Genomic DNA, 55182 nt, shown 5'->3' on the forward strand with positions numbered 1-55182 from the left:
CATAGGCCCGGAACTCGCCGAAATACTTGGTGATCGCCGCCGTCAACGTCGTCTTGCCGTGGTCAACGTGACCGATCGTGCCGATGTTCACATGCGGCTTGTTACGTGCAAACTTTTCCTTTGCCATATCTCAGGACGCCTTGTCAGTTGGGGGGCCAGGGTGGCCCGAGTTTCATCGCGCGCGGTTTATTGGGTTATCACGTGGAAATCAAGCGGGTCTTGGCTTGGACCCGCAGTAGTCGGAGTCTTGCCCGGCACCGCCCCTTACCGACCGAACAGAACCAGGCTGATCTTCTCGGCGAAGCTTGCGGAAACCTGCGCCATTTCGGTCTCCTGCCCCTTGAGAAGCACGACACCAGCCAGGCCGCCGAAACGGCGTTCGCCTATCGCGGTAAGCGCGGTCTCGGCCACGAGTGGCGTATCCGTGCCCTGCCGGGTTACGGCCAACGTCCCTTTCGAACTGCTCGTGGTCGACCCGAGCAAGACATAGACCCCACCCGCGAGATAGAGCATCTGGAGGTCAAGACTGACAGTGACTGGCGACGCGCCGTCCGTATCCACGGCCTCAAGACGGGCCGCGATCACCTTCTCGGCGATTTCCTCGGCACGCGCCACATCGAGGCTGAACGCCGAACCGAAGGTTTTCTTTGCACGGGATGCATCGACCTTGACGGCGACGACATCAAGCGCTTCTCCGGCTTTCGTCAACTGCTGTTGAGGGGCAGTGCAGGCGGCAAGCAGAGCGAGCGCGCTCGCCGTGATCGCGATGGCATTGAATTTCATGAAATAAACAACCCCTGACTACCTCTCGTCACGCCTTAGCAAAGCCCCTTGATGCCCGCAAGGGGCAGTCAGGCGCGCGCGCGCCCGCTTATTCCGCGGGCGGTGGGACCACCTCCGGCTCCTCGATCACTTCGGCAGCGGCGTTGGCCAACTCGGCGGCGTTTTGGGTTTCCGCCAAGGCCGATGCGGGCGCTTCCTCGGATTCAGTGGCCGCAACGGTGGGCGCCTCGGCCTGCGGCGCTGCTTCCTCCTGCGCCTCCGGGCGCTCTTTCTCATTCGCCGGCACGCCGTCATCCTCGAACCAGCCGAGTTCGTTGTTCTGCTGAACCATCCAGTTCTGGATCTGTTTGGCGGCGTTGCGGGTCAGGTTCAGCATCTGGGTTTCCTTGCTCTGCGTGAGGCCCGACCCAAGGAAGGTATTGCCAGAGAAACTCTCGACCACCGTCACGAGATGCGGCTTGGTATTGAGCTTGCCGCCCTTCGCATCATCCCAGACCGTGACATTCAGAATCAGCGCCGATTTTGGTGAAGCGACCAAGGGCACGCCCGGAATGGCCAGCACATAGCCTTCGACACTCACCCCCAGATGATAGAGCTTGGTGCCCTCGTAGCGCCCGAAGCGATCCGTCATGGCATCGGTCATCGCCGCGATCCATTCCTCTTTGGATGCCTCGCGCGAGGCGGGCCCCTTGGTCAGGTTCGGGGCCACCACCACATTATGCCCAAGATGGAAATTGCCCAGATAGGCCGGGGCTTCGTCCAAATCGTTGGGATTGGTGCAGGCGGCCATCAGGGCAAGCCCGAAGAGCGCGAGGAAACGGATCATCAGGAATTCCCCAAGGTTGACAGTTCGGGTTGGGATAGCCCAGACAAGGCGTCTGCGCAATCATTTGCCCCCGCACCGCCCGTGCCCTATCTAAATGGCAGTTGCCTAGAGGTGCCCAATGCCCCCGATCCCCCAACAGACGCTCGACCGCACGCCCGTGCATGTGCCCTTGGTGACAGAGCCCATGGGCGTGCTGGCCAGCCTCAAGGCGGCGCGGCGCAATATTCTGTCGATCATCCCCGAGATTGCAACACGGCAACCCATGGTCTCGGGTCGCACCGGCAAGCGTTGGCACATGGTGATGGACCCCGGCGCAATCCGGCGTATGTTGTTGGAAGAGCTCGACAATTACCCGAAATCCATAGTCACCAAGAACCTCTTGCGCCCTGCCATTGGCGAGTCGCTCTTTATCGCCGAGGGCGCGCATTGGCGCTGGCAGCGGCGCACGGCGGCGCCGGTATTCTCGCATCGCAACGTGATGAATCTTGCGCCGATCATGACCGCCGCCGCAGAACGGAGCGCGGCACGTGTGGCGGCGGCAGGCCCGCGTGCGGTGGATATGGCCGCCGAGATGGTGCGCACCACCTTTGATGTGATCGCAGATGTGACCTTTTCCGGCGACGGCATGTTCGACGTGAACGCCGTACATCGCGGCATCGACGCCTATATTGCCGAGGCGGGCAAGATCTCGCTCTTTGACATTCTCGGGTTTCCGGACTGGGTGCCGCGTCCGGGGCGGGTGATGTCGGGCAGCACCGTGGCCGAGATGAAACGCGTGGCCGACGAGGCTGTGGAGGCCCGGCGCAAGCGCGGGTCCGAGGGCGTGCCTGACCTCCTTGATCTCTTGCTCGAGGGCGAGGACCCGGAGACGAAACGCCGGATGAGCACGCCCGAGTTGCGGGATAACCTGCTGACCTTCATCGTCGCGGGGCACGAAACGACGGCGCTGACACTGGGCTGGTCGCTCTATCTCTGCGCCTATGACCAGGCCGTGCAGGACCGCGCCCGTGCCGAGGCGCAATCCGTGCTTGGCGGGCGCGCGGCCACCGGCGAAGACGTGGCCCGCCTGCCCTATATCCGCCAGATCATCGACGAGGCGCTGCGCCTTTATCCGCCTGCGGGCATCATATCGCGCACCGCGCAGGTGGCCGATACGCTCTGCGGTCGCGAGATAAGACCCCGTGATACCGTGATTATTCCGATATACGCGCTTCACCGAAACCACCTGTTGTGGCCAGAGCCAAACCGGTTCGATCCGGACCGCTTTGCCGACCGCAAGACGATAGAGCGCTACGCCTACCTGCCCTTTGGCGACGGGCCGCGCATCTGCATCGGGGCCAGTTTCGCGCTGCAGGAAGCGGTGATCATCCTTGCCACCCTGCTTTCCCGGTTCCGGTTTACCCCGGTGCCGGGGCGTGACCCCGACCCGGTGATGATCCTGACGCTGCGGCCCCAGGGTGGGGTGTGGCTGATGGCCGAGCCGATGTGATCGGCGCGCCTCAGGCCGGCATCCGCTCTTCCACGATCCCTGCCCACCAGCTGCAGCCAGCCGGGATCGCCTCGTCATTGAAGTTGTAATCGGGGCTGTGGACCATCGCCGTGTCGCCATTGCCCACGAGAATATAGGCACCGGGGCGCTCTTCGAGCATGAAGGCGAAATCTTCGCCGCCCATGATCAAGGGGGCCTCATCGCAACCACCGCTGACCCTGGCCGCAACCGAGGCAGCGAACTCGGTCTGCTCATCGTGGTTGATCATCACCGGATACCCCCGGTAATAGCTGACCTCGGCGCGACCACCGAAGCCTGCCGTCACATGCTCGCAAAGGGCACGGATGCGGGTCTCGGCCAGATCACGCATTTGCGGACTCATGGTACGAACTGTCCCGCGTAAATGTACGCCCTGCGGGATCACGTTGAACGCGGTCGAGGACGTCTGAAAAGACGTGACCGACACCACCACCTGATCCACCGGATCGGCATTGCGGCTGGCAATCGTCTGCAGCATCGTGACCAGATGCGCGGCCATGACGGTCGTGTCCACGGTCTCGTGCGGTTTGGCGGCGTGCCCGCCCTTGCCGGTGAGGGCAATGTCGAACTGGTCGGTCGCAGCGAAAAAGGCACCGGGCCGGATGGCAAAGCTGCCGACGGGACGGCCCGGCCAGTTGTGCATGCCGTAGACCTCTTGAATGCCGAAGCGGTCCATCATGCCATCCTCGCACATCGCGCGCCCGCCTGCCCCGCCCTCTTCAGCGGGTTGAAAGATCACAACGGCCGTTCCATCGAAATTGCGGGTCTCGGCCAGATACTGCGCCGCACCAAGCAGCATGGCGGTATGCCCGTCGTGGCCGCAGGCATGCATCGCGCCGGGAGTCTTGCTGGCATAATCGACGCCCGTCGCCTCATGGATGGGCAGGGCGTCCATATCCGCGCGCAGGCCGATCACACGCCCCGAGGACGTGCTGCGCCCCTTGATCACCCCCACGACGCCGGTGCGGCCAATGCCTGTCACCACCTCGTCACATCCGAACGCCTTGAGCTTCTCCGCGACAAGCGCGCTCGTGCGATGGGTCTCGTAGAGGATTTCGGGGTGAGCATGGATGTCGCGCCGCCATTCTGTTATGTCAGAGTGCAATTCGGCAAAGCGGTTCTTGACGGGCATCGGTCAGCCTCCTGTTCGCAAATTCGGGGTTTTGCCCTACCGTGGCGCAATCCCGGTGCGACCACAAGGGGCCCTGCCCCGCTGGCGCATTTGCCGTATACAACTGCGCGTGACTGAGCTATGCGTCGCGGCTTGACGCGCAAGCCGCACCCCTTTTTCGGAACCGACCTCTCTCATGATCCTGCCTGCCCTCTCCAATGCTCTTGCCGCGCGCGGCTATGAAACCCTGACGCCCGTGCAAGAGGCGGTGACGGACCCCGCGCTTGCCGGCTCTGACTTGTTGGTCTCGGCCCAGACTGGATCGGGCAAGACCGTGGGCTTTGGCCTTGCGATTGCGCCCACGCTGCTGGGGGACGAGGACCGCCTGCCGCCTGCCGCAGCGCCGCTTGCGCTGATCGTGGCACCGACGCGCGAACTGGCGTTGCAGGTGATGCGTGAATTGAGCTGGCTCTATGCCGAAGCGGGCGCGCGGCTGGTTACCTGTGTGGGCGGCATGGATGCCCGTGACGAGCGGCGCGCGCTGGAACGTGGCGCGCATATCGTCGTGGGCACGCCCGGACGGCTGTGCGACCATATCAATCGCGGCGCGCTGGATATGACCAGCCTGCGCGCGATTGTGCTCGACGAGGCCGACGAAATGCTTGACCTGGGATTTCGCGAAGATCTCGAGTTCATGCTGGCCGCCGCACCCGAGGATCGCCGGACCCTGATGTTCTCGGCCACCGTGCCGCCGATGATCGCCAAACTGGCCGAGCAGTTTCAGCGCGACGCGCAGCGCGTGACGACCTTGACCGGGGCCAAGCAACATGCCGACATCGCCTATCAGGCGCTGACCGTCGCGCCGCAGGATGCCGAAGGGGCGGTGATCAACCTCTTGCGCTATCACGATGCGCAGAATGCAATCGTTTTCGCCAATACGCGCGCCATGGTGGCCCGGCTGACGGCGCGCCTCTCCAATCGCGGTTTTGCCGTGGTCTCGCTCTCGGGGGAACTCAGCCAGTCCGAGCGCACCCATGCCCTGCAAGCGATGCGCGACGGGCGCGCGCGGGTCTGCGTGGCCACCGATGTGGCGGCGCGCGGCATCGACCTGCCCAATCTCGATCTGGTGGTTCACGCCGAACTGCCCAGCAACTCCGAAGGGTTGTTGCACCGTTCGGGCCGCACGGGCCGCGCCGGGCGCAAGGGCATTTCCGCCCTCATCGTGCCGGTGAAAGCAGCCAAGAAGGCCGAGCGCCTGCTCAAATTCGCCAAGATCACCGCCGAGTGGACCACGCCGCCCACGCCCGAGGATATCGAAGCAAAGGATCGCGAGCGGCTTTTGTCCGATCCGGTCTGGTCCGAAACCCCGTCCGAGACCGAAGGCGCCTTTGCCGCCGAACTGCTGGCGCTGCACAGTCCCGAGGTGATCGCCGCCGCCTATCTGCGGCTTTATAAATCGCGCTGGTCCGCGCCCGAGGAACTGAGCGCGCCCGGCACACCCGCCCCGGCACGCGAGCGCGCGGCCTTTGGACCAAGCCGCTGGTTCGCGCTGTCGGTTGGAAATGATGACCGGGCCGAGGCGCGGTGGTTGCTGCCGCTCTTGTGCCGGGCCGGCAATCTCGACAAATCCGCGATTGGCGCCATCCGCGTGCAAGCCTCGGAGACCTTTGTCGAATTGGCCGAAGCCGCCGTTCCGGGGTTCATGTCAGCCCTTGGCGAGGGTGGGCAACTGGATGAGGGCATCAGCGCCAGAGCCCTGGACAAAGCCCCCGAGTTCGGCCCAGCCCCGCGCCCAGACCGCCCCGAGCGCGCCCCCCGCGCCCCGCGCGAGGACCGTCCGGCCCGTGCGCCGCGCGAGCAAAAGGCATCCCGCGAGCATCACCCCGCCCGCGACAACGGCCCGCGCCCTGCCCCCAAGCCGCGTCCGAAACCGGCAGGCGCACCGCCCGCCGCGATGGCCCGCGCGGTCGAGGATGGCACTGTCACCCCCTACCGCAAGCCGCGCGCAGAGGCTGGCGATGCGCCGCGCCCGGCGAAAAAGCCGTGGTCTGGTGACAAGCCTGCCGGAAAGCCCGCGAGCAAACCCTTTGGCAAACCCGCAGGCGATCGCAAACCCGGCAAGCCCTATGGCAAGGCCGAGGGCAAACCCGGCTCCAAGCCTTTTGGCAAGCCGGGGGCCAAAGCGGCGGACAAGCCCTTTGACAAACCGCGTGCGCGCCCGGCTGGGCGCGATGCAGAGCCCGCCGCGCCAAGACCCAATTTGGCAGCCGACACCTCCAAGCGCTTTGTGCCGCCCGGAGCGGCGAAAAAGCCCGGCAAACCGGGCGCGGGCAAAGGCGCGGCCGGGAAACCCGGCGCTGGAAAACCCAAGGGCAAGGGTGCTGCGCCCAAGGCCCGCGCCGGTTTCGGCGGCACCACCCCGCCCAAACGCGGCAAGCCGTAAGCGCATCCAACTGTTTGAAAAGCATCAGGCCGGGATTTTCCCGGCCTGCGCGTTTGCGAGATCGTGACGGTCAGTGCGCATCCTCGGGCAAGAGGCCCTCGGGGATGTTCTGATAGCACACGGGACGCAGGAAACGGCGGATCGACAGGGTGCCGACCGAGGTTGCGCCGAAATTGGTCGAGGCCGGATATGGCCCACCATGGACCATGGAATCGCAGACCTCGACCCCGGTCGGGAAACCATTGGCCAGCACACGACCGGCCTTGCGTTCCAGCACCGGCAAGAGGCGGCGGGCCATGTCGGTATCGGCGGCATCCATGTGCAAGGTGGCGGTCAACTGGCCGCTGAAGCTCTGCGCGACGGCGAGCATTTCCTCGGCATTCTCGGCCACGACGATCAGGCCGAGCGGGCCGAACACCTCTTCGCTGAGGGCATGATTGGCGAGCCAGTCCCGAGCCGCGACCCGGTAGAGAAAGGGCTTGGCCTGACGCTGGTCACACATCGCGGTCAAGAGGTCTTGCACGCCCGATTGCGCGCCCATCTCAGCCGCGCCCGTCGCATAGGCCGCAGCGATTCCGGTTGTCAGCATCACCTGCGCCCCGCTCTCGCTCAGGGCTGCGCGGGTGGCCTCGGCAAAGGCGTCGGCCTCTGGTCCCTTGATCACCACCGCGATGCCAGGATTGGTGCAGAACTGGCCTGCGCCCATGGTCAGCGACCCGGCCCAGCCCGTCGCGATGGAGGCACCGCGCGCGGCCATCGCCTCTGGCAAGAGGAACATGGGATTGACGCTGCCCAATTCGCCGAAGAAGGGGATCGGATCGGGCCGTGCCGCGCATAGATCAAAGAGCGCCCGCCCCCCCGCCAGCGAGCCGGTAAAGCCCACGGCGCGGATCAGGGGATGCTGAACCAAGGCCTGCCCCACCGCACGATTGCCCCCCTGCACGAGGCTGAATACCCCCGCAGGCATGGCGCAAGCGGCAATCGCGGCATGGATTGCCTCGGCCACCAGCTCGGACGTGCCGGGATGCGCGCCGTGGCCCTTGACCACCACCGGGCAGCCCGCCGCAAGCGCCGCCGCCGTGTCGCCACCCGCCGTGGAGAAGGCGAGCGGGAAATTCGACGCGCCAAAGACCGCAACCGGCCCGATGGGCCGCTGCATCATCCGCAGATCGGGGCGCGGCAGGGGTTTGCGATCCGGCAGCGCCGCATCATGGCGGCGGTCGAGGTAATCGCCCTTGAGAATATGGTCGGCAAAGAGGCGCAATTGCCCGGTGGTGCGACCGCGCTCGCCCTCCAGCCGCGCGGCAGGCAGGCCGGTTTCCTGCGTACCGATTTCGGTGATCTCCGCGCCGCGCGCCTCGATCTCATCGGCGATGGCGTTCAGGAATTGCGCCCGCTCCGCGCGGGTTTTGGCGCCATAGACCCAGAACGCCTCTTCTGCGGCGCGGCAGGCCTGATCCACAAGCTCTGGCGTGCCCACGGAGAATGCCCGCGCCGCGCCCTCAACCGGATCGGACAGGAATGTCTCCGGTGTGCCGATCCATGCGCCTGCGATGAGATGCTTGCCATGCGGTGCGAAACTCATGGGAAATCCTTTCAGTCCATGGGAATGACCGAACGCGATCTGGCGCTCGATGCGGGATTTTCACGGCTTAACGATTTTTTTCCCGACATGCCAGTATTTTTCTTTTAGGAAAATTATTGCAAAAAAGAACCAAAGGCCTCATGCTGAAGAAAGAATCAACAGAGAGGGCTTCACCAATGAAAAAAACGGCACTTTTCGCCGCCCTGCTGGGTATGACCAGCATCGCCGGCACTGCTCAGGCGGACAAGCTTGACGACATCATTTCTTCTGGCACCTTGCGCTGCGCGGTCGTGCTCGACTTCCCGCCCATGGGGATGCGCGACGCCAACAACGTGCCCATCGGCTTTGACGTCGATTACTGCAACGATCTGGCTGCAGCCCTCGGCGTGGAAGCCGAAATCGTCGAAACCCCGTTCCCCGAGCGTATTCCGGCGCTGATGTCGGGCCGTGTCGATGTGGGCGTGGCCTCGACCTCGGACACGCTGGAGCGGGCCAAGACGGTCGGCTTCTCGATCCCCTATTTCGCCTTTGAAATGGCCGTGACCGCCAATAGCGGCACCGGTATCACCTCTTACGAGGGGATGAAGGGCCACACCGTGGGCGCGGTTGCAGGCACCTATGAGGCGATCGCGCTCGAGGCGCAGGTCAAGGAATGGGGCGAGGGCGAATTCCGCCCCTACCAGACGCAGGCCGATGTGTTCCTGGCACTGAGCCAGGGTCAGCTTGACGCCACCGTCTCGACCTCGACCGTGGCGCAGGCCAATGTGCAGTCGGGCAACTACAAGGACATCTCCGTGGTGGGCTTTGCCCCGTTCGACACCGACTATGTGGCGCTTTTTGCCAAGCGGGACGAATATGGCTTTCTCAACTATCTCAATCTCTTCGTGAACCAGCAGGTGCGCACCGGCCGGTATGACGAGCTCTATGAGAAGTGGGTTGGCGGCGAAGTGCCGAAACTGGTGGTGCCGAACACCTATCGCTGATAGCCTGCGCAAGGATTGGCGGCGCGGATACCCCGCGCCGCCAATTGCTATTTCACCAAGGGGCAGGGTGAACTGATGTTCGACTATACTTTCCAATGGAAACAGGCGTTCAACCGCTTGCCGCAGATGCTCGATGGGGCGCTGGTCACGATGGAGATCGCGGTCCTGTCGATGGCTCTCGGCATCGCGCTGGCGATCCTGCTCACCATCTTTCGGTTATCGGGATCACGCCCGCTGATGGCCTTTGCGACCACTTGGGTTGAAATCGCGCGCAATACCCCTGCCCTGTTTCAAATCTACATGGCGCATTTCGGCGTGGCCAGTTTCGGCATCCATTTCAGCCCTTTCGTGTCGATCCTGATCGGCATCACCTTTAACAACGCGGGCTATCTGACCGAGAATTTTCGCGGCGCGCTCAAGGCCATTCCGGATACACAGACGCGGGCGGGCCGGTCGCTGGGCCTGACGCAACTGCAGTCCTTTCGCTATATCATCGCGCCACAGATGCTGCGGATCTCGTTCCTGCCGATGACCAATCAGATGGTCTGGGCGATCCTCATGACCTCGCTGGGCGTGACCGTGGGTATGAACAGCGATCTTTACGGGGTGACGCAGGATCTCAATGCGCTGACCTTCCGCACCTTCGAGCTTTTCGCTCTGGCCGCCGTGATCTTTTACCTGATCACGAAAACCATCACCCTCGGCGGCCGCCTGATTGCGGCGCGGCTGTTCCGGTATTGAGAGGGCACGCGCATGTTTGACACCGCCCTCACCGCCAATGACCTCGTGTTTCTCGCCAAGGGTGCCGGGATCACGATCCTTGTCACCGCGATTTCGGTGATCATCGGCACCCTCTTGGGCATCCTCTTTGGGGTGATCCGGGTGCAGCTTGGTCCGATCTGGTCTGCGCCGCTGACCTTTGTGCTGGATATTTTCCGCTCGGTGCCGCTGCTGATCCAGCTTGTTCTGGGCAATGCCTTTGTCGGCATGGTGCTGCAGCTTCAGATTTCCGGCTTTACCGTCGCCTGCATCGTGCTGTCGCTCTACACCTCGGCCTATTGCGCCGAGATCGTGCGCGGCGGCATTGATGCGGTTCCCGAAATCACCCGCCGCGCCGCGCGCTCGTTGGGCCTGACATGGGGTCAGGACATGCGCTATATCGTGCTGCCGCTGGCCACGCGCGTGGCGCTGCCCTCGTGGATCGGTCTGGCGCTTGGGGTGATGAAGGACTCGGCGCTTGTCTATGTGGTGCAGGTTACGGAGCTGCTGAAATCCACGCAGATCCTGATCACCCGCCTGCAAGAGCCGCTGTTCCTGCTGCTGATCTGCGGTGCGTTCTATTTTGTCATCAGCTTCCCGCTTGCCCGTTTCGGCGGCTATCTCGAAAAAAGGTGGTCCAATGATTGAGATCCAGAATGTCCGCAAATCCTTTGGCGAGTTGGAGGTTCTCAAGGGGATCGACCTGACGGTGCAAAAGGGCGAGGTTGTCACCGTCATCGGCGGCTCGGGGTCGGGCAAATCGACCCTGCTGACCTGTATCAACGGGCTGGAGCCGATTGACTCGGGCCGGATCACCATCGACGGCACCGAGGTGCATGCCAAATCCACCAATCTCAACAAGCTGCGGCGCAAGGTGGGGATCGTGTTTCAGCAATGGAATGCCTTTCCGCATCTGACCGTGCTGGAAAACGTCACCTTGGCCCCGCGCAAGGTGCTGGGCATGGCCAAGGCAGAGGCTGAGGCCATTGCCGAAAAGCAATTGCGCCATGTGGGGTTGGGCGACAAGCTGACGACCTATCCTTCGCGCCTGTCGGGCGGGCAGCAGCAGCGCATGGCGATTGCGCGCGCGCTGGCGATGTCGCCTGATTACATGCTCTTTGACGAGGTGACATCGGCGCTTGATCCGCAGCTTGTGGGCGAGGTTCTGGAAACCCTCAAGATGCTGGCCGAAGAAGGCATGACCATGATCTGCGTCACGCATGAAATGGGGTTTGCCCGCGATGTATCGAACCGGGTGGCGTTCTTTCACCAGGGGATCATGGCCGAGATTGGCGCGCCGGATCAGCTCTTTAACGATCCGCAGCATCCGGAGACGCAAAAGTTCCTCGCCAACGTGCGCTGAGCGGGCTGGCGACGGCGCAGCGATCGACACCGCACACGTCCCGGGCTGGACCCCGGACCTTGCCGGGGCTGGATAGAGGCCCCGGTTCGGGGGCAGGGGCGATGTGAAGGCAAGCAGACGCCCCCGGCTCTAGAAGCGGCGCGCGTCGAATGGGGTGAGCGCAATCGCCGGATCGCGACGCGCGGCAAGGGCCGCCACCAGTTCCGCCGTGCCCGCCGATTGCGTCAGCCCCAGATGCCCATGCCCAAAGGCATAGATCACCCGGTCGGCGCGCGGCGCGCGTGAAATGATCGGCAGGCTGTCGGGCAGCGACGGGCGAAAGCCCATCCATTGCGTGCCGCCCTGCGGGTCAAACCCCGGCAGGAAATCGCACGCCTTGCGCAAGAGCGTTTCGGCGCGCTTGTAATTGGGCGCGCGGCGCAAGCCCCCCAGTTCCACCGCCCCGCCCACGCGCAGCCCGTCGCCGATTTTCGACACGACAAAGCCGTGATCGGCAAAGGTCACATGGGTGCGCAGATCGAAGCTGGCTGTGGGAAAGGTGGTGTTATAACCGCGCTCGGTTTCGAGCGGGATCGTGTCGCCCAAGCTGCGCGCGAGATGGTGCGACCAGGCCCCCGCCGCCAAGACGACCTGATCGGCGCGGATGCTGCCTGTGGCGGTCTCGACCTCGACGCCCTCGCCCACCTGCCGCAGCGCGCGGACATCGGCGATGTCGATTTGCCCGCCTGCGGCCACAAACTGTTGTGCCAGATGTTCGGTCCAGCGCGCCGGATCGACGGTGTTCATCCAGTCGGGTGTATAGCCCGCATGGGTGAAGCGCGGGCTGAGACCGGGCTGAATCTCGGCCAGGGCACCGGGGCTTTGCAAGAGGTCGAAGCGCACGCCATGCTGGCGGCGCAGGTTCCATGCCGGAAGGCTGGCGCGATAGGCGGCCTCGCCCTCGTAGACCTGCAACTGCCCCTCGCGGCGCATCAGCGGCTCGCCTGACACATCCGCGATCAACCGCTCCAGCGCAGCGCGGGACTGGTGCATCAGGCTGGCCTGTGCCGCCACCGCCGCCGCGTAGCGATCCCGCCAGCTTGCCCGCCAGAAGCGCAGCATCCACGGCAGGAGTGGCAGCGCATAGGCCGGCGGGATGGACAGGGGCCCCAGCGGATCGAGCAACCATTTCGGCGCCTTGCGCAGAATGCCGGGCGTCGCCAGCGGTTCGATGTCGGTATAGGCAAAGGCCCCGGCATTGCCGCGCGATGTCTCGGCGGCGACGCCCTTGCGGTCGAGGATGCGCACGGCATGGCCATCGCGTTGCAGCGCAAGCGCAGTTGTGACGCCGATGATACCGGCACCGATGACAAGGATTTCAGAGCGCGCCATGGGGCACCTTTGCCGTAAGGGTCAGAGACGGATGCCGTTGCGAAACGGATCGTTGGGATCGAAGAGGAGCGTGCTGTCGGCCATGACATAGGCGCGCCCGGTGATCGAGGGGATCACGCCACCGTTCGGACCGGGAGCATAGGACAGCCGGTAGGTGCTGCCGATCACGCTTTCCTGCACAATCTCTTGCCCCGCGTCCAGCCGCCCCTCGGCCGCGAGACAAGCCAGACGCGCCGAACAGCCGGTGCCACAGGGCGACCGGTCGTAGGCATTGTCAGGGCAGAGGACGAAATTGCGGCTATGGGCCTGCGGATCGTCGGAGGGGCCGTAGAAAATCACATGATCCACGTCGATGCCCTGCGCCTGCACCGCCTCTCGCACCGCGATGGTGGCATCTGTCAGCGCCCGGATATTGCCGGAATGGACGGAAACGGGGCTGGGATCGACAAGGAAAAAGAGATTGCCGCCATAGGCCACATCGCCAGAAACCGTGCCGATACCCTCAATCTCGACCGTGACGCCGGTATGGGTGCGGCGGCTCTCGATATTGGTGACGGTGACGGTATTGGCGTCGATGAGATCGACGGTGACAATGCCCACGGGTGTCTCGATCCGATGCGTGCCCGGTTTGATCCGGCCCATATGCGCCAGCGTCACGACAAGACCGATGGTGCCGTGACCGCACATGCCGAGGACCGCCTCGGCATCGAAATAGATCACGCCGGTGACACAGGTCGAATCGGTGGGCGGCACCAGAAGGGCGCAGACCATCGCCACCTGGCCCCGCGGCTCAAGGCTGACCGATTGATAGAAATCGCGATGCTCGGAGGCGAGGAGCCGGGCACGCTCGGAGAGGGGACCGGACCCAAGGTCCGGCCCCCCATCGAGGATCACGCGCGTCGGCTCGCCGCCAGTGTGGCTGTCGATCACATGCATTCAGCGATCACCCCGCCCTGTTTCACCCAAGTGGCGAACCATGTGTTGAACTGGTGGAACTGCGCCTCGCAGAAGCGCGCCTGAGAGGGCGAAAGCGCATCGGTTTCATTGATGTTGAGGCGGTATTCCTCTTCGCCCTTCAGCACCATCATATGCTTGAAATAGAGCACGAGATCGACGCCCTCGTCGAACTTGGCGATGACATGCAGCGCCTCTGCCAGTTCGCGCGCGCGCTGATCGGCCTCGGGGCAGCCCTCTGCCGCGCGACGCGACAGAGCCACCTGCAAGAGCGCCTCTTTGGGGAAGATGGTACCGATGCCGGTAATGGCCCCCACCGCCCCGCATTTGACAAAGCCGTGATAGACCTCGGTATCGACGCCCACCATCAGGAGCACATCATCATCCTGGTGGGTGATGTGTTCGGCGGCGTAGCTGAGATCATTCTTGCCACCGAATTCCTTGAAGCCGATGAGGTTCTTGTGCTCGGCGCGCAGGGCGAAGAAGAGATCGGCCTTGGTAGCGTAGCCGTAATAGGGGCTGTTGTAGATGATGGCGGGCACATCCGGGGCGGCATCCAGAATGGCCTTGAAATGGTTGCGCTGCGCGGCCACCGACAGCCCCCGCGACAGAACGCGCGGGATGACCATGAGGCCCGCGGCACCCACCTCTTGCGCGTGGGCGGCATGGGCCACGGCGGATTTGGTGTTGATGGCGCCGGTGCCCACGACCACGGGCACGCCCGCCGCCGTCAGGCGCGCGACCCCCTCCATGCGCTCGGCATCCGTCAAGAGCGGCCAGTCGCCGCAAGAGCCGCAATAGACCACGCCCGACATGCCCGCCGCGATCATTTCTTGCCCCTTGCGCACCAGCGCGTCGAAATCGGGTTTGCGATCCGGGGTGCAGGGGGTCAGCAGGGCGGGGATGGTGCCGTGAAAGACGTCTTTCTTCATGGGGGAACTCCTTTGGGTGCGTGTCGTTGATTGCGGCGGTTAGTGGCCCGCAGGGGCCAGAGCCGCGGCGATCCACGGCGGCGGGTTGATGGGGGCCGTGCCAGTTTGCGCGGTTTGCGCGCATTGCGCCAGAGAGCCGAAGCGCACGGCGCGGTTGCTCAGACCCGGCGCGTAATGCGCGTATTTGCCGGAATTGGTCATCAGGACCTCTGCCGAGGGCGGAAAGACCGGCTCGGAGATCGAGCACCAGCAGATGTCGGGCACGATGGTCACGCCAGCGGCCTCGAGCCGCGCCTTGACGCCATTGGCGGTGATGGTGGTCAGGGTGCCGCGCCCGAGCGTAATGATCGTGGCAACATCCGGGTGGACATGATGGCCCTCCATCAGATCGGCAAAGACGGCACTTTCGGCGGCGGAAAAATGCGGGCTGCCAAGGGCGACCAGATCCACCTTGTCGGCGCCCTGATTGAACCCCTGCCAAGCCTGCGCGAAATCCTGCACCGTGATGCGGGCGTGATCGGCCTCGGGCGCGGGGGGCATGTCCGCCTCGGGCGTGATCCCTTTGATATGCATCATCGGTGAGGCAGAGGTGGTGCCATAGGCCGCGCAAAGCGCCTTGAGATCATCGTCGGAGGGATGCAGCCCCTCGAGCCCACGCAAGAGCGGGATGCGATCCGGGGCCACCTGCCCCACGATCCAGCCCAGCATCGGCCAGAAGGCATCGTCAATGCCCTCGGGCACGTCGATGTCGATGATCCGTCGCGGCGCGCGGTTCTGATCGAGATAGACGCCAGAGCGCGCGGCGCGCCCTGTGAGCGCGATGCAGAGGTCCATGAAATCAGCATGCTTGACGGTGCGCGCGCCCAGAACCGTGTTGGCGTAGATCACGGCGTTGCTCTCGGCCCAGGCGATGTCCTCGCCCGCCGAGGGTTTGTCTTCGAGCAGATAGGGCGCGCAGGTAAAGCTGGGGCGTGCGCCCATTTCGACATAGGCATCGGCCAATTGGCTGGCGGGCAGGCCAAAGGCCTCGGACACGCCCTGCGCGCGCCAATTGGCGTGATCGACGGAGATGGCGTTCATCGTGGTGGGCACCCGCACCCGCCCGCCCTTGTCCGCCATGGCGCGGGCAAAGGTCAGAAAGGCAGGGCTGGCATAAATGCAGCCGTCGATATGGACTCGGCTGACATCGGTCAGGCTTGGCGCCCCCTGGGCGGCGGCCAGCGTCGTGATGATTTCCATCGCCAGTTGCGCCGCCGCGCCATGATCCCCGGCCAGAAAGGCACGGTCCCCGTCCGAAAGCGTCAGACCCTCGGAGGCAACGGAGGTCAGCGGCAGCGCCAGATCGCCCGCGCGCAGGTGCGTGGCGGTGATCGTGGCATGGGAGTGCTGCGCCAGGCGGTCATAATCGGGGCCAGAGAGACGCAGAACGGCGATGGGCCGGTCAAACAGCCGCGTGGCCACGAGCGCACCCAATGTCAGGATGTCCTCGCCCTCGCGGAAAATCAGCGCCTTGGGCGCGGTGCCGGCAAAGGCCAGACCCAAGAGCACGCCGCTTCCGGTGCAGGAGCCGCGACTCGTCGGCATCATCACGACATGACCGGCCAGGGATTGCCCCTGCTGCGGGTGATGGGCGTCGATGATCCGCCCGCTGAGGGGATCGACACCGCCCCAGACGCTCAGACCCTCGTCGCAAAGCAGGATCGGCCCCTCAACCTCGGCGGCGACAATCAGGTCCGGCATGAGATCACCCTTTTTTGAAGTCTGTTCTGACGCGGTTCGGCAGGGATTTCGGAAAACTCCGATATTCGGTCTCCCCTTGCGCACCGTCGATTGCTACTGTTGTGCCCAACGTAAAAATATGCTTAAACAATCACGGTTGGTAAGAAAAGAAAAATTATGGCCGAAACGGAAAAAACCTCAACCGAGAACGCAGCAGATGATTGGGACGTCGAGCGCCACCAATTGCGCGCCGATCTGGGTGCCCGCATGAAGGCGGTACGACAGGCCTGCGGCTATACGCTCGAAGTGGCAGCACAGCGCACGGGCCTTGCCCTGTCGACGATCCACAAGATCGAGAACGGGCGTGTCTCGCCCAGCTATGAGAACCTGATCAAGATCGCCCGCGCCTATGACATCGGCATGGAGCGGCTCTTTTCCGCCGACCATGACGCCACGCAAACCACCCGCATGACCGTGACCCGCGCAGGCCAAGGGCGCAAGGTGCGCGCCAAGAACTTCGAATACGAGGTGCTGTGCAACGCGCTGGCCGAGAAAAAGATCATCCCGCTGGTGACGCTGGTCGAGAAACGCGCGCCACTCACGCGTGACGAGCTGGAATCGCATGACGGCGAAGAGACGCTCTATGTGTTGTCGGGGCGGGTCGAGCTGACGGTGGAGCATTACGAGCCGGTGATCATGGAGCCCGGCGATTGCGCCTATTTCGACAGCACGATCAAACACGGGTTGCGCGCGCTCGATGACACCGAGACCAAGGTATTCTGGGCCTGCACCTATACCGATGTCGACAAATAAGACCTCTTGACCCTGAAGGAGCCGCCCGCATGGCTGAGCCGAACGTGATTTCCGTTGATGACCTCCTGGCGCGGGTGACGTCGATTTTCGAGCACGCAGGCGTGCGCCCCGAGAGCGCGGCGGCAGTGGCGCGGGTGATCGTCGCGGGCGAGCGGGATCATTGCAAATCGCACGGCATCTACCGGATCGAGGGCTGTTTGCGGGTGATCGCGGCGGGCAAGGTGTTGCCGGATGCGGTGCCCGCACTGCACGACACCGGCCACGCGGTGATCGAGGTGGATGCGGGCGGCGGGTTTTCCAACCCGGCCTTTGACGCGGCTGTTGATGCGCTGGCCGCGCGCGCAAGAGAGACCGGGCTAGCCGCCCTCGTGATCCGTGATTGCCTGCATTTCTCGGCGCTGTGGCATGATGTCGAAGCCTTGGCGGCACGGGGCGTTGCCTCTCTCTCGATGTGTCCCAGCTATTCCTCGGTGGCCCCCGCCGGCGGCAAGGAACCGCTCTTGGGCACAAACCCGATTGCCTTTGGCTGGCCGCGTCCCGGCCCTCATCCCTATGTGTTCGATTTCGCGACCAGCGTCGCCGCGCGTGGCGAGATCGAGTTGCACCGCCGCGCCGGCACCCCCATCCCCGAAGGCTGGGCCATGGACCGCGACGGCCATCCGACCACCGATCCAGAAGCGGCGCTCGCGGGCGCGATGCTGCCCTTTGGCGGGCACAAGGGATCGGCGATTTCGACCATGGTCGAATTGCTGGCCGGTGCCATGCTGGGCGAATTCATGAGCAAGGAAGCGCTGGAGTTTTCCGGCGGCACAGCCCTGCTCCCGCGTCACGGGGCGCTGGTTCTGGCCCTTGATCCGGTCCGTTTTGCCGCGCGCAGCGGGCGTGATCCCATTGCCGAGGGCGAGCGGCTGTTGAGCGCCATCAGCGGCCAGGGCGCGCGCCTGCCCTCGCAGCGGCGCTTTGCGGCGCGCGAGGCGTCCTTGCGCGACGGCATTGCGCTGAGCGATGCGGAACTGGCGCAATTGGCGCGGTTCGAGTCCGAGGGGCTGGCAGCGGTCGAGGGCTGAGTGCAGGGGTGCCGGTGGCGCGCCCTGCGCGCGCTGCGGCCTCAGCCGATCCTTGGCCAGGTATCCGAGAGCCGATACCCCCCCGGCCAGGGATCGCTGGGGTCCAGCATGTGCTGTGCCGTGCCGGTGATCCACGCCCGCCCGCTGATTTCGGGGCGGATGGCCGCAAGATCGCCGACCTGCACCCGGCCCAGAATCCGGCCGTGAAATTCCGACCCGATGATCGACACGCCGGTAAAGCGGTCGTCCTCGCCCATCTCGCCCCGTGCCGCCAGAATCGCCATGCGCGCCGAGACCGCCGTGCCGGTCGGAGAGCGGTCGAGCTTGCCGGGTTGGATCGCCACCACGGATTGCGCGCGCAGGGTATTGCCCTCGCGCGTGATCGGCCCGGCAAAGAGGCAGAACGAATGATGCGCCCAATCGGGTTTTTCGGGATGCTCGAACCGGAATTGCGCGTTGGCGGCATTGGTGATGCGAATGCCCAGTTCCGCAATCTGGCGCGCGTTCGTCTCGACCAGATCCACCCCAAGGGCCACCGGATCGACCACCACGAAACTATCCCCGCCAAAGGCCGTATCCACCGTGATCCGCCCCAGCCCCGGCACATCGAGCGGCACGCCCAGACGGCTGGCAAAGGACGGCAGGTTCTCGACGAAAATACGCTCGGCCTTGCCATTGGCGCATTCGGCGCGCACCTGCACGAGGCCGCCCGGCGCCTCAAGCACCATATGCGTCACCGGCTCTTGCATGGGAAGAATTCCGCTGTCCAGCAACACGGTGGACACGCAGATCGAGTTCGACCCGGACATCGGCGGCGTATCCTCGGGCTCCATGATGATCCAGGCGGCCTGTGCCTCGGGGTGCTTGGGCGGCACGAGCAGGTTGACATGCCGGAACACCCCGCCGCGCGGCTCGTTCAGCATGAAGTTGCGCAGGGTCTGATCCTCGGCGATCCATTTGCGCTGCTCCCAGATCGTGGCACCGGGGGGCGGGGTCACGCCGCCCACGATCACATCCCCCACCTCGCCTTCGGCATGACAGGACACGACATGGATGATCTTGGTGCTGCGCATGGTCCGACTCTATGGTTCTGGCTACGCCAACCTTGATCGGTCGGGCAGCGTGACACTGAAAAAGCGGCCTGATACCGCCACTTTACGCCGGTTATGCCGCGCGTGGATGCATGGGTCAATGGACGGGTGCGCAGATCGTCCCCGTCGCTGATCCACGTCAAGGCAGCCGCGCTTTGCCCGCCTATACTGGAGCAAGAAAAGGCGGTGCCAAATCCGCCATCACGGCAGTTTTTGCCCCAAGCGAAGGAACCCCGTTTGGCCCCGGCGGATCAGACCCCTGCCCGACAAGACGCGCCTGCGCGACCCTCGCGGCTTCGATGGCTCTGGGGCGCGGCTGTGCTGTTCGGCCTGGCCGTGGCGGGGCTGATTGCGGCGCAGGGCTGGATGATGCGCCCCCCGCGTGTTGTGCGGGCTATCCCTGCGGCTTGAGGCGGGCGAAATGGCGGCCTTGCTGGGGCCGTCCGGATCGGGAAAGAGCACGCTTCTGACCATCCTCGGCAGCTTGATGCAACCCACCTCGGGCGCGCATGTCATGCTGGGCGAGGACCTGATTGCCGCCGATGACCGCGCGCTGACCGAGTTTCGCAACGCCCATATCGGGTTTGTCTTTCAGTTCCACAATCTCTTGCCGGATTTCACGGCCTTGGAGAATGTGATCTTCCCGACGGCTGTCCGCGAAGGCCGGGAAACCGCCGTGGCGCGGGCGCGCGGGCGTGATCTCTTGGCGCGGATGGGGCTGGCGGAGCGGATCCATTTCTCCGCCACCCATCTCTCTGGGGGGCAAAAGCAGCGCGTGGCCGTGGCACGCGCGCTGATGAACAGCCCCGAACTCGTGCTGGCAGACGAGCCGACGGGCAATCTGGACCGCCTGTCGGCCATGCAGGTGATGGAGCTGATTGGCCAGATCAACCGCGAAGAAGGCACGACATTCCTGATCTCGACCCATGACGATCAGATTGCATCACTCTGTCGGCGGCGGATCGTGGTGGGGGATGGCAAGGTGACGGGGTGACACCCGGCACCGGCCAAATCCCGATCGGACTAGGCCGCCTTGCCGTCCGCCAGACCTTGTGAATTGCGCAGACCCAGCATCTGCCGCGCCTCGGCACAGGTGGCCACAGGGCGGTCGTGACGCGCGCAGATGTCGACAACGCGGCGCACCAGAGCGGCGTTCGAGGGCGCCAGCGTGTCGCGATCCAGCCGCACGTTATCCTCGAGCCCGGTGCGGGCATGCCCACCCGCCGCCACGGCCCATTCATTGAGCGTGATCTGGTGTCGCCCGATCCCCGCCGCGCACCAGGGCGCATCGGGTCCGAACAGGCGTTCGACCGTGTGGATGTAATAGTCGAACACATCGCGGTCGACCGGCATGGCGTTTTTCACCCCCATCACGAATTGCACATAGGGCGTGCCGAGAAGTTGGCCGTGATCTGCCATTTCCTTGGCCTTTAGGATGTGGCTCAGGTCAAACGCCTCGATCTCGGGCTTGACCTCGTGGGCGCGCATTTCCCCCGCCAGCCAATCGACCAGATCCGGCGGGTTCTCGTAGACGCGAGTGGGGAAATTGTTGGACCCGACCGAGAGCGAGGCCATGTCGGGCCGCAAGGAGAGCATCGCGCCCCGCGTCTGGCCCGCGCCAGAACGCCCGCCGGTGGAGAACTGCACGATCATGCCGGGGCAATGCGCCTCGATCCCTTCTTTGAGCCGGGCGAATTTCTCGGGGTCGGACGAGGGCGAGCCATCGTCGTTGCGCACATGGGCGTGGACGATTGCGGCCCCGGCCTCGTAGGCCTCATGGGTCGAGTAGACCTGTTCGGCCACGGTGAGCGGAACTGCCGGGTTGTCGGATTTCTGCGGCAGGCTGCCGGTGATCGCCACACAGATGATGCAGGGTTTGGTCATGTCAGCCCCTCCTCTCAGGCTGCTTGCGCCGCGGCGCGCGCCATGCGCGCGAGGGCATCCATGAAGAAGGGCCGGAACCCTTGGGGGTGTTCGCTCATCGGGAAATGGCCCAACTCGTCCATCACCGCGACCGTGGCACCGGGAATGGCCGCCGCCGTGCGTTGCGCATCCTCGGGCGTGCAGGTCAGATCATAGGCCCCGACCAGCAGATGCACCGGGGTTCGCGCGGTGTCGATCTGCGCCAGCCGCCCGATCAGGCTGTCGTCGCGGGTGTAGAAGCTCAGGTCGCCGCGAAACACGCCCGGTCCCGACTGCATGAACATCCAGAGCGTGTTCCAGCGCTCGGCATTCGGCGCATAGGGCGAGATATTGGCCGACACGAGCGCCGCGCCCATCTCGCCGCCATGCGCATCGGGGCGGTGGAACCAGTCGATGTCATACCAGGCGGGTTGAAAATCCGACGCCTCAATGGCGATAAAGCCGCTGAACTGCTCGGGGTGCAGCGCCGCCAGTTGCAGCGCGATGCGCCCGCCCATGGAACAGCCCGCCAGGATGGGCCGCTCCAGCCCCAGGCCCGCGACCACCGCCAGAACGGTCTCGATATAGGCCTCGGTGGTCAGCAGGTATTCTTCGGTCTCGAACCCCTCGGGCGGCAGGGATTTGCCATGCCAGGGCATGTCAAAGGCGATCAGGCGGTGATGTGCCGTCACCTCGGCATCGTTCATCAGATGCCGCCACTGCCGCGTGTCCGCGCCGGCCGTATGCAGACAGAGCACCGGCCGCCCCTGCCCCGCCTCCTCGAAATAGATGCGGCGCGGGGCGCCTGCGATCTCGACGCTCAGGTAGCGGCCTGTGATGGGTTCGATGCTCATAGGGTTGCCTCCTCTTTGCAACGCGCAAGCGCCATGACCTCTTTGAAGAAGCGCAGATTCTTGACCAGACACAGAATGTCGCCGTCAATCCGCCCGCGCCCGATCTTGGCCAGCCCGAAAATGTCGTGAAATCCCGGTGCGGGGCGCGCCTGCCAGAACTGTTCCAGCGCATCGGCATCGGTGCGCAGCGCAAAGCGCCACGGTGTCTTGCGGCTTGGACCGGCCATGACCGAGGTGATCTGCCCCTTGTCGAAGGTCAGATAGATTTCCTCTCCCTCTATCTCGATCAGCACCGTCTCGGAAAACAGCCGTCCAAGGCGCAAGAGATGCGGCTGATCCTTGAGCCGTGCCTCTATCTCGCGAAATCTGTCGATCACCTCTGCCTCCCTCCTGATGCTGCGGATGTGCTAGAAGTGACATTTAAGGGGGCGTTTGATCCATGCCGGACGGGGTATCACGCGATACCGCCCACGGCATTGGTTTGACGCCCGCCATCATCGACAACGAGGACCAGAGGGTGAGCCCCGGCCTGCCCCGCGCCATATGAAACCCCGTTTGGAGGAGAACCCATGGGAATCGTCAATCTGGAAAACATCACCGATGTGGTGATCGCGAGCCTTGGCAAGCACGGTGACATCACAGAGCGTCAGCGCGAGATCATGACCGCGCTCATTCGTCACCTGCACGCCTTTTGCAAGGATGTGAACCTGCAGCATGGCGAATTCCTCGAGGGCTGCGAGTTTCTCAAGCGCGCCGGGCAGACCTGTGATGAGAACCGCCAGGAGTTCATCCTCTTGGCCGATATCATCGGCCTCGAAGTGCTGGTGGACATGCTGTCGAACCCGGTGGAGGGGCCGGAGAGCGAGTCGACCGTGCTGGGGCCGTTTTATCGCGAGAACCCGCCCGTTCTGCCCAAGGGCGCCTCGACCATCCAGAAGCATTACGACAACGAGGAAACCGCCTATTACGAGGGCTATATCCGCGATGCGGCGGGCAACGGCATTGCCGGTGTGACACTCGACGTCTGGGAAGACGCGCCGAATGGCATCTATGAAAACCTCGACCCCGATCAGCCGGAGTACAATCTGCGCGGCCGTTTCGAGACCGACGAGAACGGCCACTACGCCTTTGTCGCCGTGCGCCCGGTGCCCTATCCGATCCCCGACACCGAAACGGCGGGCGAATTGCTGCGCTATATGGGCCACCACCCCAACCGCCCCGGCCACATGCACTTTATCATCTCGAAAGAGGGCTATCGTCCGCTCATCAGCCAGATCTACGATGGCGAGAGCAAGTGGCTGGACAATGACAGCGTGTTTGCCGTCAAGGACAGCCTGATCGGCACGTTCAAAACTGCGCCCGAGGCGCTTGGCACCGACCTGCATTTCGAGTTCGACTTCGTGCTCAAGGCGGATGCGGCAGCGCAGGCCGTGGCCGCCGAGTAACCCAACCTCCCTCCCTGCAACCTGAAGGCCCCCGCACTCGGGGGCCTTTTTTCTGCCTCACAACCAGCGAGGCCGGATTGCTGCCAATGGCGCGCCCCCATGAACGTAGTGATGCGCTAAAGGAAGCGAAGGGCAGCCATGCGGACAGAAGCAGCCATCCACATCAAACGTTGGCGCGAAATACGCAACTATGCTTCTCCAACCCCGACAAGTCTGCCATCCCCAGCAAAAGTTACAGCAACGCCATGCTCTCCGTCCCAGGCACATTCACCGCTGACCTTCAGGACGTATTGACCGTGCATTGCACTGCCGCCCGGTGCGATATGAATGGCGTTGAACTTGACGAGCGACCAGATTTCGCTGGACGTGGTTGGCACCTTTGCAGCATTGAACCGACCTGTGCTTTCGCTCTCCCAGTCAAGTTGGTCCTGCGGCGAGTCAAAATCGCAGGAACAGTCCTCGAAAGATTGCTGTGCTGCCCTGAACAGGTGATCTTGAATGAGATTGCGAGACGAAGGAGATGTGCGGCTGAACCTGGCAATCGCATCGGCAGCGAGGTCAAGATCAATTTCTTCTGCGAAGAACCTGATCGGAAGGCTAACGCCTGTCAGAAACGGGACGCCAACTTCATCAACGGTTTTGTTTATGAAGCCCTTTTGCGCCGTCATGAGAATTTTCAACGCATCGGTCTTGTTCACAGATCGCCTCTTTCTGCCAGGTTTGAACAAACGTTGTCTAATCGCCGAGTTTGGCCGAATTTTGGCAAGGCAATCATGGCCTGCACCCAGGTTATCAGAACGTGACATCGCGGAATTGGCCAGGATAGCAGGGGTCGACGAAACCCTGGAAGTTCAGGTTGGAAACCATGAACCTAAGAGCCTGATGCTTTGTGTTGCCAGAGTGATTTGGGCTTGAAGCGGCCGCTGCCACACAGCGACACACCGGTCCGCCAAGACAGGACTGACGCCCCGCGTACACGAGGCGAGCCGCAATTCAGAACTCTTTCCCCGAATACCGAGTTGCCCTAACGTCTTCCTTGGGGAGGACGGCCGGGATGAACTTCAAGCAATTGACTTATTTCATCGCTGTGGCGGAGGAATTGCACTTTGGCCGCGCCGCGGAGCGGCTCGACATGGCGCAACCGCCGCTCAGTCGTCAGATCAAGCAGATCGAAGAGGAGTTGGGCGCGATCCTCTTCAACCGGGGCCGCAGCGCCATCAGTCTCACCCAGGCGGGCGAGCGGTTGCTGGAGCGCGGGCGCTCGATCCTGGCGCAGCTGGACGACACCAAGCTCGAGGTGCGCCGCCTGGGTCAGGGGGCCGAAGGGCGGCTGCGCGTCGGCTTTGTCGGCTCGGCCACCTTTGGCATTCTGCCCACCATCATCAAATCCTTTCGTGCCAATTACCCTGAGGTCAATCTGAGCCTCAACCCGATGAACAATGCGCAATTGCACCGCGCCCTTGTCTCACGCGAGCTGGACGTGGCCTTTGCCCGGCCCGCGTTGAAGGATCCCGAGTTCGTCACCAAGGAGTTGATGGAGGAAAAGCTGATTCTCGCCCTGCCCGACACGGTCGACACCGGCGGGCGGACGGTGGCCAAGCTCGAACGGCTCGAGACGCACAACCTTGTGCTCTACCCCGAGTATCCGCGGCCCAGTTTCGCCGATTTCGTGCTCAATGCGGTCGAGGCGGCGGGGTTTACCGCGCCCTTGCGCCTCTGGTGCATGGATCTGCAAACCGCGCTCAGCCTTGTGGCGATTGGCGAGGGCGTGTGCATCGTGCCCGAGTCGGTCGCGACCGCGCCGCGCAAGGGCATGAAATTCCTGCGGATCGAGCCGGAGATTGCCCGCACCAGCCTGTCGGTCAATCACCGGCTGGATGAACAGGGCGTGCATGTGCACAATTTCGTGCAGCTTGCGCAAAAGGTCGCGCGCAAGCAGTTCTGAGCGGCGGGCATGACGCCCGCCGCCTCGGGTGTCAGCACGGCACGGTGCGATAGGTGCCGTCGCCATTGGCATAGGCGCATTGATTGCGCGCGGTGTTGCGCGCGACCAGCGTGCCCGCTGCCGCCCCGGCCAGCGCCGAGACAATCGTCCAGTCGGAATCGGCATCAAAGGCCGAGGCGAGCAAGGCACCCCCGGCAGCACCCGCCGCACCGCCAACAAGTTCCCGGTCGCTGACGCCCTGCATGCACCCCGCCAAGGCAAGGCTGGTAACGCTGGCAAGAATGAGACTGCGGTTCATGGTCTTTCCCTTCCGTTTCTTGGATTGCTCATGTTGTCCAAGATAACGTGGAGGAACGGGATTTGTTCCTGCGCCACGCTCTGTCGGCAGGGGATTGCCGGTCAGAGCATCGGCGGCGGCGGTCTGCGCCGCGCCCCCGAGAGCGCATTGCCCGCAATCGCCCCCAAGAGGATCGTCCCGCCAATGAGGGTGTTGGTCGTCGCCGTTTCGCCCAGGATCAGCCAGACCCAGACCGGCCCCAGCACCACCTCGGCCAGCGACAAGAGCGTGAGTTCCGCCGCAGGCACGGTGCGCGACCCAATGGTGTAGAGGATCAGCCCCAGCCCCACCTGAAACACCCCCATGCCAAGCGACAGCGCGGTGTCGGCGTTGGAAATCCGAAGTGGTAACCCCAGCCAGAAACAGATCGCCGCCATGAGGCCCATGCCGAAAAGCCCCGAAAGAAAGATCGCGGGCATCATCTCGGTCGCCTTGCCCCACCGCAGGGTGATGGTGAAGGTGGCAAAGCCCACCGCCGAACCGATGGCCGCGAGATTGCCCACAAGTGCTGCACCCCCGAACTTGTCCCAGACCATCACCGCGATGCCACAGCCCGCCACCACGATGGCGACCCAGGTTTGCGGCCGGACGTATTCGCGCAGCACAACCCGCCCGAGGATCGCGGCCAAGAGCGGCGAGCAGGCAAATAGCATCATCGCATTGGCAACCGACGTAGTCTGGATCGCAAAGATAGCACCCGTATAGGCCGCCACCAGCGAAAGCCCGCCAATCACCCCCGGCCAGCCCATCTGCAGCGCGAGGCGCAGCGCATCCTGCCCCGTGCGCAGGCGGATCACCACATAAAGCAGCAGGGTCATCGAGGCCGAGCGATAGAACAGGATCTGCCAGACCTGCGCCTCGTCCACAAGACGGATACCAAGGCCCACCGTGGACCAGACCAGACCGGCGAGAAACACGAAGAAACAGCCACGCAGATCGCGTTCAGGCTGGATCGTCAGGGTTGTCATAGGCTGCTTTCTTCGTCGGGGATTTGCGGCGGCAGGGGGCTGCCGGGGGCAAAGATCGCCTCGGCGGTGACCGGCGTTGCATCGCTCTGACGCGACGCGCGCAGTTCCCGCCAGCCAAGGTAAAGACCGGAGGCGGTGATCATCACCATGCCCGCGAGGGTATTGAACGCCGGCACCTCATCCCAGAGCACATAGGCCAGCAGGGCCGCGAAGGGCAGATAGGTATAGTCAAATGGCGCCACGAGGCTGGCATTGGCCACCTGATAGGCCCGTGAGACAAGCGTATAAGCCGCCATGCCGATGGCCCCCAGGAGCGCAAGACGCGGCAGGTCGCTCAGGACCCCGGGCGGCAATTCCCAACGCAAGTGATGGGTGGCGGGGGTGATCGTGATCACCTGATTGACCAGCCAGCCCATCGGCAGGATCAGGATGCCGGCGAATGTCAGGGTATAGAGGCCAACGGTCAGCGTGCTCTCCCGGTCGCCGATCTGACGGGCGATGATCTGGGAAATCGCATAGGTCACCGCACAGAGCAGAGGCAGGACCGCGACAAGGGAAAAATTCTCGCCCGCCGGGCTCATCGCGATGAGCACGCCCACAAACCCCGCCACGAGGGCAATCCCGCGATGCCAGCCGATCGTTTCGCGCAGGAACACCGCCGCGAAGAGCGCGGTGATGAGCGGCGCGGAGAAAAAGATGGTGCTGACCTCGGCCAGACCCATGAACGGGAAGGCCGCGTAGAACATCGAAAAGCCCGAGGCAAAAAGGAAGGCACGCATCAGATGCAGCGGCCAGAGTGGCGTCAGCAGGCGATGCGGCTTGCCCAGCCACAGGATCAGCGGCGTCATCACCAGAAGCGTCACCACGGAGCGCACGAAGATCAGCAGCCAGACCGGATAGATGGTCAGCAGCGTCTTCATCATCGCGTCCTGACCGACAAAGAGCAGCATGGCGATCTCGACGCAGAGTATCCCTTGCAGCGCGCGTGAAGGCGCAGAGGCGGGCTGTGCCGATAGCGTGGCCATGACGATCCATTTCTTAGCTGTTGGCGCGCGGCCACTGATCCGCAGGCTGAGCAGATCGAAACCGGCTGTCGCGCCATTTTGCGACGTGATCGCGGAAAATCAGGGGAACCCGTCACCTGGTCCGGCCCTGCGCGAGACGGGGGCGCGGCAGGGCGTTGAACGGGATCACTTGCGGCACGGAACGTGCGCAGGTAAACGCGAAACAATCTTGCGCAAAGCAAATATCTTGCGGAACAAATCTCTTGTAAACTTATAGACAAGCCCCGCACGCCTGTTGTAAAAAAATTCTCGTATCTCTCGCCTCCCCCGGAAAGGACACGCCAGATGCCGGACCGGCTCTTGATCGGCACCAGAATACGCGAGCGGCGGGTTCTGAACGGCATGCGGCAATCCGATCTGGCGCAACGGGCCGGGATTTCGCCCTCTTACCTCAATCTGATCGAACACAACCATCGCCGGATCGGGGGCAAGACCCTGCTCAAACTGGCCGAGGCGCTCAAGGTCGAGCCATCGCAACTGACCCAAGGGGCAGAGGCCACGTTGATTTCAGGCCTGCGCGAGGCGGCGGGCAAACCCCGTTCAGATGGGCCGGAACTGGACCGGACCGAGGAATTCGCCGGGCGCTATCCCGGCTGGGCCAGCCTCTTGAGCGATCTGCATCGGCGCACGCAGGCGCTGGAGCGCACCATCGAAACCCTGACCGACCGTTTGGCGCATGATCCCTTTCTCGCGGATTCGCTGCATGAGGTGATTTCCGCCGTGACGGCCATTCGCGCCACCTCGTCGATCCTCGTGGAAACCGAGGCGATCGAACCCGAATGGCAGGCGCGGTTTCACCGCAACATCAACGAGGACAGCGCCCGCCTGACCGAAGGCGCGCAGGCGCTCGTGCGCTATCTCGAAGCCGCGCCAAATACCGAGGCGGAGCTGACATCGCCGCAGGACGAGATGCACGCCTATCTGGCCGCGCGCGGCTATCACCTGCCCGAACTGGAACGCGAAATGGCGGGGCCGCGCGATGTGGCGCGGCTGATCGAGGCGGCGGCGGCCGAGGGCATGTCCGCCCCCGCCCAAAGCCTGACGCGCGAGGCGCTCTTGCGTTACATGGAGGATGCGGCCGCCCTGCCCCTCCGGGCCTTTCTGGCGCGGGTGGGCACGCTTGGATTGCGCCCCGACCGGCTGGCCGAGGCCACGGGAACGGACATGGCGCGGGTGTTCCGCCGTCTGGCCAGCCTGCCCGAGGCCGAGGTGGGGCCGGTCGGGTTGGTGATCTGCGATGCCTCTGGCACGCTCACCTTTCGCAAGCCGATTGCCGGGTTCGCCACACCGCGCATGGCCGGGGCCTGCGCGCTCTGGCCGCTCTATCAGGTGCTGAGCCAGCCGCAGGTGCCCCTGCGCTTGCGGCTGCGACAGGCCGGACGCGGCGCCGAGGTGATCGAGGCCTTTGCGGTCGCCGCCCAAACCGGGCCCACAGGCTTTGACCGCCCGCCGCTGATGCAGGCGCTGATGCTGATGCGGCCGGACCCCGGCGAGGCCGGCGGCCCGGTGCGCCCGATGGGGGTGAGTTGCCGGATATGTCCACTGGCCGATTGCGCCGCTCGACGCGAGCCGTCGATTGTCGCGGAAGGGATGTGACCGCGTGGGCGCACAGAGAATCAATGGCACGGCAAAGACCGCGCGCGCAACGGAGGGGAGGCCGGTTGCATGAGTAAGAGGGTTCTGGTGATCGAGGATGAGCCGAACATCATCGAGGCTGTCAGCTTTATCCTCTCGCGGGATGGCTGGGAGGTAAAGACCCATGCCAATGGACATGATGCGATGGAGGCGGTGCGCGCCCGCGCCCCCGACCTCATCATTCTCGACGTGATGCTGCCCGGCAAGAGCGGCTTTGACATCCTTCAGGAAATCCGCGCCGATGCCGTCTATGGCCACACGCCCGTGCTGATGCTTACGGCGCGCGGCCAGACCAAGGATCGCGAGATGGCAGAGCGCGCCGGGGCCAGCCAATACATGACCAAGCCCTTTTCCAACGCCGATGTGCTGGCCGCGGTGCGGGCGCTGGTCGTGCCATGAGCGCCGAACGCGGCCCGCTGTTTCTGGCGCGGCGCACCTATCGGTTGCGGCGGCTGTCGGATGCGGCGCGGATGCTGCCGATTGCCGGGGCGGTCCTGTTCTCGGTGCCGCTCTTGTGGGAGGCAGGGGGCGTGCGCACCACGCGCGCGATGCTCTATATCTTTGGCCTCTGGATCGCGCTGGCGGGGATTGCCGGCGTGATTTCGGCCCGGCTGCGCCCGACCGAGAGCGAGGACGATCCAAAGGGGCCACAGGAGCGATAGATGACGATCCTCAACGTCCTGATCCTCGTCTGTATTCTCTATGTGGTGTTTCTCTTTGCCGTGGCCTTTGCCGCGGACCGCGCCGCCTTGCGCGGGCGCGGGAGCTGGCTGCGCTCGCCCTTTATCTACACGCTGTCGCTGTCGATCTATTGCACCGCCTGGACATTCTATGGCGCGGTCGGATTCGCCGCCCGTTCGGGGCTGGAATTTGTCACGATCTATCTGGGTCCGACGCTGATCATGATCGGCTGGTGGTGGACCCTGCGCAAAATGGTGCGGGTGGGGCGCAGCCAGCGGATCACCTCGATCGCCGATCTCATTTCCTCGCGCTATGGCAAGTCCAACCTGCTCGCGGTGATCGTGACCGTGTTGGCGGTCATTGGCACGACGCCTTATATCGCGCTGCAACTGCAATCGGTGACCCTGTCCTTTGCGGCCTTTGCCGAAACGGACCCCACAGCCACGACATTGCCGGACATGCAATCCACCGCGCTCTGGGTGGCGGGAGGGCTGGCGCTCTTCACCATTCTCTTTGGCACCCGCAATCTGGATGCGAACGAGCGCCATCATGGTGTGGTCATGGCCATCGCGCTTGAGGCGGTGGTCAAGCTCTTTGCCCTGCTGGCTGTCGGGATTTTCGTGGTCTGGGGCCTGTCGGGCGGGGTTGCGACCACGCTCGACCGCATCGACGCCTCGGCCATTGCGCGGTTCGAGGTGTCGGGCAGTCGCTGGATCGGTCTCACGATGCTGTCGGCGGTGGCATTTCTGTGCCTGCCCCGCATGTTTCAGGTGATGGTGGTCGAGAACGAGGACGAGGACCATTTGCGCACCGCTGCCTGGGCGTTTCCAACCTACCTCATGCTGATGAGCCTCTTTGTCGTGCCCATCGCGGCGGTGGGGCTGGAACTGATGCCAACAGGCGCTAATCCCGATCTCTTCGTGCTGACCCTGCCCTTGATGGACGGGCGCGACGGGCTGGCGATCCTGTCTTTTCTGGGGGGGTTTTCCAGCGCCACTTCAATGGTGATCGTGGCGGCGATCGCGCTCTCGACCATGGTGTCGAACCATGTGGTGATGCCCCTCTGGCTGCATTTTTCAGGCGGGGCGGCGATGGTCTCGGGGGACGTGCGGCATGTGGCCTTGCTGGCGCGGCGGCTGAGTATCGCGGGTGTCGTTCTATTGGGCTATGTCTATTTCCGCCTGTCGGGGGGCGGAACGGCCCTTGCGGCCATCGGGTTGATTGCCTTTGCCGGGGTCGCGCAATTCATGCCCGCGCTGATGGGTGGCCTTTTCTGGCGGGGGGCCACGCGCACCGGGGCGCTGGCGGGTCTCATCGTCGGGGCGGTGGTGTGGATCTACTGCCTGTTTCTGCCCAGTTTCGGCCCCTCGGTGGTGCTGCCGCAGGTGGTCTTTGACGAGGGGCTCTTTGGCCTGCAGTGGCTGCGGCCCCGCGCGCTCTTTGGCACCGAAGGCATGGATCCGGTGGTGCATGCGGTGCTCTGGTCGCTGTTGCTGAACACGTCTGCCTTCATCCTTGGCTCGCTCCTCAGCTTTCCGCAGCCGGTGGAACGCTTGCAGGGGGCGCAATTCGTCAATGTCTTCGATCATTCCGGCACGCCCGGCGGCTGGACCGGCGGCATGGCGCAGAGCGAAGACCTGTTGATCATGGCGCAACGCATCATGGGGGCCACCGAGGCGCAAGCGCTCTTTGCCGAGGCCGCAAGGCGACAGGGGCTGGCGGGGTATCTGCCCGAACCCAGCCCCTCGTTCCTGCAAGAGCTCGAACGCGAGTTGTCGGGCTCTGTCGGGGCCGCGACGGCACATGCCATGATCAGCCAGATCGTCGGGGGCGCGGCGGTCTCGGTCGAGGATCTGATGGCGGTGGCGGATGAAACCGCGCAGATCATGGAATATTCCAGCCAGCTCGAGGCGAAATCGCAGGAACTGGCCCGCACCGCGCGCCAACTCCGGCAGGCCAATGAGAAACTGACCCAGCTTTCGGTGCAAAAGGACGGGTTTCTGAGCCAGATCAGCCATGAACTGCGCACGCCAATGACCTCGATCCGCGCCTTCTCGGAAATCCTGCGCGACACGGGCGATTTGACCGCGGAAGAACAGAGTAAATACGCCTCGGTGATCCATGACGAGGCGGTGCGCCTGACGCGGCTCTTGGATGATCTGCTGGACCTGAGCGTGCTGGAGAATGGTCAGGTGGTCTTGCATGTGCAGCGCGGATCGCTGGCCGACCTTCTGGACCGGGCCGAGCGCGCGGCAGGGGTGCAAGGGGGCGCGCTCAGGGTGGTCCGCGACCGCGTGGCGGAAGCTGTGGACTTGACCACCGATCTGGACCGGCTGGTGCAGGTCTTTATCAACCTCATCGCAAACGCGCGCAAATACTGCGACGGGCAGCCGCCGATTCTGACGATTCGCACGGCGGTGATTGATGGGGAACTGGTGATCGACTTTACCGACAACGGATCGGGCATCGCGCCCGCGCAACAGGCGGTGATATTCGAGAAATTCTCGCGCATAGGCCAGCACAAGGCCGGGGGCGCGGGTCTTGGCCTGGCCATCTGCCGCGAGATCATGGCGCGTTTGGGCGGCGCGGTCAGCTATTTGCCGGGGCAAAAAGGGGCCGCATTCCGCGTGACCCTGCCGCTGAGCGCGCGCATGGCCGCACAATAGGTCAGAGTTTTTCCAGCCGCCTAAAGAAAATCGTAACCAAGCCTGCCTAGGCTCAGCCCGACAGCTTCAGAAAGGGGCGATGGCGCAGGGTATGGGATCGCAGGATCACAGTTCGGTCATTCAGCGGATGGCGCAAGCCGCACGGGACGGGTCCGACAGCCGCCAGATGACCCCGGTCAAGGCGCTGCGCCTGGCCTTGGCGCGCGCGGCGGACACCCTTCTGGGCCTTGGCCTGACGGTGGCCACCGTCGAACAGATACGCGTGCCGCTTGCCGATGTGGGGCACAGCTTGGGCGACGGAGGTCTCCTTGTGTTGTTGGAGGGGGCTGGGGGTGCCCGCGGCGCGCTCTGTCTTGATTCGCAATTCCTTGCCGGGCTGATCGAGGTGCAGACCACGGGCGCCGTGCGCCCCGGCATGGCACGACCACGCGCGGCCACACGCACCGACGCGGCAATGGTCGCCCCCCTGATCGACGCGGTTCTGGCTGATTTCGAGGGCCAGTTGGCGCAGGACCCCGACGCGCCGCCCGCTCGCCACTTTGCCTTTGGCGATATGGTCGAGGATATGCGCGGTCTGCTGCTCTTGCTGGTGGCCCCGGATTTCGAACTGCTGCGCCTCACCGTCGATCTGGGACCGGGGGCCAAGACCGGGCGCCTTGACCTGCTCTTGCCCGTGATCGCACCGCCGGCACGCGCCACCGCCGGTCAAACCGCAAGCGCCACAATCGAGCCCCCTGCTCATCTCGATCAGGTTGTGTCCAAGGCTCCGGTGGTGCTCGACGCGGTCATGGCACGGTTACGCCTGCCCCTGCGTGATATTCTGGCGCTGAAACCCGGCGATCTGCTTCCCCTCCCGCGAGAGTCGCTGAGCGAGACCCAGCTTGTCGGCACGCGCGGGCATTTGGTGGCCACGGCAGAGCTTGGGCAAATGAACGGCGTGCGCGCGCTGCGCCTGATCGCGGGGGCGGCCTCGCCTTTGCCAGACCCGCCGGACCCGGTCGCGGAGCCCGCCCCTGTGGCCGCCCGAAGCGGCTCCGATCTTCTGCCTGTCGAGGCTCGGACCCTCACCGATCATCCGATGTAGCCCAGCGCTACCACGCCGATCTGCTTTCTCTTGACCTGCATCAATAACCCAAACACCGTCGTCTGATAGGGTATCCGAAATGATGGAGGCTTTGGATGATCGAGACGGAACGATATCGATTGGCGCTGATGGCGCGACTTGGCGAATTGGACAAACGTCTGCATGCCATTGAAGCAGAACTCGATTCGACCAAATCCAAGGATTGGGACGATGCCGCGATCGAGCGTGAAGGCGACGAGGTGCTGGAGCATCTGGGCCAGCACGGTCAGGAAGAAGTCGCGCGAATCCGCGCAGCGCTTGACCGCATTCGCAAGGGCACCTTTGGCACCTGCGCCCGTTGCGAAGAGCCGATTGCGGCGGATCGTCTGGATGTCTTGCCAGAAACACCGCTCTGCCGGACCTGTGCCGCGCAAGTTTCCTGAGTCAGTCACGCGACTGTTACGGGGTCTCGATAAAGTCTCGAACTGCGGCACGAAACACGCTAAGGTTGCATTGCCACCAGGGAGGACCACCATGATCAACACGCGCACCGAGCTTGACCGCCTTGAGCATCAGATTGGACAGGCCAATCCCGACATCCGCCACAAGATGGAGCCGCAATTGCGCCGGATGATCGAGCGGTTGCATAACGAAGGCATCGCCGTTCCGGAGGAAACCAAGAGCCTGCACGAGCTGCTCTTGTGCGAGGCTATCGAGGCGCAGTTCGACAACATGCCCGTCTGAAACTGCCAGTTTTTCCGTCCCAAGCTTGCGCAGGAGGAAATTCCCCGTAGAACTTGTACGTAGAAGCGTTTTACGGGTGGGACGGAGTGACGGGGCAGATACGTCAGGAATTGCGGGACGGGGTGGCGGTGCTGCTGCTGGATCGTCCCGTGGCCAATGCGCTGTCCCCTGACTTGCGCGCAGAGCTTGCGGGCGCGTTGGATGGCGCGGCCACGGCAGACGAGGTGCGCGCCGTGGTCCTTGCGGGATCAGGCGCCGGGTTTTCCTCTGGTGTCGATCTCACGGAATATGACGGCCCGCTGGCAGAGCCGTGGATTGACACGCTCTGCACGCGGATCGAGGAATTTGCCAAGCCGGTGGTCACTGCACTGCACGGTGCGACCTTTGGGGCCGGTCTGGCGCTGGCCCTCGCATCGCATGCCCGTGTTGTGCAGGCCGAGGCGCGACTGGCCTGCCCTGAAATCACGCTTGGCATGGTGCCGGGTGGCGGCGTGACGCAACGCTTGCCGCGCCTTCTGGGGGCGCAGGTGGCGCTGGAAATTCTGTTGACGGGGCAGACCCTGCGCGCCTCCGATCCGCGACTGCGCCGTCTCTTTTCCCAGATCACGACGGATGATCCCCTGCCCGCCGCGGTCGATCTGGCCCGCAAGATGGCGGATCAGGGCCAATGGCGCCGCAGCCAGGACGCCACGCGCGGTCTGTCTGATCCGGCGGGCTATCAGCGCGCCATCGCCGCCGTCGCCGAGCGGCTCAAGGGACAGAGCGGCGCGGCGTCCGACATAGTGCGTGCGGTCGAGGCCGCGCAGCTTTTGCCGTTCCCGCAGGGGCTGGCCTTTGAGGCGACGCTGTTTGACGATCGGTTGCGCAGCCCAGAGGCGCGCGCGCAGCGGCACATTTACGCCGCCGAGCGCCGGGCCTCGGGCATGCCCGAACGCGCGCAGTCCCCGACGCGTGACATGACCCGAATCGCGCTTGCCGGGACGCGGCTTGGGGATGTGGCGCTGCTGCTCATGGAGGGCGGCAAGGAGGTGCGCAGCGATGCACCAGACCTGCCCGCCAGCGTGTCGCGCGCGCTCGACGGGCTCGTTACCCAAGGCAAGATCGAAGCCGCCACCAAAAGCGCCTATCTTGCGCGGCTGCAAAGTGGCACGGGCCCCGCTGATCTGGCGCTCTGCACGCGCGGCTCAGAGGCCGCGAATGTAGCGCTCAGCCTGCCGCTCGACGATGGGCGCGGTCTGGCAGGTGCGGCTCTGGGTTTCCGGCTCTACCGGCCTGCGCAGAGCGTGCGGCTGGCAGAAGTCGCCGTATCCGAGGCCGCCGATGCCGGAACGGTCGCCAGCCTCGCGCGGCTCTGCACCGGGCTGGGCGTGACCATGGTGCGCGCGGCGCAGCCTGCGGCGGGGCCGGGGCTGGGGCATGTCCTGATGGGCGCGGTTGCCCTGGCCGGGCTGGAACTGGTGCGCCGGGGCGTGACACCGCAGCGGGTGGACCAGGCGGCGCAGCGGCTCGGGTTTCGGGCGGGGCCGTTTCTCATGATGGATGTCGAAGGTTTGCCGGTGGTGGCAGCACGGCTGCGTGCGGTGGCCGAATGGCTGGGATGCCCGTCCCCCGGCGCGGATGATCCGCTGGCCGAACGGCTGGCCAAGGGGGCGGTCGGGCGCGCGGTCGGCCGCGGGTTTTATGATCACCCGAGTGAGGGGCCACGCCCGTCAAAGAGCATGGCGGGACCGGGACGCGATCCGTCCGAGGTGCTGGGCGCCGTGCTGCCACGGCACGCGCTGCACGCGGCCCTTGTGGGGGCGGCGATGCGGCTCTTGGCCCGCGGCGCGGTGCAGCGCGCCTCGGATCTCGACGTGCTGATGGTGCGCGGCTATGGTTATGAGCGCAAGCAGGGCGGGCCGCTCTTTGCCGCCGATCAGCGCGGGATGCTGGCCATCTTGCAGGATTTCAAGGCGCTTGCCGCGTTGGGCAGCCCGCTCTGGGAGGTGCCGCCAATGCTGCGCGAGATGGTCAAGAATGGCGAGGGATTCTTTGGTCGGCGGGCCGATACCTGAAGCGCTCAGCCGAGCAGGATGCCCACGACGACCATCATCAGCCCGATCACCGACAGAAACAGCGCGCCGGTGTTGAGCGGCACGATCCTTTGCACCGCTGCCCGCAATTCCGCATCCGACAACCCGGCCTTGCGCGCGCGCCAGACCTTGACGATGCACCAGATCAAGGTGGCCAGACCCGCCAGCGACAGGGCGGCCCCAGACCAGATCATATACTCCATTGCCACCTCCCCGGCCGGTTATCGCCCCGGCGCTAGAGCAATTTTTCCACCATTGCAAGCCGCGCCGCAGATGTCCCTTGCACCCTATCCGGCGGGGCGCTAGTCAGAAACCCCAACCGACCGGAGATCAGGCCATGGACGATATGAATTCCGACAGCAACTACCGCGTTACCGCCGATGAGTTGCGCCAGTTCATCGAACGGTTCGAGCGGCTCGAGGCCGAGAAGAAGGACATTGCCGACCAGCAAAAGGAAGTGATGGCCGAGGCCAAGGGGCGCGGCTATGACACCAAGGTCATGCGCAAGGTGATCGCGCTGCGCAAGCGCGACAAGGATGACATCGCCGAAGAAGAGGCGGTTCTCGAAATGTACAAGGAAGCCCTGGGCATGATGTAACCGCGCCCTCGCGCACGGATTTCAGCAAGGCGCGCCAGTCTGGCGCGCCTTTTTCTTTGTGCCATGGCCCGGCAGCGGACATGGGGCAACCTTTCGGTGCGGGTATCACCCAAGACCCGCAGCATCATCGACTTGCCCCGCCGTCACAGGCAATTTGCACCTCAATGCAACACTGACATGTGGTGAACGCCGTGACCAAGATCGACCAGATCGAAACGATGATCCTCGATATTCCGACCATCCGGGGCCATGTCCTGTCGATGGCGACGATGCGGGTCCAGACCGCCGTTCTGGTGCGCATACGGTTCTCGGACGGGTCCGAGGGGATTGGCGAGGGCACCACCATCGGCGGGCTGACCTATGGCCCCGAGAGCCCCGAGAGCATCCAATCCGCGATCGACACCTATATCGCCCCTGCCCTTCTGGGGCGCGCGGCGGATGATGTGAACGGCGCGCTGCAGCTCATCGACCATCTGGTCAAGGGCAACCGCATTGCCAAGGCCGCGGTGGAAATCGCGCTTTGGGATGGGTTGGCGCGGCGTCTGGGCGTGTCGGTGGCACAGCTTTTCGGCGGCGGCGTGCATGCGCGGCTGCCGGTGGCCTGGACGCTCGCCTCTGGCAATTCCGATACGGATATTGCCGAGGCGCAAGAGATGATCGCGACCCGCCGCCACAATATCTTCAAGCTCAAGATCGGCAAACGCTCGGTGGCCGAGGATGTGGCTCATGTTGCGCGGATCAAGTCCGCGCTGGGCGATGCCGCCAGCATCCGCGTCGATGTCAATCAGGCCTGGTCGCTTCAGGATGCGCGGTGGGGGCTCAGGGGCCTTCAGGATGTGGGCTGCGAGTTGGTCGAACAGCCGGTGCGCGCGCGCTATCTCAATGCGCTGCGGGAATTGACGCGGGACCACGAGATCGCCGTGATGGCCGATGAGGCGCTGAACGGCCCAGAGGATGCCGTGAGCATCGTGGCCAAGAATGCCGCAGACGTGTTCGCCGTCAAGGTCGCGCAATCGGGCGGGATCAAGCGCGCGTCCGAAGTGGTGGCGATCGGGCAGGCGGCGGGTCTGGGTCTCTATGCCGGCACGATGCTGGAAACCGGGCTTGGAACCGCCGCTGCTCTGCAACTCTTTGCCGGGGTTGAGGAATTGCGTTGGGGCTCCGAGCTCTTTGGCCCTCTCCTCTTGACCGAGGACATTCTGGCCACCCCGATCCGCTATGCCGATTTCACCGTCGAGGTGCCGCAGGGCGCGGGCATTGGCGTGGCGCTCGACCACGACAAGGTCGAGTTTTTCCGCCGCGACCGTACGCGGAGCCTGAAAACCGTGGCCGGTGAGTAACCGGCCCAAGACCCAAGACTTTTCCGGAGGAGGAAAGACGATGTTTACCCAATCCAATCTCGACGAACTGGAAGGCCGTCTCGACGGTATCGTGCAAGAAGATGCCGAGGCGGGGATTTTCCGTGCGCGGCGTGACATGTTCACCGATGAGGAACTGTTCGAGCTTGAGATCAAGCACATCTTCGAGGGTAACTGGATCTACATGGCGCATGAAAGCCAGATCCCCAATCCCGGCGATTACTTTACCCTGACCATGGGGCGCACGCCGGTGGTGATCACCCGCGACAAGGACGGCAATCTGAACGCATTGGTCAATGCCTGCTCGCATCGCGGCGCACAGCTCTGCCGCTTCAAGCGCCGCAATCAAAAGACCTTTACCTGCCCCTTCCACGGCTGGACCTTTTCCAACACCGGCAAGCTTCTCAAGGTCAAGGATCCCAATGGCGCAGGCTACCCCGAGCAGTTCAACAAGGATGGCAGCCACGATCTGACCAAGGTGGCGCGGTTCGAGAATTACCGCGGCTTTCTCTTTGGCTCGCTGAATGCCGACGTCGCCCCTCTCGAAGAGTATCTGGGCGAGGCGCGCAAGATGATCGACATGATCGTCGATCAATCCGACGAGGGGCTCGAGGTGCTGCGCGGCTCGTCCACCTATACCTTTGACGGCAACTGGAAATTGCAGGCCGAGAATGGCGCTGATGGCTATCACGTCTCGGCGGTGCATTGGAACTATGTCGCCACCACATCGCACCGCACGGCGGATGGCAAGGAAGACAAGATCAAGGCGACCGATGCCAGCAAATGGGCCAAGCAGAAGGGCGGGTTCCATTCCTATGTGAATGGTCACCTGCTGCTCTGGACCGCGTGGTCGGACCCGACCAACCGCCCCAACTATCCGCGCCTTGCGGAATGGACCGAGAAATACGGAGCGACCAAGGCCGAATGGATGGTGGGTGTGCTGCGCAATCTCTGCCTCTATCCCAACGTGTTCCTGATGGATCAGTTCAGCAGCCAGATCCGGGTGTTCCGCCCCGTGAGCGTGGATAAGACCGAGGTCACGATCTATTGCATCGCGCCCAAGGGCGAAGCCCAAGAGGCCCGCTCGCGCCGCATTCGTCAGTACGAGGATTTCTTCAACGCCTCCGGCATGGCCACGCCTGACGATACCGAGGAATTCCGCGCCACGCAGCGCGGCTATGCCGGGGCCGCCCATGCCAAGTGGAATGACATCTGCCGGGGCGCGACCCAGTGGATCCACGGCCCGGACGAGGATGCCAAGGCGCTTGGCGTGAACCCGATCCTGTCGGGGGCCCGCACCGAGGACGAGGGTCTCTTTGTGATCCAGCACAAGCAGTGGTCCGAGCGGATGGCGCAGGCCATCGCCAAGGAACGCGCCACCGCATCCGACGCCCAGGTCGCGGCTGAGTGAGGAGGAGAGACCATGACAACCGCAACACTTGACCGCCAGAGCACCGAGGCCACCATGACCTACGAGGAAATCCAAGCCTTTCTCTATGCCGAGGCCCGCGCGCTCGATGATCGGGACTGGGACAATTGGCTGACCTTCTATCACCCGGATTGCCCGTTCTGGATGCCGGCGTGGGATGACGAGGATCAACTGACCGAGGATCCGCAAAACGAGATGTCCCTGATCTATTATCCCGACCGCTCGGGCATCGAGGATCGCGTGTTCCGCATCCAGACGGATCGCTCTTCGGCCACGTCCCTGCCAGAACCGCGCACCAATCATTACCTTGCCAATATCGAAGTGCTGAGCCGCGAGGCAGGCAAGATCACGCTGCGCTTCAACTGGCACACGCTGACCTATCGCTATGGCAAGACCGACCAGCACTGGGGCACCTCGTTCTACACGCTTGATGTGACGGGGAAAAAGCCGCTGATCACCGACAAGAAGGTCGTGCTCAAGAATGACCAGATCCACCATGTGATCGACGTCTATCACATCTGAGACCAGGACCGGCGCGTGCCCGAGGGCGCGCGCCAGCAGAGGGGAGGAGCCCGCCATGACCAGCTACAACATCGCCCTGAATTTCGAGGATGGCGTGACCCGTGTCATCCAGTGCGAGGATGACGAGAAAGTCACCGAAGCCGCCTTTCGGCAAAAGATCAACATTCCGATGGATTGCCGCGACGGGGTGTGTGGCACCTGCAAATGCTTTGCCGAAAAGGGCAAGTATGAGCTGGAATTCTACCTCGACGAGGCGATGACCGAGGACGAAGCGGCAGAGGGCTACGTGCTGACCTGCCAGATGATGCCGCAGAGCGATTGCGTGGTCCGCGTGCCGGCCTCCTCTGCCGTGTGCAAGACCGCACCCGAGGCGATCAGCGCCGAAGTTTTGGGCGTGGACCGCCTGTCCGAGACCTCCTTTGGTCTGCGGGTCAAGCTGGCCAAGCCGATGGGGTTCCTGCCCGGTCAATATGTGAATGTGAGCGTGCCCGGAACAGAGGCGCACCGCTCGTATTCCTTCTCCTCTGCCCCCGGCGCGGAGGAGGCCACATTCCTCATCCGCAACATTCCGGGCGGGGTCATGAGCCGCTATCTGGGCGAGCGGGCCACCCCCGGCGATGCCGTCACGCTGACGGGGCCGATGGGTGCCTTCTACCTGCGGCCCATCACGCGGCCGCAACTGTGGCTGGCGGGCGGCACGGGTCTTGCCCCGTTCCTCTCGATGCTGGAGCAGGTGGCCGTGCAGGGCTCGGATCAGCCGATCACGCTCTACTATGCCGTGACCCGCGCCGCCGATCTGGTAGAGCTGGACCGGGTGACGGCACTGGCCGAGGCGATTGGTAATGTGACTGTCATCACCGTTCTGGCCGATCAGAACGAGGCGCATGATCGCAAGGGCTTTGTCACCGATCATGTGACGGCCGAGGATCTCAACGACGGCGATTGCGATGTCTACCTTTGCGGCCCGCCCCCGATGGTGGACGCGGTGCGCGCGCATTTCGCGCAACTGGGCGTAACCCCCGCCGCGTTCCATTTCGAGAAGTTCAACCCGACCGAGACAGAGGCAGCGGCCGCATGACACCGCGTTTCACAGGCAAGGTGATGGTCGTGACCGGCGCCGCCCAGGGGATCGGGCGCCGGGTGGCCGAACGCGCCGCCGCCGAGGGGGCAAAGGTGCTGGTCGTGGACCGCTCCGAGCAGCGCGAGGCGGTGGTCGCGGCGATCCGTGACGCAGGCGGCGAGGCCCAGGCGCTCAACGTCGATCTGGAAACATGGGACGGCTGCGACGCGGCCATCGCAACGGCGGTCAAGACCTGGGGTCGGATCGACATTCTGATCAACAACGTGGGCGGCACGATCTGGGCCAAACCCTATGAGCATTACGCGCCCCATGAGATTGACGCCGAGGTGCGCCGCTCTCTCTTTCCGACGCTCTATTGTTGCCGGGCCGCGATCGAGCGGATGTTGCCGCAAGGCGCGGGCGTGATCGTCAATGTCTCGTCCATTGCCACGCGCGGCCTCAACCGCGTGCCCTATGCGGCGGCCAAGGGCGGGGTGAATGCGATCACGGCGAGCCTCGCCTGGGAAGTGGCCGAACGCGGTATCCGCGTCGTGGCCACCGCACCGGGGGGCACGGAGGCGCCGCCGCGCGTGGTGCCGCGCAACCCCAATGCGGCGGAGGAACAGCGCGCCGACTGGTATCAGACCATCGTCGATCAGACGATCCAGTCCAGCCTGATGAAACGCTACGGAACACTCGACGAACAGGCAGGGCCCATCCTGTTCCTGGCGTCGGATGAGGCCTCTTACATCACCGGCGTTACCGTGCCGGTGGGCGGGGGCGATCTTGGATAGACCCTGAGGAGGGGTCTGAACACCAACTGGAGGAACTACCCTATGAAACGCGCATTTCTGGCGGCCCTCGGGCTCGCCACTGGCCTCGCTGTGCCTGCAACAGCCCAAGACATCAAGGTCGGGCTTCTCTTGCCCTTCTCCGGCGTCTATGCCGCCCTCGGCAATGACATCGAGGCCGGGTTTACCACCGCGCTTGAACAATTCGGCGGCGAAACCCCGGCCACATTCGAGATTGTCCGCGAGGACACCGAGGTCAAGCCGCCCGTGGCCCTGGCCAAGGCCAAGAAGCTGATCTTGCAGGACAAGGTCGATGTGATCTCGGGCATCGTCAGCTCTGGCGTGCTGGGTGCTGTGCGCGACATGGTGCATGGCGCAGGCGTGCCGCTGATCGTGGCCAATGCCGGCAATGACGAGGCGACGGGCGAGGCCTGTTCGCCCTATATCACGCGCATGTCCTTTTCCAACGGGCAGGTCAACCGCCCGATGGGGCAATGGATGTATGATCAGGGCATCCGCAAGGTCTATACGCTGGCCCCCGATTATGCCGCCGGACGGCAGATGATTGACGGCTTTGTCCAGACCTTCACCGCCGCGGGCGGCGAGATTGTCGGGCAGGATTTCACCCCCTTCCAGAAGACACAGGATTTCGGCCCCTACCTGGCACAGGCCAAGTCGAGCGGCGCCGAGGCGGTGTTCGTGTTCTACGCGGGTGGCGAGGCGATTTCCTTTGTCAAACAATATGACAGCTTTGGCCTCAAGGCCGAGTTGCCGCTCTATGGTTCGGGCTTTCTCACCTCATCGCTCTATGTCAACGCCGAAGGTCCGGCGGCAGAGGGCGTGATCACCGCGCTGCATTACGTGCCCACGCTCGACAATCCCGCGAACGTGCAATTCGTCGAGGCGTTCAAGGCCAAGACGGGCCGCGTGCCGTCGGAATTCGCGGTGCATGGCTATGACGCCGGTCGCGCGCTGATCGAGGCGGTCAAGGCCGGGGCCACGGACCGCGAGAGCCTTGCCAATGCCCTGCGGCAGGTCAGGTTCGACGGACCGCGCGGCGCGCTCTCGATTGATCCTGCAACCAACAACATCGTGCAGCCGATCTATGTCTACGAGACCGTCGCAGGCGACGACGGCCTCACGCAAAAGGTGCTGGCCGCCCTGCCCGCCGAGGCCGATCCGGTCAATGGCTGCGAGATGGCCACACCCGTCAGCAACTAAAAGCCAAGGCCCGGCCATATCCTTGGCCGGGCCCATTCGGGAGGAGGTTCCGCAATGTCACTTGATCTGGGTTTCTGGACGCTTCAGGCGCTCAACGCGCTCCAGCTTTCGATGCTTCTGTTTCTGCTTTCCATCGGCCTGACCGTAATCTTTGGCCTGATGCATTTCGTCAACCTGGCCCATGGCGCGCTCTATGCTCTGGGGGCCTATTTCGCGGCCTCTGCGGCGGCGGTCGGCGGTTATTGGGCAGGGTTCTTTCTGGCCCCGGTGGCGGTCGCGGGGGTGGGCGTGCTGCTCTATTCCGGCCTCATTCAGCGGATGCGCAAATCGGGGCCAATGGCGCAGGTTCTTGTGACATTCGGGCTCATCTTTGCCCTGCTCGACATCACCCGGATCGTCTGGGGCGATCTGGCCCTCGGGCTGGAAGTGCCGAGTTTCCTTGCCGGGCGCGTGGCGCTCTTGGGCGTCGAATACCCCGCTTACCGGCTCTTCATCATTGCACTGGGCCTTGCCATCTTTGCCGCTCTGGCCTTTGTGCTGAGCCGGACACAGATCGGCGCCATGATCCGTGCGGGCGTGGACAATGACGCCATGGCGGCCTGCCTTGGCATCAATGTCGAACGCCTCTTCTTCATCGTATTCTGCGTGGGCTGCGCGCTCGCGGGGCTGGCGGGCGCCGTGGCGGCCCCCTTGCTGAGCGTCACGCCCGACATGGGCCTGCAAATCCTCATTCCAACCCTGATCGTGATCGTGATCGGGGGTCTCGGCTCGCTCAAGGGGGCGATTGCAGGCTCGCTCATCTTTGGCTTCGTACAGACCTTTGGCGCGGTGCTGGCACCGCAACTGGCCTCGGTTCTGATCTACGCGCTTCTGGCGGCGGTGCTGGTGATCCGGCCCGTGGGCCTCTTTCCGGCGAAAGGATAAGGCGATGTTTCGACATACACCGCTCAGATATGCCGCGCTCGTGCTCCTGGCCTCTGCGGCCCTCTTTCAGGCCCTGACCGCGGACTATTTCGGACTCGAAATCCTCACCGAGATTGTCATCCTCGCGATGCTGGTGATCGCGCTCGACATGGTCGCTGGCTTTGGCGGCATGGTCTCGCTCTGCCACGGCGCGCTGTTGGGCGTCGGGGCCTACGGTTATGCGATCCTGTCCACCAAGGTGGGGCTGACGCCGCTCATGGCGATGGGTGGGGCCGTGGCCGTGACCGGGGCCATCGCCTGGGTCATCGGGGCCATCTGCGCGCGCAGCCATGGCATCTATTTCATCATGGCAACGCTGGCCTTTGGGCAGATGGGCTATTCCTATGTGTTCGAGGCGCCGCTCTTTGGTGGCGATGACGGGCTGAGCGGGATTGCGCGACTGGACCTTTCATTCATTGGCCTGGATCTCAACGACGGGCGCAGCTTTGCACTCTTCTGCCTTGGCGTGTTGGCGGCAATCTATGGCGCGGCGGTGCTGATCCTGCGCTCGGGATTGGGTCGGTCCCTCTCGGGGGTCATGCACAACGAACAGCGGATGCGCGCGCTTGGCCTCACGGTCTGGCGGGTCAAGGCGGATGTCTTTGGCCTCTCTGGTCTGATCTCGGGTCTGGCCGGCGCGATGGCGGCGCAGCATGTGATGTTCGTCTCGCCGGGGCTTCTGTCCTGGACGGTGTCGGGCGAAGCGCTGGTGGTGGTGATCCTGGGCGGGCTTGGCACGCTGGTCGGCCCGTTGCTGGGGGCGGCGGTCTTTGTGCTGCTCAAGCATGAGGTGGGCGCGCTCACGAGCTATTGGCACCTTGTGGTCGGGATGATCCTGATTGCGGTGGTGATGAGCCGTGCCAATGGCATCTTTGGCTGGATCGAGGCGCGGTTTGGCGCGCGGATTGAACGGCGCGCGGCGGATGCCGTGCGCGACATCGACCCGAGGGAGGTCAAGACCGATGCTTGAGACACGCAAACTCGACAAGAGCTTTGGCGCGGTGCATGTCACGCGCGGGGTCTCGTTCAAACTGGAGCGCGGCGAACGGCGGGTGATCCTTGGCCCGAATGGCGCGGGCAAGACGACGCTCTTCAACCTGCTGGTGGGCGAATTGACCCCTGACAGCGGCTCGGTGCATCTGGCAGGCGAGGATGTGACCACCCTGCCCGTCGCCCGGCGCGCGCGCCAGGGTCTGTCGCGCAGCTATCAGAAGAACACGCTCTTTGACGGGTTGACCGTCGAGGAAAATCTGGGGCTCGCGGCGGCGATCCACACCGGCAACGCAACGCGGCTCTATACCGACAGCCTCGCCCGTCCCGAGGTGCGCGAGATCGTGGCCGAGGTCGCCGAACAGGTCAATCTCATGCCTTACCTGCATGCGCGCGTGTCCGAGATCAGCTATGGCGTGCGGCGGCAATTGGAGGTGGGCGTGGCCCTTGCCACACGGCCCCTCGTTCTCTTGATGGACGAACCGACCAGCGGTGTCGGCCCCGAGATGGCCAAGGGCTTTCACGATCTGCTGAACAACCTGCCGCGTGATCTGACGCTGTTGATCATCGAGCATGACATGGATCTGGCCTTTGACGTGGCCGACACGATCACCGTGTTGAACTATGGCGAAGTGGTCTTTGACGGGCTGCCCGAGGCCGCGCGCGGCTCCAAGCTGCTCAAGGACATCTATCTGGGGAGTTGGGAAGATGCTTGAACTGAATGCCGTCAATTCCGGCTATGGCGAAACCCAAGTGCTCTATGGCATGGGGCTGCGCGCCGAGGCGGGCCGGGTTCTGGCCATTCTGGGGCGCAATGGCGCGGGCAAATCGACCACGCTCAAGACGGTGATGGGCCTCTTGCCGCTGCGCGACGGGCAGATCACCTTTGAAGGACAGGCCATGCCCAAGCGCCCCTATGACATCGCCAAGGCTGGCATCGCCTATGTGCCTGAAACGCGGGATATCTTTCCCTCTCTGACGGTGCGCGAGAACCTTGAAATCGCGTCCAAGCGGTTTGACGGGGCCTGGACGATGGACCGGGTGCTGGACCTTTTCCCGCGTCTGGGCGAGCGGCTGGAGAATGGCGGCACGCAACTGTCGGGGGGCGAGCAGCAGATGCTGGCCATTGCCCGCGCGCTTCTGATGAATCCGCGCCTGCTGATCCTCGACGAGCCCACCGAGGGGCTGGCCCCGATCATCGTCAAGCTGATCCATGACAAGCTGATGGAGCTCAAGCGCGAGGGGTTGTCGATGGTTCTGGTCGAGCAGAATTTCGGCTTTGCCACCTCGCTTGCCGATGATGTGGTCGTGGTCAGCAAGGGCCAGGTGGTCTGGACCGGCAGCGCCGAGGCCATCCGCGCGGATACCGAGGCACAGCACCGCTGGCTTGGCGTGTGACGCAACACGCGCCCGCCCGGTCAATGGGCGGGCGCAAAAGATCTAGCGGCCTCAGCCGCGCCCGCGATAGGGCGGCACGCCCTGATCGGGGATCCAGACACCGTCGGGCATCGCCCCGGTCTGCCAGAACACATCGATCGGGATGCCGCCGCGCGGATACCAGTAGCCGCCAATCCGCAGCCACTCCGGTTCGAGAAATTCCACCAGCCGCCGGGCAATCGAAATCGTGCAATCCTCGTGGAACGCCCCGTGATTGCGGAAGCTGGTGAGATAGAGCTTGAGCGATTTGCTCTCGACCAGCCATTTGCCCGGCACATAGTCAATCACCAGATGCGCGAAATCCGGCTGTCCGGTCATCGGGCAGAGCGATGTAAATTCGGGCGCGGTAAAGCGCACGTTATACTGCACATCGGCCTGCGGATTGGAAACCCGCTCCAGCACCGCCTCTTCGGGGCGTTGCGGGACCACGGTGGCGCCGCCCAACTGCTTGAGGTCTTTGTAGATATTCTCGCTCATCTTTCTCTCCTTCACACCCCGCGCTTGTTGCCCCAGAGCATCACATGCAATTGCGGCAAGACCCTTGCCTCGAACCATCCGTCGGCTGTCACCCGCTCCACCAGCCAGCGCATCCGGTCGTCGATGCCGTCCTGATCCACGGTGGCCGTGTCATCCTCGGGTGGGGGCGGCGTGTGATTGCCCGGTTGCAGATACAGCGGCAGGTCAGGATAGCGCCCCGCCACGTCCCGCGCCCATTGGTAATCCACGTCGTCAAACACCACGATCTTGAGAACGTGCGCCGCCCCCTTGGCCGCAGCGACACACGCGTCGAACAGCGCCCAATCCACCTCCATCCCGGACGACGGCGGCTTGGGGCTGAGCACCAGCATATCGAGCGCGGCAAACCAGTCCCGCGCGACAGAGCCTTGGGTTTCCATCGCAAACCGATAGCCCTGCGCATGGCCTTGGTCGATCAACGCGCCCAAGGGCTGAATCGCCGGATTGCCGCCCGAGAGTGTCACCATGATCGGCCGACCGCCCGAGAGGCGCGTCACCTCGGCCATCACCGCTTCGGCGCTCATCGGTGCCCATGTCTCGCGATAGGCCGAGTCGACCGCGTGCAGGCTGTCGCACCAGCTACAGCGATAATCGCACCCCCCGGTGCGCACGAACACCGTCGGCTGTCCGATCAGCGCGCCCTCGCCCTGAATGGTCGGGCCAAAGATTTCGGATACGCGGATCGCCTCGCTCACGGGCGATACTCCGCCCAGGTTTTCGGCGTTTCGCTGACCTTGACCGCCGTCACCTCGGGCCAACGCGCCCGACACCAGTCAAAGAGATGCTTGGCCATCCGCTCGGCGGTCACGCAATCATCCCCCAGCACATCATTCAGATGCCGGTGATCCAGCGTGTCGTCGATATACCGCTTCAGATCGCCCAGATCGAGGTAATCGCGCACGAACCCATGTGCGTTCAATTCGGCGGCGGTCAGCTCCACCACCACGATGTAATTATGCCCATGCAGCCGCGCGCATTGATGCGTCGCAGGCAGGCCAAAAAGCTGATGTGAGGCGGAAAAGTGGAATTCCTTGGTGATCCGATACATCACGCCCCCCGTCCGGCCACAGCCGCCAGCCAGAAATCCGGGTCCTCATACTCGGTGGGGTCAATCACCCCCGCGAGATGAAACGCCTCGCGCCGCTCGACACAGGTGCCACAGCGCCCGCAGTGACGCACCCCGCCCTTGTAGCAGGACCATGTCTCGGCAAAGGGCGTGCCATGCTTGGCACCATCAGCGACGATGTCACCCTTGGAGCCGTTGAGGTAGGGCGTGTAGAGCGTGACCTCGGCATAACCCTCAAGCGCCGCATCCTGCATCGCCTGAAACGCGGAGATAAAGCCGGGACGGCAATCGGGGTAGATGAAATGATCCCCGCCATGCACCGCCGTGGCCACGGCGTCGGCCTTTTCCGCCGCCGCCATGCCAAAGGCAATGGCCAGCATGATCGCATTGCGATTGGGCACGATGGTGATTTTCATGGTCTCTTCGGCGTAATGCCCATCCGGCACCGCCACATCATCGGTCAGCGCCGACCCCGACAGCGCCGCGCCAATCTGGCGAATATCCACCACCTTATGCGGCACGCCCAAGCGGCGCGCACAAGCGGCGGCATATTCCACCTCTTTCACATGGCGTTGCCCGTAATCAAAGCTCAGAAGCCCCGCCAATTCATGCTCAGCGGCCACCTTATGGGCGAGCGATACGGAATCGAGCCCGCCCGAGCAGATAACAATCGTCCTCATCTTTCATCCTTGTTTTTTAAAGCGGGTAGGCTGCGACCGCTCGACCCCGCGCATCTAGCGCCTTTGACAGTCTAAAACAAGGTCGGTCTACTCTGCCAAGCGCGCCCGCAATTCGGTCTTGAGCACCTTGCCGTAATTGTTCTTGGGCAACTCGGCGACCGCGATATAGCGCTTGGGCCGCTTGAACCGCGCAATCTGGCGCAGGCAATGCGCGTCAAGTGCTGCCTCATCCAGCGCCCCGTCACAGACCACAAAGGCCACCACGACCTCGCCCCATTCGGCATCGGCCATGCCCACCACCGCCACCTCGATCACGTCAGGATGGGTCAAGAGCACCTCTTCCACCTCGCGCGGATAGATGTTGCTGCCGCCCGAGATGATCATATCCTTGGAGCGGTCCTGCAGGGTCACATAGCCGTCACCGTCCATCCGGCCCAGATCGCCGGTCCAGAGCCAGCCACCCTTGAGCGCCTTTTCACTCGCCGCCGTGTTCTGCCAGTAGCCCGGCATCACCGCATCGCCGCGCACGAGGATTTCGCCCACCTGCCCGCGCGGCACCTCGGCCCCTGTTTCATCCGCAATCCGCACCTCGATCACCGATTGCGCGCGACCCACCGAGGCCAGCCGCGCGCGCCACCGCGGATGGCTGCGGTCCGCCACATCGGCGCGCGACAGCGCGGTGATCGCCATGGGGCATTCGCCCTGCCCGTAGATTTGCAGGAAAACCGGCCCGAACACCTCGACCGCCTCGAGAATATCCGCCAGATACATCGGCCCCCCGGCATAGACCACGCTGCGCAGGCCCGCGCCAGTCTCGCCGCGCGCCCGCGCCCAGGCGGTCAGCCGTTTCACCATCGTGGGCGCCGCGAACATGTGCACCCGGCCATGATGCCGCGCGAGACCAAGGATTTCGCCCTCAGCGAACCCGCCCGACGCCGGGCATACATGCCGCGCCCCGCGCAGCACATGCACCATGGCATAGAGCCCCGCGCCATGGCTCATCGGCGCGGCGTAGAGCGTGGCATCCTCGGCGCTCACCTCGTCCACATCGGCCAGATAGGCGAGCGACATCGCCACCAGCATCCGATGCGTGATCCGCACCCCCTTGGGCCGCCCGGTGGTGCCCGATGTGTAGAAGAGCCACGCCAAATCCACCGGCGCGCGCGCGGCGACCTCAACCACGGGCGCGCCGCGTTGCACCGCCTGCGCCGTAACCCCCTCCTCGGCCAGGGCCTCCTGCCGCACCGCATCCGCCAGAACCACCCGCGCGCCTGCGTCGGTGATGATCCAGGCCGCCTCTGCCCCGTGCAGCTTGGCATTGATCGGCACGGCGGCGGCCCCGGCATACCAGATACCGTAGAGCGCCAAGAGATAGTCGGGCGCATTTCCCATGAAGATCGCCACGCGGTCGCCGGGGGTGACGCCCTGGGCCACCAAGCCGCCTGCCACCTCGCGCGCGGCACGGTCAAACCCGGCATAATCCGCAACCGGGCCGCAGCCCTCGTAGAGCGCTCCGCGCTCGGGCCATGCCTGCGCCGCGCGTTCCAGCCAAATCCCGATATTCATCCCCCGGTTCCTCCCGAACCACACCAAAGCACCGACGCCGCCCCGGCACAATTCCGTAGAAACACGCAAGGCCCTTGGCGCGCTGCACTGCACGCGGCATAAACGCTGCAAGGAGAGCGCCATGGAGATCAAGGAACTCGCGTTTGACCACGCCCCGGTGGGCCTTGCCCTGCTGGAACATCGCATCATCCGGCAGTGCAATCAGAAATTCGCCGCGATCTTTGGCGATACCCCCGCCGATTATGCCAACATTCCGCTCGCCCGCTATTACCCCTCCATCGAGGATTATCGCCGCATCGGGGCGGATGCGCTTGCCATCATGCGCAAGACCGGGCGCTATGCCGACGAGCGGGTGATGAAGCGGCGCAATGGCACGCTCTTCTGGTGCCGTGTGCGCGGACAGTCGCTTACGCCAGAGGCGCCGTTTCAGCGCGGCATCTGGTCTTTCTCCGATCTCTCGGACGAACGCCCGCTTGTCGAACTGACCCAACGCGAACGCGAGGTGGCGATTCTCACCTGTCGCGGGCTGACGTCCAAGGAAATCGGCCTTGATCTCGGCCTCAGTTACCGCACGGTCGAGGTGTATCGCGCGCGGCTGCTTGAGAAATTTCAGGCCCGCAAACTCGCGGAACTCGTGGCCAAACTTTCGGGCATGCCGCTCTGATTGTGCGCGCCTCTCGTAAAATTGCCCTCCTGCCCCCAGATTAAGGGGCAATGGCCGCTTTTCTCAGCCTGCACCTTGCCCTATAAGCGGCCAAAACAAATGCCATGAGCCCGCCACGCGGGACATCATCGCGCTGTGGTCGAGGAAGATATGTCGAACAAATCCCATGAATCGGACGTGGCCTTTATCAAGGCTCTGGCGGAACTCCTGAACGAAAACGACCTGACCGAATTGTCGGTCAAGCGGGAATACGGCGAGGACGACACGCTGCAGGTGCGCGTCAGCCGCCGGGGTGAAACCGTGACCACCCATTACGCACCGGCCCCCGCGCCCGCCTATGCCCCGGCCCCTGCGGCTGCCGCGCCGGCCCCGGCGGCCATTGCCGCGCCGTCCGAGGACCCGGCAAGCCACCCCGGCGCCGTGACCTCGCCGATGGTCGGCACCGTCTATATGCAGGCAGAACCGGGCGCGCCCACCTTTGTCAGCGTGGGCACGCAGGTGTCCGAGGGCGATACCCTTTTGATCATCGAGGCGATGAAGACCATGAACCATATTCCCGCCCCGCGCGGCGGCACCGTCAAACGCATCCTGATCGAGGATGGCGCGGCGGTCGAATATGGCGCACCTCTGATGATCATCGAATAAGGCCCGAGCGATGTTCGAGAAAATCCTGATCGCCAACCGGGGTGAGATTGCCCTCCGCGTGATCCGCGCCGCCCGTGAGATGGGGATCAGAACCGTCGCGGTGCATTCCACCGCCGACGCGGACGCCATGCATGTGCGCATGGCCGACGAATCCGTCTGCATCGGTCCGCCGTCCTCGTCTGAAAGCTATCTGTCGATCCCTTCGATCATCGCCGCCTGCGAGGTCACGGGCGCGCAGGCGATCCATCCGGGCTATGGCTTTCTCAGCGAGAACGCCAATTTCGTCCAGATCGTCGAGGATCACGGTCTGACCTTCATCGGCCCATCCGCCGAACATATCCGCATCATGGGCGACAAGATCACCGCCAAGGACACGATGAAGGCGCTTGGCGTGCCCTGCGTGCCCGGATCGGATGGCGGGGTTGCCACGCTCAAGGAGGCGCAGGCGCTCTGCGCTGAGATCGGCTTTCCGGTGATCGTCAAGGCCACCGCCGGGGGGGGCGGACGCGGCATGAAGGTGGCGCAGAGCGCCGCCGAGCTGGAAAAGGCCTTTCTCACCGCCCGCTCCGAGGCCAAGGCCGCCTTTGGCAATGACGAGGTCTATATCGAGAAATACCTCACCACGCCGCGCCATATCGAAATTCAGGTGTTCGGCGATGGCAAGGGCCGCGCCGTCCACTTGGGTGAGCGCGACTGCTCGCTGCAACGCCGCCACCAAAAGGTGCTGGAAGAGGCCCCCGGCCCCTGCATCACCGCCGAAGAACGCGCGCGCATCGGCAAGATCTGCGCCGATGCCTGCGCGAACATCCAGTATCGCGGCGCAGGCACCATCGAGTTTCTCTATGAGAAGGGTGAATTCTTTTTCATCGAGATGAACACGCGCCTGCAGGTCGAACATCCCGTGACCGAGGCGATCTTTGGCGTGGACCTCGTGCAGGAACAGATCCGCGTCGCCGAAGGCCTGCCGATGTCCTTTACCCAGGACGACCTCATCATCAACGGCCACGCCATCGAGGTGCGCATCAACGCCGAGAAACTGCCGGATTTCGCGCCGCGCCCCGGCCGGATCACCCAGTTTCACGCCCCCGGCGGTCTGGGCGTGCGAATGGATTCGGCCCTCTATGACGGCTACAAGATCCCGCCCTATTACGACAGCCTCATTGCCAAGCTGATCGTGCATGGCAAGGACCGCCACAGCGCCCTGCGCCGGCTGGCCCGCGCACTGGGCGAGTTGATCGTGGATGGCGTCGACACCACCGTGCCCCTCTTTCACGCGCTTCTGCAAGAGGATGACATCCAGTCCGGGAATTACAACATTCACTGGCTGGAACATTGGCTGGAAACCAACTTGCGGGACTGAAACGAGGCGGAAACCGACCTTGATCACTGGCGATGGCCTGCCCCCAGGGGCGGGCCATGCCGCAGGTTCACCCCGTCACCGACCGGCGCACCATATCCCAATAGACCGCCTCGACCTCATCGAGCGACAAACGCCCCTCGACGCGATACCAGGTGTTCACGCCCGTCAGCATGGCAATCAGCGCCATGCTGGCGATGCGCGGCTCGGTCACGACCATCACGCCCGCCTCTGCCCCCCGGCGCAACACCACCTCGAGCCGCGTCTCATAGTCCCGCCGCAGCCCCTCGATGACCGCGAAATTCTCAGGCTCAAGATTGCGCAACTCCATATAGGACACAAACACCGCATCGGCCCGGCTGGTGTTGAAGCGGATGTGAAACCGGGTGAACGCCTCCAGCGCCGCCATTGCGTCGCCCTCGGGCTCTGCCGCATCCCAGGCCGCCAGCAGCTCTTCCATATGGCCGCGCATCAGGTCAAAGAGCAGCGTTTGCTTGTCGGGCGTGTAATTGTAGAGCGCACCCGCCTGCACCCCCACCGCCGCCGCGATCTGCCGCATCGAGACCGCCGCATACCCGTGGCGCGCAAAGAGACGCAGCGCCGCATCGCGGACGCGCGGGCCGGTGATATCGGAATGAGAGCCTTGGGTTCGTGCCATGACACCGGGTTTAACTGAACATTCGTTCAGATCAAAGCCCGGCTTGCCCTCTGACCCCAAAGAATGGCAAGACAGACCCATCCACCCGAACAAGGATACCGGCCGCCATGGCTTTGCGCCTGCCTCTTCTGATCCTGCTCACCGGCCTTGCGGCGGGCTGCAGCGATCTCCTGCCTCTCGACCGCACCGTCGACAAGCGCACCCGTGACGCCTCTTATCCCGCTCTGATCCCGACCGAAACCATCCGGGCGCAGGCCACCGCGCCCCGGATCGCACCGGACACCGCCGAGACGCTCGACCGGCGCAGTGCGGGGCTGCGCGCGCGCGCCGCGCGCCTCAAGGCCGGTGTGGTCGATCCCGGCACGCAAGAGCGCATGCAAAGCGGTGTGAGCGAGTGAAAACCACGGCCCTGCCCCTGCAAGCCGCGTTGCAAGGGACCGCCGAACCCGTTACATCGCGGCAAAATCCATAGACAGCGACAATCGGAGAGCCCCATGAACACACCCCTGCGCCTTGGCATCGCCGGATTGGGCACGGTCGGCACGGGTGTCGTGCGGATCATCCGGCAAAAGGCCGATCTTCTGGCCGCCCGCGCAGGTCGCCCCGTGGTCATCACCGCCGTTTCGGCGCGCACCCGCGACAAGGATCGCGGTGTCGCGCTCAGCGACTACGCCTGGGAGGATGATCCCGTTGTCCTCGCCAAACGCAATGATGTGGATGTGTTTGTCGAATTGATGGGCGGGTCGGATGGGCCTGCCAAGGCCGCGACCGAGGCGGCGATTGCCGCGGGCAAGGATGTCGTCACCGCCAACAAGGCGATGCTCGCGCATCACGGTCAGGCGCTGGCCTTGGCCGCCGAAGCGGCTGGCCGCGTGATCCGCTTCGAGGCGGCCGTCGCGGGTGGCATCCCGGTCATCAAGGCGCTGACCGAAGGGCTGGCGGGCAATGACATCACCC

At 64.2% G+C, this 55182-nt stretch carries 59 protein-coding genes (1 of these 59 only partly in view); 35 read left to right on the forward strand and 24 right to left on the reverse strand.

Features of this window, described 5'->3' with window-relative positions:
• The 3 genes from MVC20_RS15730 to MVC20_RS15740 all read right to left on the reverse strand — a co-directional run.
• A partial coding sequence (locus MVC20_RS15730; protein WP_297539853.1) for a GTP-binding protein occupies positions 1–127 on the reverse strand: 127 nt, incomplete at its 3' end.
• 137 nt (positions 128–264) lie between these two features.
• Positions 265–783 (reverse strand): hypothetical protein, encoded by a 519-nt coding sequence (locus MVC20_RS15735; protein ID WP_297543083.1) that lies wholly within the window; start codon positions 781–783, stop codon positions 265–267.
• 88 nt (positions 784–871) lie between these two features.
• Positions 872–1609, reverse strand: a complete 738-nt coding sequence (locus MVC20_RS15740; RefSeq protein ID WP_297543084.1) for a hypothetical protein — start codon at positions 1607–1609, stop codon at positions 872–874.
• A gap of 118 nt (positions 1610–1727) precedes the next feature.
• On the opposite strand from MVC20_RS15740, the gene MVC20_RS15745 reads away from it, so the two are divergent.
• Positions 1728–3098 (forward strand): cytochrome P450, encoded by a 1371-nt coding sequence (locus tag MVC20_RS15745; protein ID WP_297543086.1) that lies wholly within the window; start codon positions 1728–1730, stop codon positions 3096–3098.
• 10 nt (positions 3099–3108) lie between these two features.
• On the opposite strand, the gene MVC20_RS15750 is transcribed toward MVC20_RS15745, so the two are convergent.
• Complete coding sequence (locus MVC20_RS15750; RefSeq protein ID WP_297543088.1) at positions 3109–4269, reverse strand: M20 aminoacylase family protein; 1161 nt, start codon at positions 4267–4269, stop codon at positions 3109–3111.
• 175 nt (positions 4270–4444) lie between these two features.
• Between MVC20_RS15750 and MVC20_RS15755 the strand changes: the two genes are divergently transcribed.
• Entirely contained in the window at positions 4445–6691 is a 2247-nt protein-coding gene (locus MVC20_RS15755; protein ID WP_297543090.1) for a DEAD/DEAH box helicase, read from the forward strand.
• Positions 6692–6761: 70 nt separating this feature from the next.
• On the opposite strand, the gene MVC20_RS15760 is transcribed toward MVC20_RS15755, so the two are convergent.
• A complete protein-coding gene (locus MVC20_RS15760; protein ID WP_297543092.1) occupies positions 6762–8276 on the reverse strand; it encodes an aldehyde dehydrogenase (NADP(+)) in 1515 nt (504 codons plus the stop codon).
• Between the two features lie 176 nt (positions 8277–8452).
• Between MVC20_RS15760 and MVC20_RS15765 the strand changes: the two genes are divergently transcribed.
• From MVC20_RS15765 to MVC20_RS15780, 4 genes are all read left to right on the forward strand, one after another.
• Positions 8453–9259: a transporter substrate-binding domain-containing protein gene (locus MVC20_RS15765; RefSeq protein ID WP_297543094.1), complete on the forward strand. Its 807-nt coding sequence runs from the start codon at positions 8453–8455 to the stop codon at positions 9257–9259.
• A gap of 75 nt (positions 9260–9334) precedes the next feature.
• Positions 9335–10000 (forward strand): amino acid ABC transporter permease, encoded by a 666-nt coding sequence (locus MVC20_RS15770; protein ID WP_297543096.1) that lies wholly within the window; start codon positions 9335–9337, stop codon positions 9998–10000.
• Positions 10001–10012: 12 nt separating this feature from the next.
• A complete protein-coding gene (locus MVC20_RS15775) occupies positions 10013–10666 on the forward strand; it encodes an amino acid ABC transporter permease (protein ID WP_297543098.1) in 654 nt (217 codons plus the stop codon).
• Positions 10659–11381 carry an amino acid ABC transporter ATP-binding protein gene (locus MVC20_RS15780; protein ID WP_297543100.1) on the forward strand — a complete coding sequence of 241 codons (723 nt, stop codon included), beginning with the start codon at positions 10659–10661 and terminating at the stop codon, positions 11379–11381. The genes MVC20_RS15775 and MVC20_RS15780 overlap by 8 nt, the downstream gene beginning before the upstream one ends.
• 129 nt (positions 11382–11510) lie before the next feature.
• On the opposite strand, the gene MVC20_RS15785 is transcribed toward MVC20_RS15780, so the two are convergent.
• Genes MVC20_RS15785 through MVC20_RS15800 form a run of 4 tightly spaced genes read right to left on the reverse strand, consistent with a single transcriptional unit; the run spans position 11511 to position 16378 of the window.
• Complete coding sequence (locus tag MVC20_RS15785; protein WP_297543102.1) at positions 11511–12752, reverse strand: FAD-dependent oxidoreductase; 1242 nt, start codon at positions 12750–12752, stop codon at positions 11511–11513.
• A gap of 21 nt (positions 12753–12773) precedes the next feature.
• Positions 12774–13688, reverse strand: coding sequence for a proline racemase family protein (locus MVC20_RS15790; protein ID WP_297543104.1), 915 nt, complete (start codon positions 13686–13688; stop codon positions 12774–12776).
• Positions 13679–14638 carry a dihydrodipicolinate synthase family protein gene (locus MVC20_RS15795; protein WP_297543106.1) on the reverse strand — a complete coding sequence of 320 codons (960 nt, stop codon included), beginning with the start codon at positions 14636–14638 and terminating at the stop codon, positions 13679–13681. Before MVC20_RS15795 ends, MVC20_RS15790 begins: the two co-directional genes overlap by 10 nt.
• Before the next feature lie 39 nt (positions 14639–14677).
• Complete coding sequence (locus MVC20_RS15800) at positions 14678–16378, reverse strand: aconitase family protein (protein WP_297543108.1); 1701 nt, start codon at positions 16376–16378, stop codon at positions 14678–14680.
• 156 nt (positions 16379–16534) lie between these two features.
• Between MVC20_RS15800 and MVC20_RS15805 the strand changes: the two genes are divergently transcribed.
• Positions 16535–17170, forward strand: coding sequence for an XRE family transcriptional regulator (locus MVC20_RS15805; protein WP_297543110.1), 636 nt, complete (start codon positions 16535–16537; stop codon positions 17168–17170).
• Between the two features lie 29 nt (positions 17171–17199).
• Positions 17200–18237 carry an Ldh family oxidoreductase gene (locus MVC20_RS15810; RefSeq protein WP_297543112.1) on the forward strand — a complete coding sequence of 346 codons (1038 nt, stop codon included), beginning with the start codon at positions 17200–17202 and terminating at the stop codon, positions 18235–18237.
• 41 nt (positions 18238–18278) lie between these two features.
• On the opposite strand, the gene MVC20_RS15815 is transcribed toward MVC20_RS15810, so the two are convergent.
• On the reverse strand, positions 18279–19310 hold the full coding sequence (locus tag MVC20_RS15815) for a proline racemase family protein (protein WP_297543114.1): 1032 nt from the start codon (positions 19308–19310) through the stop codon (positions 18279–18281).
• 403 nt (positions 19311–19713) lie between these two features.
• On the opposite strand from MVC20_RS15815, the gene MVC20_RS15820 reads away from it, so the two are divergent.
• On the forward strand, positions 19714–20322 hold the full coding sequence (locus MVC20_RS15820) for an ABC transporter ATP-binding protein (RefSeq protein WP_297543116.1): 609 nt from the start codon (positions 19714–19716) through the stop codon (positions 20320–20322).
• A 29-nt stretch (positions 20323–20351) separates the two neighbouring features.
• On the opposite strand, the gene MVC20_RS15825 is transcribed toward MVC20_RS15820, so the two are convergent.
• The 3 genes from MVC20_RS15825 to MVC20_RS15835 are packed head-to-tail and all read right to left on the reverse strand — an operon-like array spanning position 20352 to position 22461.
• A complete protein-coding gene (locus MVC20_RS15825) occupies positions 20352–21212 on the reverse strand; it encodes a 3-keto-5-aminohexanoate cleavage protein (protein WP_297543118.1) in 861 nt (286 codons plus the stop codon).
• 14 nt (positions 21213–21226) lie between these two features.
• Entirely contained in the window at positions 21227–22084 is an 858-nt protein-coding gene (locus tag MVC20_RS15830) for an alpha/beta hydrolase (protein ID WP_297543120.1), read from the reverse strand.
• Positions 22081–22461: a hypothetical protein gene (locus MVC20_RS15835; protein WP_297543122.1), complete on the reverse strand. Its 381-nt coding sequence runs from the start codon at positions 22459–22461 to the stop codon at positions 22081–22083. The genes MVC20_RS15830 and MVC20_RS15835 overlap by 4 nt, the downstream gene beginning before the upstream one ends.
• Positions 22462–22653: 192 nt before the next feature.
• Between MVC20_RS15835 and MVC20_RS15840 the strand changes: the two genes are divergently transcribed.
• Positions 22654–23529: a dioxygenase gene (locus MVC20_RS15840; RefSeq protein ID WP_297543124.1), complete on the forward strand. Its 876-nt coding sequence runs from the start codon at positions 22654–22656 to the stop codon at positions 23527–23529.
• 188 nt (positions 23530–23717) lie between these two features.
• Here the strand turns inward: MVC20_RS15840 and MVC20_RS15845 are convergent, their stop codons facing one another.
• Positions 23718–24227, reverse strand: coding sequence for a hypothetical protein (locus tag MVC20_RS15845; RefSeq protein WP_297543126.1), 510 nt, complete (start codon positions 24225–24227; stop codon positions 23718–23720).
• A 356-nt stretch (positions 24228–24583) separates the two neighbouring features.
• Between MVC20_RS15845 and MVC20_RS15850 the strand changes: the two genes are divergently transcribed.
• Complete coding sequence (locus MVC20_RS15850; protein WP_297543128.1) at positions 24584–25474, forward strand: LysR substrate-binding domain-containing protein; 891 nt, start codon at positions 24584–24586, stop codon at positions 25472–25474.
• Between the two features lie 31 nt (positions 25475–25505).
• On the opposite strand, the gene MVC20_RS15855 is transcribed toward MVC20_RS15850, so the two are convergent.
• From MVC20_RS15855 to MVC20_RS15865, 3 genes are all read right to left on the reverse strand, one after another.
• Positions 25506–25772: a glycine zipper 2TM domain-containing protein gene (locus MVC20_RS15855; RefSeq protein ID WP_037270631.1), complete on the reverse strand. Its 267-nt coding sequence runs from the start codon at positions 25770–25772 to the stop codon at positions 25506–25508.
• Positions 25773–25873: 101 nt separating this feature from the next.
• Entirely contained in the window at positions 25874–26779 is a 906-nt protein-coding gene (locus MVC20_RS15860; RefSeq protein ID WP_297543131.1) for a DMT family transporter, read from the reverse strand.
• Positions 26776–27804 carry a DMT family transporter gene (locus tag MVC20_RS15865; protein WP_297543133.1) on the reverse strand — a complete coding sequence of 343 codons (1029 nt, stop codon included), beginning with the start codon at positions 27802–27804 and terminating at the stop codon, positions 26776–26778. Before MVC20_RS15865 ends, MVC20_RS15860 begins: the two co-directional genes overlap by 4 nt.
• 324 nt (positions 27805–28128) lie before the next feature.
• On the opposite strand from MVC20_RS15865, the gene MVC20_RS15870 reads away from it, so the two are divergent.
• The 8 genes from MVC20_RS15870 to MVC20_RS15905 all read left to right on the forward strand — a co-directional run bounded on the left by MVC20_RS15870 (position 28129) and on the right by MVC20_RS15905 (position 36686).
• Positions 28129–29439: a helix-turn-helix domain-containing protein gene (locus MVC20_RS15870; protein ID WP_297543135.1), complete on the forward strand. Its 1311-nt coding sequence runs from the start codon at positions 28129–28131 to the stop codon at positions 29437–29439.
• 69 nt (positions 29440–29508) lie between these two features.
• Positions 29509–29877, forward strand: a complete 369-nt coding sequence (locus MVC20_RS15875) for a response regulator (protein WP_037270623.1) — start codon at positions 29509–29511, stop codon at positions 29875–29877.
• Positions 29874–30140, forward strand: a complete 267-nt coding sequence (locus MVC20_RS15880; protein ID WP_297543137.1) for a hypothetical protein — start codon at positions 29874–29876, stop codon at positions 30138–30140. Before MVC20_RS15875 ends, MVC20_RS15880 begins: the two co-directional genes overlap by 4 nt.
• A complete protein-coding gene (locus MVC20_RS15885) occupies positions 30141–32825 on the forward strand; it encodes an ATP-binding protein (RefSeq protein WP_297543139.1) in 2685 nt (894 codons plus the stop codon).
• Between the two features lie 79 nt (positions 32826–32904).
• Positions 32905–33909 (forward strand): FliM/FliN family flagellar motor switch protein, encoded by a 1005-nt coding sequence (locus tag MVC20_RS15890; RefSeq protein ID WP_297543142.1) that lies wholly within the window; start codon positions 32905–32907, stop codon positions 33907–33909.
• 95 nt (positions 33910–34004) lie between these two features.
• A complete protein-coding gene (locus MVC20_RS15895; RefSeq protein WP_297543144.1) occupies positions 34005–34331 on the forward strand; it encodes a TraR/DksA C4-type zinc finger protein in 327 nt (108 codons plus the stop codon).
• A 91-nt stretch (positions 34332–34422) separates the two neighbouring features.
• Positions 34423–34632, forward strand: coding sequence for a hypothetical protein (locus MVC20_RS15900; protein ID WP_297543146.1), 210 nt, complete (start codon positions 34423–34425; stop codon positions 34630–34632).
• 86 nt (positions 34633–34718) lie between these two features.
• On the forward strand, positions 34719–36686 hold the full coding sequence (locus tag MVC20_RS15905; RefSeq protein WP_297543148.1) for an enoyl-CoA hydratase/isomerase family protein: 1968 nt from the start codon (positions 34719–34721) through the stop codon (positions 36684–36686).
• A gap of 5 nt (positions 36687–36691) precedes the next feature.
• Here MVC20_RS15905 and MVC20_RS15910 read toward each other — a convergent pair whose 3' ends face one another.
• Complete coding sequence (locus tag MVC20_RS15910; protein WP_297543150.1) at positions 36692–36907, reverse strand: hypothetical protein; 216 nt, start codon at positions 36905–36907, stop codon at positions 36692–36694.
• Between the two features lie 134 nt (positions 36908–37041).
• Here MVC20_RS15910 and MVC20_RS15915 point away from each other — a divergent pair, with 134 nt between their 5' ends.
• The 11 genes from MVC20_RS15915 (at position 37042) to MVC20_RS15965 (ending at position 47034) form a co-directional block, all read left to right on the forward strand.
• Positions 37042–37302, forward strand: coding sequence for a DUF2312 domain-containing protein (locus tag MVC20_RS15915; RefSeq protein WP_008281976.1), 261 nt, complete (start codon positions 37042–37044; stop codon positions 37300–37302).
• Between the two features lie 191 nt (positions 37303–37493).
• Positions 37494–38642: a muconate/chloromuconate family cycloisomerase gene (locus tag MVC20_RS15920; RefSeq protein ID WP_297543153.1), complete on the forward strand. Its 1149-nt coding sequence runs from the start codon at positions 37494–37496 to the stop codon at positions 38640–38642.
• Between the two features lie 40 nt (positions 38643–38682).
• Positions 38683–40071, forward strand: coding sequence for a benzoate 1,2-dioxygenase large subunit (gene benA, locus MVC20_RS15925; RefSeq protein WP_297543155.1), 1389 nt, complete (start codon positions 38683–38685; stop codon positions 40069–40071).
• Positions 40072–40083: 12 nt separating this feature from the next.
• Positions 40084–40611, forward strand: a complete 528-nt coding sequence (gene benB, locus MVC20_RS15930; protein ID WP_297543157.1) for a benzoate 1,2-dioxygenase small subunit — start codon at positions 40084–40086, stop codon at positions 40609–40611.
• 55 nt (positions 40612–40666) lie between these two features.
• Positions 40667–41689 carry a benzoate 1,2-dioxygenase electron transfer component BenC gene (benC, locus tag MVC20_RS15935; RefSeq protein WP_297543159.1) on the forward strand — a complete coding sequence of 341 codons (1023 nt, stop codon included), beginning with the start codon at positions 40667–40669 and terminating at the stop codon, positions 41687–41689.
• Positions 41686–42465 carry a benzoate diol dehydrogenase BenD gene (gene benD / locus MVC20_RS15940; protein ID WP_297543161.1) on the forward strand — a complete coding sequence of 260 codons (780 nt, stop codon included), beginning with the start codon at positions 41686–41688 and terminating at the stop codon, positions 42463–42465. The genes benC and benD overlap by 4 nt, the downstream gene beginning before the upstream one ends.
• 42 nt (positions 42466–42507) lie before the next feature.
• Positions 42508–43683 (forward strand): ABC transporter substrate-binding protein, encoded by a 1176-nt coding sequence (locus tag MVC20_RS15945; protein WP_297543164.1) that lies wholly within the window; start codon positions 42508–42510, stop codon positions 43681–43683.
• Between the two features lie 54 nt (positions 43684–43737).
• Positions 43738–44607, forward strand: a complete 870-nt coding sequence (locus tag MVC20_RS15950; RefSeq protein WP_297543166.1) for a branched-chain amino acid ABC transporter permease — start codon at positions 43738–43740, stop codon at positions 44605–44607.
• 4 nt (positions 44608–44611) lie between these two features.
• Positions 44612–45616: a branched-chain amino acid ABC transporter permease gene (locus MVC20_RS15955; RefSeq protein ID WP_297543168.1), complete on the forward strand. Its 1005-nt coding sequence runs from the start codon at positions 44612–44614 to the stop codon at positions 45614–45616.
• Positions 45609–46352: an ABC transporter ATP-binding protein gene (locus MVC20_RS15960; protein WP_297543169.1), complete on the forward strand. Its 744-nt coding sequence runs from the start codon at positions 45609–45611 to the stop codon at positions 46350–46352. The genes MVC20_RS15955 and MVC20_RS15960 overlap by 8 nt, the downstream gene beginning before the upstream one ends.
• Complete coding sequence (locus tag MVC20_RS15965) at positions 46345–47034, forward strand: ABC transporter ATP-binding protein (RefSeq protein WP_297543171.1); 690 nt, start codon at positions 46345–46347, stop codon at positions 47032–47034. Before MVC20_RS15960 ends, MVC20_RS15965 begins: the two co-directional genes overlap by 8 nt.
• 51 nt (positions 47035–47085) lie before the next feature.
• Here MVC20_RS15965 and queF read toward each other — a convergent pair whose 3' ends face one another.
• The 5 genes from queF to MVC20_RS15990 all read right to left on the reverse strand — a co-directional run bounded on the left by queF (position 47086) and on the right by MVC20_RS15990 (position 50901).
• On the reverse strand, positions 47086–47550 hold the full coding sequence (queF, locus tag MVC20_RS15970; RefSeq protein ID WP_297543174.1) for a preQ(1) synthase: 465 nt from the start codon (positions 47548–47550) through the stop codon (positions 47086–47088).
• Positions 47551–47561: 11 nt separating this feature from the next.
• Complete coding sequence (gene queE / locus MVC20_RS15975; RefSeq protein WP_297543176.1) at positions 47562–48284, reverse strand: 7-carboxy-7-deazaguanine synthase QueE; 723 nt, start codon at positions 48282–48284, stop codon at positions 47562–47564.
• Entirely contained in the window at positions 48281–48637 is a 357-nt protein-coding gene (queD, locus tag MVC20_RS15980; RefSeq protein ID WP_297543178.1) for a 6-carboxytetrahydropterin synthase QueD, read from the reverse strand. The genes queE and queD overlap by 4 nt, the downstream gene beginning before the upstream one ends.
• Complete coding sequence (gene queC / locus MVC20_RS15985) at positions 48637–49335, reverse strand: 7-cyano-7-deazaguanine synthase QueC (RefSeq protein ID WP_297543180.1); 699 nt, start codon at positions 49333–49335, stop codon at positions 48637–48639. Before queC ends, queD begins: the two co-directional genes overlap by 1 nt.
• Before the next feature lie 87 nt (positions 49336–49422).
• The gene (locus tag MVC20_RS15990; protein ID WP_297543182.1) at positions 49423–50901 is read right to left on the reverse strand and encodes an AMP-binding protein; all 1479 of its coding nucleotides are present in this window, start codon (positions 50899–50901) and stop codon (positions 49423–49425) included.
• A 127-nt stretch (positions 50902–51028) separates the two neighbouring features.
• Here MVC20_RS15990 and MVC20_RS15995 point away from each other — a divergent pair, with 127 nt between their 5' ends.
• The 3 genes from MVC20_RS15995 (at position 51029) to accC (ending at position 53570) form a co-directional block, all read left to right on the forward strand.
• Entirely contained in the window at positions 51029–51565 is a 537-nt protein-coding gene (locus MVC20_RS15995) for a LuxR C-terminal-related transcriptional regulator (protein ID WP_297543311.1), read from the forward strand.
• A gap of 150 nt (positions 51566–51715) precedes the next feature.
• On the forward strand, positions 51716–52210 hold the full coding sequence (gene accB, locus MVC20_RS16000; protein WP_297543313.1) for an acetyl-CoA carboxylase biotin carboxyl carrier protein: 495 nt from the start codon (positions 51716–51718) through the stop codon (positions 52208–52210).
• Positions 52211–52220: 10 nt separating this feature from the next.
• Positions 52221–53570, forward strand: coding sequence for an acetyl-CoA carboxylase biotin carboxylase subunit (gene accC / locus MVC20_RS16005; protein ID WP_297543184.1), 1350 nt, complete (start codon positions 52221–52223; stop codon positions 53568–53570).
• 67 nt (positions 53571–53637) lie between these two features.
• Here accC and MVC20_RS16010 read toward each other — a convergent pair whose 3' ends face one another.
• Complete coding sequence (locus MVC20_RS16010; RefSeq protein WP_297543186.1) at positions 53638–54225, reverse strand: TetR/AcrR family transcriptional regulator; 588 nt, start codon at positions 54223–54225, stop codon at positions 53638–53640.
• A 107-nt stretch (positions 54226–54332) separates the two neighbouring features.
• Between MVC20_RS16010 and MVC20_RS16015 the strand changes: the two genes are divergently transcribed.
• Both MVC20_RS16015 and MVC20_RS16020 read left to right on the forward strand, forming a co-directional pair.
• Complete coding sequence (locus tag MVC20_RS16015) at positions 54333–54623, forward strand: hypothetical protein (protein ID WP_297543188.1); 291 nt, start codon at positions 54333–54335, stop codon at positions 54621–54623.
• Positions 54624–54719: 96 nt separating this feature from the next.
• On the forward strand, positions 54720–55182 hold the 5' portion of the coding sequence (locus MVC20_RS16020) for a homoserine dehydrogenase (RefSeq protein WP_297543190.1). The gene runs 824 nt beyond the window's last position; only the first 463 of its 1287 coding nucleotides appear in the window; its start codon is at positions 54720–54722; the stop codon falls past the right edge of the window.

Source organism: Roseovarius sp. (genome assembly GCF_027019125.1).
Classification (GTDB): Bacteria; Pseudomonadota; Alphaproteobacteria; order Rhodobacterales; family Rhodobacteraceae; genus Roseovarius.

Bases quoted from the DNA above. Each gene is read 5' to 3' on its own strand.
- MVC20_RS15840 (WP_297543124.1), top strand. From the start codon at position 22,654: ATGGGAATCGTCAATCTGGAAAACATCACCGATGTGGTGATCGCGAGC.
- MVC20_RS15740 (WP_297543084.1), bottom strand. From the start codon at position 1,609: ATGATCCGTTTCCTCGCGCTCTTCGGGCTTGCCCTGATGGCCGCCTGC.
- MVC20_RS15755 (WP_297543090.1), top strand. From the start codon at position 4,445: ATGATCCTGCCTGCCCTCTCCAATGCTCTTGCCGCGCGCGGCTATGAA.
- MVC20_RS15915 (WP_008281976.1), top strand. From the start codon at position 37,042: ATGGACGATATGAATTCCGACAGCAACTACCGCGTTACCGCCGATGAG.
- accB (WP_297543313.1), top strand. From the start codon at position 51,716: ATGTCGAACAAATCCCATGAATCGGACGTGGCCTTTATCAAGGCTCTG.
- MVC20_RS15780 (WP_297543100.1), top strand. From the start codon at position 10,659: ATGATTGAGATCCAGAATGTCCGCAAATCCTTTGGCGAGTTGGAGGTT.
- MVC20_RS15955 (WP_297543168.1), top strand. From the start codon at position 44,612: ATGTTTCGACATACACCGCTCAGATATGCCGCGCTCGTGCTCCTGGCC.
- MVC20_RS16015 (WP_297543188.1), top strand. From the start codon at position 54,333: ATGGCTTTGCGCCTGCCTCTTCTGATCCTGCTCACCGGCCTTGCGGCG.
- queF (WP_297543174.1), bottom strand. From the start codon at position 47,550: ATGAGCGAGAATATCTACAAAGACCTCAAGCAGTTGGGCGGCGCCACC.
- MVC20_RS15890 (WP_297543142.1), top strand. From the start codon at position 32,905: ATGGCGCAGGGTATGGGATCGCAGGATCACAGTTCGGTCATTCAGCGG.
- benA (WP_297543155.1), top strand. From the start codon at position 38,683: ATGTTTACCCAATCCAATCTCGACGAACTGGAAGGCCGTCTCGACGGT.
- MVC20_RS15800 (WP_297543108.1), bottom strand. From the start codon at position 16,378: ATGCCGGACCTGATTGTCGCCGCCGAGGTTGAGGGGCCGATCCTGCTT.
- MVC20_RS15965 (WP_297543171.1), top strand. From the start codon at position 46,345: ATGCTTGAACTGAATGCCGTCAATTCCGGCTATGGCGAAACCCAAGTG.
- MVC20_RS15810 (WP_297543112.1), top strand. From the start codon at position 17,200: ATGGCTGAGCCGAACGTGATTTCCGTTGATGACCTCCTGGCGCGGGTG.
- MVC20_RS15735 (WP_297543083.1), bottom strand. From the start codon at position 783: ATGAAATTCAATGCCATCGCGATCACGGCGAGCGCGCTCGCTCTGCTT.
- MVC20_RS15815 (WP_297543114.1), bottom strand. From the start codon at position 19,310: ATGCGCAGCACCAAGATCATCCATGTCGTGTCCTGTCATGCCGAAGGC.
- MVC20_RS15945 (WP_297543164.1), top strand. From the start codon at position 42,508: ATGAAACGCGCATTTCTGGCGGCCCTCGGGCTCGCCACTGGCCTCGCT.
- MVC20_RS15910 (WP_297543150.1), bottom strand. From the start codon at position 36,907: ATGGAGTATATGATCTGGTCTGGGGCCGCCCTGTCGCTGGCGGGTCTG.
- MVC20_RS15760 (WP_297543092.1), bottom strand. From the start codon at position 8,276: ATGAGTTTCGCACCGCATGGCAAGCATCTCATCGCAGGCGCATGGATC.
- MVC20_RS15855 (WP_037270631.1), bottom strand. From the start codon at position 25,772: ATGAACCGCAGTCTCATTCTTGCCAGCGTTACCAGCCTTGCCTTGGCG.
- MVC20_RS15775 (WP_297543098.1), top strand. From the start codon at position 10,013: ATGTTTGACACCGCCCTCACCGCCAATGACCTCGTGTTTCTCGCCAAG.
- MVC20_RS15825 (WP_297543118.1), bottom strand. From the start codon at position 21,212: ATGACCAAACCCTGCATCATCTGTGTGGCGATCACCGGCAGCCTGCCG.
- MVC20_RS15770 (WP_297543096.1), top strand. From the start codon at position 9,335: ATGTTCGACTATACTTTCCAATGGAAACAGGCGTTCAACCGCTTGCCG.
- MVC20_RS15860 (WP_297543131.1), bottom strand. From the start codon at position 26,779: ATGACAACCCTGACGATCCAGCCTGAACGCGATCTGCGTGGCTGTTTC.
- MVC20_RS15750 (WP_297543088.1), bottom strand. From the start codon at position 4,269: ATGCCCGTCAAGAACCGCTTTGCCGAATTGCACTCTGACATAACAGAA.
- MVC20_RS15850 (WP_297543128.1), top strand. From the start codon at position 24,584: ATGAACTTCAAGCAATTGACTTATTTCATCGCTGTGGCGGAGGAATTG.
- MVC20_RS16010 (WP_297543186.1), bottom strand. From the start codon at position 54,225: ATGGCACGAACCCAAGGCTCTCATTCCGATATCACCGGCCCGCGCGTC.
- MVC20_RS15785 (WP_297543102.1), bottom strand. From the start codon at position 12,752: ATGGCGCGCTCTGAAATCCTTGTCATCGGTGCCGGTATCATCGGCGTC.
- accC (WP_297543184.1), top strand. From the start codon at position 52,221: ATGTTCGAGAAAATCCTGATCGCCAACCGGGGTGAGATTGCCCTCCGC.
- benB (WP_297543157.1), top strand. From the start codon at position 40,084: ATGACAACCGCAACACTTGACCGCCAGAGCACCGAGGCCACCATGACC.
- benD (WP_297543161.1), top strand. From the start codon at position 41,686: ATGACACCGCGTTTCACAGGCAAGGTGATGGTCGTGACCGGCGCCGCC.
- queC (WP_297543180.1), bottom strand. From the start codon at position 49,335: ATGAGGACGATTGTTATCTGCTCGGGCGGGCTCGATTCCGTATCGCTC.
- MVC20_RS15880 (WP_297543137.1), top strand. From the start codon at position 29,874: ATGAGCGCCGAACGCGGCCCGCTGTTTCTGGCGCGGCGCACCTATCGG.
- MVC20_RS15875 (WP_037270623.1), top strand. From the start codon at position 29,509: ATGAGTAAGAGGGTTCTGGTGATCGAGGATGAGCCGAACATCATCGAG.
- MVC20_RS15865 (WP_297543133.1), bottom strand. From the start codon at position 27,804: ATGGCCACGCTATCGGCACAGCCCGCCTCTGCGCCTTCACGCGCGCTG.
- MVC20_RS15765 (WP_297543094.1), top strand. From the start codon at position 8,453: ATGAAAAAAACGGCACTTTTCGCCGCCCTGCTGGGTATGACCAGCATC.
- MVC20_RS15990 (WP_297543182.1), bottom strand. From the start codon at position 50,901: ATGAATATCGGGATTTGGCTGGAACGCGCGGCGCAGGCATGGCCCGAG.
- MVC20_RS15830 (WP_297543120.1), bottom strand. From the start codon at position 22,084: ATGAGCATCGAACCCATCACAGGCCGCTACCTGAGCGTCGAGATCGCA.
- MVC20_RS15950 (WP_297543166.1), top strand. From the start codon at position 43,738: ATGTCACTTGATCTGGGTTTCTGGACGCTTCAGGCGCTCAACGCGCTC.
- benC (WP_297543159.1), top strand. From the start codon at position 40,667: ATGACCAGCTACAACATCGCCCTGAATTTCGAGGATGGCGTGACCCGT.
- MVC20_RS15870 (WP_297543135.1), top strand. From the start codon at position 28,129: ATGCCGGACCGGCTCTTGATCGGCACCAGAATACGCGAGCGGCGGGTT.
- queD (WP_297543178.1), bottom strand. From the start codon at position 48,637: ATGTATCGGATCACCAAGGAATTCCACTTTTCCGCCTCACATCAGCTT.
- MVC20_RS15885 (WP_297543139.1), top strand. From the start codon at position 30,141: ATGACGATCCTCAACGTCCTGATCCTCGTCTGTATTCTCTATGTGGTG.
- MVC20_RS15895 (WP_297543144.1), top strand. From the start codon at position 34,005: ATGATCGAGACGGAACGATATCGATTGGCGCTGATGGCGCGACTTGGC.
- MVC20_RS15900 (WP_297543146.1), top strand. From the start codon at position 34,423: ATGATCAACACGCGCACCGAGCTTGACCGCCTTGAGCATCAGATTGGA.
- MVC20_RS15795 (WP_297543106.1), bottom strand. From the start codon at position 14,638: ATGAAGAAAGACGTCTTTCACGGCACCATCCCCGCCCTGCTGACCCCC.
- MVC20_RS15745 (WP_297543086.1), top strand. From the start codon at position 1,728: ATGCCCCCGATCCCCCAACAGACGCTCGACCGCACGCCCGTGCATGTG.
- MVC20_RS15790 (WP_297543104.1), bottom strand. From the start codon at position 13,688: ATGCATGTGATCGACAGCCACACTGGCGGCGAGCCGACGCGCGTGATC.
- MVC20_RS15960 (WP_297543169.1), top strand. From the start codon at position 45,609: ATGCTTGAGACACGCAAACTCGACAAGAGCTTTGGCGCGGTGCATGTC.
- MVC20_RS15805 (WP_297543110.1), top strand. From the start codon at position 16,535: ATGGCCGAAACGGAAAAAACCTCAACCGAGAACGCAGCAGATGATTGG.